This is a genomic window from Thermoflavifilum thermophilum, assembly GCF_900116565.1.
In the GTDB taxonomy this organism is placed as follows: domain Bacteria; phylum Bacteroidota; class Bacteroidia; order Chitinophagales; family Chitinophagaceae; genus Thermoflavifilum; species Thermoflavifilum thermophilum.
The window spans coordinates 1,701,554-1,759,224 of sequence record NZ_FPCJ01000001.1 but is presented as its reverse complement, the minus strand read 5'-3'; the positions used below and the strand labels follow the sequence as shown (position 1 = coordinate 1,759,224).

43 protein-coding genes (2 of these 43 running past the window's edge) are annotated in these 57,671 nt (G+C 47.2%); 22 read left to right on the top strand and 21 right to left on the bottom strand.

Going from position 1 to position 57,671, the window contains the following annotated elements:
• On the top strand, positions 1 to 435 hold the 3' end of the coding sequence (locus BM367_RS07485; RefSeq protein ID WP_143103983.1) for a zinc-binding alcohol dehydrogenase family protein. The gene continues 615 nt to the left of window position 1, outside the view; only the last 435 of its 1,050 coding nucleotides appear in the window; its start codon lies beyond the left edge, outside the window; its stop codon occupies positions 433 to 435.
• A 76-nt stretch (positions 436 to 511) separates the two neighbouring features.
• Here the strand turns inward: BM367_RS07485 and BM367_RS07480 are convergent, their stop codons facing one another.
• From BM367_RS07480 to BM367_RS07460, 5 genes are all read right to left on the bottom strand, one after another.
• Entirely contained in the window at positions 512 to 1,627 is a 1,116-nt protein-coding gene (locus BM367_RS07480) for a SusE domain-containing protein (RefSeq protein ID WP_092459454.1), read from the bottom strand.
• A gap of 28 nt (positions 1,628 to 1,655) precedes the next feature.
• The gene (locus BM367_RS07475; RefSeq protein WP_092459452.1) at positions 1,656 to 3,245 is read right to left on the bottom strand and encodes a RagB/SusD family nutrient uptake outer membrane protein; all 1,590 of its coding nucleotides are present in this window, start codon (positions 3,243 to 3,245) and stop codon (positions 1,656 to 1,658) included.
• A gap of 19 nt (positions 3,246 to 3,264) precedes the next feature.
• Positions 3,265 to 6,285: a SusC/RagA family TonB-linked outer membrane protein gene (locus BM367_RS07470; protein WP_245759929.1), complete on the bottom strand. Its 3,021-nt coding sequence runs from the start codon at positions 6,283 to 6,285 to the stop codon at positions 3,265 to 3,267.
• A 35-nt stretch (positions 6,286 to 6,320) separates the two neighbouring features.
• Positions 6,321 to 9,275, bottom strand: a complete 2,955-nt coding sequence (locus BM367_RS07465) for an alpha-amylase family glycosyl hydrolase (protein WP_092459450.1) — start codon at positions 9,273 to 9,275, stop codon at positions 6,321 to 6,323.
• A 348-nt stretch (positions 9,276 to 9,623) separates the two neighbouring features.
• Positions 9,624 to 10,919 (bottom strand): metal-dependent hydrolase family protein, encoded by a 1,296-nt coding sequence (locus tag BM367_RS07460; protein WP_092459448.1) that lies wholly within the window; start codon positions 10,917 to 10,919, stop codon positions 9,624 to 9,626.
• A gap of 194 nt (positions 10,920 to 11,113) precedes the next feature.
• Between BM367_RS07460 and BM367_RS07455 the strand changes: the two genes are divergently transcribed.
• The 4 genes from BM367_RS07455 to BM367_RS07435 all read left to right on the top strand — a co-directional run bounded on the left by BM367_RS07455 (position 11,114) and on the right by BM367_RS07435 (position 14,734).
• Positions 11,114 to 11,833, top strand: a complete 720-nt coding sequence (locus BM367_RS07455) for an SIMPL domain-containing protein (RefSeq protein WP_177224150.1) — start codon at positions 11,114 to 11,116, stop codon at positions 11,831 to 11,833.
• 136 nt (positions 11,834 to 11,969) lie between these two features.
• Positions 11,970 to 12,611 carry a polysaccharide deacetylase family protein gene (locus tag BM367_RS07450; protein ID WP_092459444.1) on the top strand — a complete coding sequence of 214 codons (642 nt, stop codon included), beginning with the start codon at positions 11,970 to 11,972 and terminating at the stop codon, positions 12,609 to 12,611.
• Complete coding sequence (locus BM367_RS07445; protein WP_092459442.1) at positions 12,612 to 13,382, top strand: TatD family hydrolase; 771 nt, start codon at positions 12,612 to 12,614, stop codon at positions 13,380 to 13,382.
• A 185-nt stretch (positions 13,383 to 13,567) separates the two neighbouring features.
• Entirely contained in the window at positions 13,568 to 14,734 is a 1,167-nt protein-coding gene (locus BM367_RS07435; RefSeq protein ID WP_092459438.1) for a cysteine desulfurase family protein, read from the top strand.
• A gap of 9 nt (positions 14,735 to 14,743) precedes the next feature.
• Here the strand turns inward: BM367_RS07435 and BM367_RS07430 are convergent, their stop codons facing one another.
• Positions 14,744 to 15,202 (bottom strand): c-type cytochrome, encoded by a 459-nt coding sequence (locus BM367_RS07430; RefSeq protein ID WP_092459436.1) that lies wholly within the window; start codon positions 15,200 to 15,202, stop codon positions 14,744 to 14,746.
• 141 nt (positions 15,203 to 15,343) lie between these two features.
• Here BM367_RS07430 and gldF point away from each other — a divergent pair, with 141 nt between their 5' ends.
• Genes gldF through BM367_RS07410 form a run of 4 tightly spaced genes read left to right on the top strand, consistent with a single transcriptional unit; the run spans position 15,344 to position 21,308 of the window.
• Entirely contained in the window at positions 15,344 to 16,087 is a 744-nt protein-coding gene (gene gldF / locus BM367_RS07425) for a gliding motility-associated ABC transporter permease subunit GldF (RefSeq protein ID WP_092459434.1), read from the top strand.
• Between the two features lie 16 nt (positions 16,088 to 16,103).
• Positions 16,104 to 17,822 carry a gliding motility-associated ABC transporter substrate-binding protein GldG gene (gene gldG, locus BM367_RS07420; protein ID WP_092459432.1) on the top strand — a complete coding sequence of 573 codons (1,719 nt, stop codon included), beginning with the start codon at positions 16,104 to 16,106 and terminating at the stop codon, positions 17,820 to 17,822.
• Between the two features lie 41 nt (positions 17,823 to 17,863).
• Positions 17,864 to 18,796 carry a TerC/Alx family metal homeostasis membrane protein gene (locus BM367_RS07415; protein WP_092459430.1) on the top strand — a complete coding sequence of 311 codons (933 nt, stop codon included), beginning with the start codon at positions 17,864 to 17,866 and terminating at the stop codon, positions 18,794 to 18,796.
• A gap of 4 nt (positions 18,797 to 18,800) precedes the next feature.
• The gene (locus BM367_RS07410) at positions 18,801 to 21,308 is read left to right on the top strand and encodes a bifunctional UDP-N-acetylmuramoyl-tripeptide:D-alanyl-D-alanine ligase/alanine racemase (protein ID WP_092459428.1); all 2,508 of its coding nucleotides are present in this window, start codon (positions 18,801 to 18,803) and stop codon (positions 21,306 to 21,308) included.
• Here the strand turns inward: BM367_RS07410 and BM367_RS07405 are convergent, their stop codons facing one another.
• Positions 21,309 to 21,944, bottom strand: a complete 636-nt coding sequence (locus BM367_RS07405; protein ID WP_092459426.1) for a T9SS type A sorting domain-containing protein — start codon at positions 21,942 to 21,944, stop codon at positions 21,309 to 21,311.
• A gap of 98 nt (positions 21,945 to 22,042) precedes the next feature.
• Here BM367_RS07405 and acs point away from each other — a divergent pair, with 98 nt between their 5' ends.
• The 5 genes from acs (at position 22,043) to BM367_RS07380 (ending at position 29,366) form a co-directional block, all read left to right on the top strand.
• Complete coding sequence (gene acs, locus BM367_RS07400) at positions 22,043 to 23,971, top strand: acetate--CoA ligase (RefSeq protein WP_092459424.1); 1,929 nt, start codon at positions 22,043 to 22,045, stop codon at positions 23,969 to 23,971.
• A gap of 295 nt (positions 23,972 to 24,266) precedes the next feature.
• On the top strand, positions 24,267 to 25,961 hold the full coding sequence (locus BM367_RS07395; protein WP_092459422.1) for a S41 family peptidase: 1,695 nt from the start codon (positions 24,267 to 24,269) through the stop codon (positions 25,959 to 25,961).
• A 100-nt stretch (positions 25,962 to 26,061) separates the two neighbouring features.
• A complete protein-coding gene (locus BM367_RS07390) occupies positions 26,062 to 27,846 on the top strand; it encodes an N-acetylmuramoyl-L-alanine amidase family protein (protein ID WP_092459420.1) in 1,785 nt (594 codons plus the stop codon).
• Between the two features lie 78 nt (positions 27,847 to 27,924).
• A complete protein-coding gene (locus tag BM367_RS07385) occupies positions 27,925 to 28,266 on the top strand; it encodes a carboxymuconolactone decarboxylase family protein (RefSeq protein WP_092459418.1) in 342 nt (113 codons plus the stop codon).
• Positions 28,267 to 28,328: 62 nt separating this feature from the next.
• Positions 28,329 to 29,366 carry a 2-oxoacid:ferredoxin oxidoreductase subunit beta gene (locus BM367_RS07380; RefSeq protein ID WP_092459416.1) on the top strand — a complete coding sequence of 346 codons (1,038 nt, stop codon included), beginning with the start codon at positions 28,329 to 28,331 and terminating at the stop codon, positions 29,364 to 29,366.
• Between the two features lie 92 nt (positions 29,367 to 29,458).
• Here the strand turns inward: BM367_RS07380 and BM367_RS07375 are convergent, their stop codons facing one another.
• Complete coding sequence (locus BM367_RS07375; protein ID WP_177224149.1) at positions 29,459 to 32,359, bottom strand: TonB-dependent receptor; 2,901 nt, start codon at positions 32,357 to 32,359, stop codon at positions 29,459 to 29,461.
• A 169-nt stretch (positions 32,360 to 32,528) separates the two neighbouring features.
• Positions 32,529 to 32,918: a hypothetical protein gene (locus BM367_RS07370; RefSeq protein WP_092459412.1), complete on the bottom strand. Its 390-nt coding sequence runs from the start codon at positions 32,916 to 32,918 to the stop codon at positions 32,529 to 32,531.
• Positions 32,919 to 33,188: 270 nt separating this feature from the next.
• Between BM367_RS07370 and BM367_RS07365 the strand changes: the two genes are divergently transcribed.
• From BM367_RS07365 to BM367_RS07345, 5 genes are all read left to right on the top strand, one after another.
• Complete coding sequence (locus tag BM367_RS07365; protein WP_143103982.1) at positions 33,189 to 34,265, top strand: sensor histidine kinase; 1,077 nt, start codon at positions 33,189 to 33,191, stop codon at positions 34,263 to 34,265.
• 3 nt (positions 34,266 to 34,268) lie between these two features.
• Positions 34,269 to 34,988, top strand: a complete 720-nt coding sequence (locus BM367_RS07360) for a LytR/AlgR family response regulator transcription factor (RefSeq protein ID WP_092459408.1) — start codon at positions 34,269 to 34,271, stop codon at positions 34,986 to 34,988.
• Between the two features lie 61 nt (positions 34,989 to 35,049).
• A complete protein-coding gene (locus BM367_RS07355; protein ID WP_092459406.1) occupies positions 35,050 to 35,829 on the top strand; it encodes an enoyl-CoA hydratase/isomerase family protein in 780 nt (259 codons plus the stop codon).
• Between the two features lie 78 nt (positions 35,830 to 35,907).
• Positions 35,908 to 37,434 (top strand): glutamate--tRNA ligase, encoded by a 1,527-nt coding sequence (gltX, locus tag BM367_RS07350; RefSeq protein WP_092459404.1) that lies wholly within the window; start codon positions 35,908 to 35,910, stop codon positions 37,432 to 37,434.
• Positions 37,435 to 37,439: 5 nt separating this feature from the next.
• On the top strand, positions 37,440 to 38,210 hold the full coding sequence (locus tag BM367_RS07345) for a DUF72 domain-containing protein (protein WP_092459402.1): 771 nt from the start codon (positions 37,440 to 37,442) through the stop codon (positions 38,208 to 38,210).
• 2 nt (positions 38,211 to 38,212) lie between these two features.
• On the opposite strand, the gene BM367_RS07340 is transcribed toward BM367_RS07345, so the two are convergent.
• Genes BM367_RS07340 through BM367_RS07330 form a run of 3 tightly spaced genes read right to left on the bottom strand, consistent with a single transcriptional unit; the run spans position 38,213 to position 42,594 of the window.
• Positions 38,213 to 39,931 (bottom strand): glutamine--tRNA ligase/YqeY domain fusion protein, encoded by a 1,719-nt coding sequence (locus BM367_RS07340; protein WP_245759928.1) that lies wholly within the window; start codon positions 39,929 to 39,931, stop codon positions 38,213 to 38,215.
• A gap of 41 nt (positions 39,932 to 39,972) precedes the next feature.
• On the bottom strand, positions 39,973 to 41,241 hold the full coding sequence (locus tag BM367_RS07335; protein ID WP_143103981.1) for a BamG family beta-barrel-assembly machinery protein: 1,269 nt from the start codon (positions 41,239 to 41,241) through the stop codon (positions 39,973 to 39,975).
• Positions 41,242 to 41,253: 12 nt separating this feature from the next.
• Positions 41,254 to 42,594, bottom strand: a complete 1,341-nt coding sequence (locus tag BM367_RS07330) for a DUF4270 family protein (RefSeq protein ID WP_177224148.1) — start codon at positions 42,592 to 42,594, stop codon at positions 41,254 to 41,256.
• A 551-nt stretch (positions 42,595 to 43,145) separates the two neighbouring features.
• On the opposite strand from BM367_RS07330, the gene BM367_RS07325 reads away from it, so the two are divergent.
• The 3 genes from BM367_RS07325 to BM367_RS07315 all read left to right on the top strand — a co-directional run bounded on the left by BM367_RS07325 (position 43,146) and on the right by BM367_RS07315 (position 45,760).
• Positions 43,146 to 44,177 carry a Kelch repeat-containing protein gene (locus tag BM367_RS07325; RefSeq protein ID WP_092459394.1) on the top strand — a complete coding sequence of 344 codons (1,032 nt, stop codon included), beginning with the start codon at positions 43,146 to 43,148 and terminating at the stop codon, positions 44,175 to 44,177.
• 2 nt (positions 44,178 to 44,179) lie between these two features.
• Entirely contained in the window at positions 44,180 to 44,575 is a 396-nt protein-coding gene (locus BM367_RS07320; RefSeq protein WP_092459392.1) for a DUF4907 domain-containing protein, read from the top strand.
• 120 nt (positions 44,576 to 44,695) lie between these two features.
• The gene (locus BM367_RS07315) at positions 44,696 to 45,760 is read left to right on the top strand and encodes an asparaginase (protein WP_245759927.1); all 1,065 of its coding nucleotides are present in this window, start codon (positions 44,696 to 44,698) and stop codon (positions 45,758 to 45,760) included.
• A gap of 11 nt (positions 45,761 to 45,771) precedes the next feature.
• On the opposite strand, the gene BM367_RS07310 is transcribed toward BM367_RS07315, so the two are convergent.
• The 9 genes from BM367_RS07310 to BM367_RS07270 all read right to left on the bottom strand — a co-directional run.
• The gene (locus BM367_RS07310; RefSeq protein WP_092459388.1) at positions 45,772 to 46,869 is read right to left on the bottom strand and encodes a DGQHR domain-containing protein; all 1,098 of its coding nucleotides are present in this window, start codon (positions 46,867 to 46,869) and stop codon (positions 45,772 to 45,774) included.
• Between the two features lie 87 nt (positions 46,870 to 46,956).
• Entirely contained in the window at positions 46,957 to 48,639 is a 1,683-nt protein-coding gene (merA, locus tag BM367_RS07305) for a mercury(II) reductase (protein ID WP_222842588.1), read from the bottom strand.
• Positions 48,640 to 48,651: 12 nt separating this feature from the next.
• Positions 48,652 to 49,044 (bottom strand): heavy-metal-associated domain-containing protein, encoded by a 393-nt coding sequence (locus BM367_RS07300; protein WP_177224147.1) that lies wholly within the window; start codon positions 49,042 to 49,044, stop codon positions 48,652 to 48,654.
• Between the two features lie 35 nt (positions 49,045 to 49,079).
• Entirely contained in the window at positions 49,080 to 49,760 is a 681-nt protein-coding gene (gene merTP, locus BM367_RS07295) for a mercuric transport protein MerTP (RefSeq protein ID WP_092459384.1), read from the bottom strand.
• Positions 49,757 to 50,146, bottom strand: a complete 390-nt coding sequence (locus tag BM367_RS07290) for an ArsR/SmtB family transcription factor (RefSeq protein WP_092459382.1) — start codon at positions 50,144 to 50,146, stop codon at positions 49,757 to 49,759. Before BM367_RS07290 ends, merTP begins: the two co-directional genes overlap by 4 nt.
• 209 nt (positions 50,147 to 50,355) lie before the next feature.
• Positions 50,356 to 53,301, bottom strand: a complete 2,946-nt coding sequence (locus tag BM367_RS07285) for a hypothetical protein (protein ID WP_092459380.1) — start codon at positions 53,299 to 53,301, stop codon at positions 50,356 to 50,358.
• 3 nt (positions 53,302 to 53,304) lie between these two features.
• Positions 53,305 to 55,521, bottom strand: coding sequence for a hypothetical protein (locus BM367_RS07280; RefSeq protein WP_092459378.1), 2,217 nt, complete (start codon positions 55,519 to 55,521; stop codon positions 53,305 to 53,307).
• A gap of 108 nt (positions 55,522 to 55,629) precedes the next feature.
• Positions 55,630 to 56,394 (bottom strand): LytR/AlgR family response regulator transcription factor, encoded by a 765-nt coding sequence (locus BM367_RS07275; protein ID WP_092459376.1) that lies wholly within the window; start codon positions 56,392 to 56,394, stop codon positions 55,630 to 55,632.
• Positions 56,367 to 57,671 carry the final stretch of a sensor histidine kinase gene (locus tag BM367_RS07270; protein WP_092459374.1) on the bottom strand. The gene runs 1,623 nt beyond the window's last position, so only the last 1,305 of its 2,928 coding nucleotides appear in the window; the start codon falls outside the window, past its right edge — the gene reads right to left on this strand; its stop codon occupies positions 56,367 to 56,369. Before BM367_RS07270 ends, BM367_RS07275 begins: the two co-directional genes overlap by 28 nt.

Below are 57,671 nucleotides of genomic sequence, written 5' to 3'. Positions count from 1 at the left end.
CTGCAAAAACTTAGCTTTCCCCAAACGCCCTTGCCAATATTGCTCAGCCAGAAGCCTCTGGATCAGATTTGCGATGCTTTTGATTGCAAAAAACCTACGGTGATCTTCGATGCCACCGGAAATGCCCGTTCCATGGAGCAGTGTTTTTCCTACGCAGCGCAGGGTGCCAGCATCATTTATGTAGGCTTGTGTCAGCAGCATCTCTCCTTTTCTGACCCCGTCTTTCACCAGAAAGAACTCACCTTATTTGCCAGTCGCAACAGCTTGCCTGCAGATTTTGCCTATGTTATCAATCTGTTGGAGAGCGGCCGCCTTCAGGTTCAGGGATGGATTACCCACCGCTATTCCCTTGCACAGCTTCCCCAAGCCTTTGAAGCGATCCATCAAACCCAAGATCACATGTGCCTGAAAGCCATGATAGAGATGGAAACATAAAAAAATGCCCTTCACGAAGAAGGGCATCAAAGCATAGACCCACCGGGGGAACCGGCAGGCAGAATAACCCATAAACCTAATTCACTTTTTTCATGCTGAAAGTATAATTTCCAGCTACACTCAGGTTGAGTGTGATCAGGTATTTGCCATCGCTGGGCACAGGAATGTTGCTTCCATTATAAGTCAACTGCCCATTATCGAAGCCAAAATTGATTGTCCAATCATGATTAGCCCGGAATTTAAATGAACCGCTGCTCACCAGATTTACCGTCACGCTCCAGGTCTGGGTAGTTGGGTCGAAAGTCATATCGGTATCGGTGCTCCAGCCACCGGGTGTAGCATCGCCGATCACCGACCAGGTAGTGCGGGTGGCGCTCCAGGTCAGGTTGCCTGTATTGGCAATAAGGCGGTAGTACCCTGTGCCGGGCACTTGCAGGTTGCCGGCTCCGCCATTGGTACTTAAATTACCGGAGGCCGTACCTGCGGTAGCATCGAGGCTCATATTGCCGCCATCGCCGTAGTTGATATGGCTCCAGTCGGGCGCGCTGGTGAATTTGAACTGGAAGGTGCCGCCGGGCGGGAAATACACATAGCCTTCATATATGCCGTTGGCCTTCACCGAAGCCACCTTGGGCGCTGCGGCCGGATTCCAGCCCTGATAGTCGCCCGGTACCCACAACGAGGGATAATTGATGACCACCTGGTAGGGTGTTACCTGCAGCACGAGCGAATCGGAATAAACCGTAGGAACCACGGAAGGATTTCCATTAAACTGATTTACGTTACTGGCCAGTCTTACCAGCACCGTGCTCGATTGGCCGAAAGGCAAACCCAGACTTTGGATAGCCAATGTATTGAAATCGGCCACTGTAAAAGAAAAGCTCGTTTTGTTGATCCCAGCCGTCACGTTTATCGGATTCTGAAAACTATCGGCAGGTACATCAAATTGCAGGGTATAGGTTACATCGGCATTGTAACCATAATTCACTGGAGCCCAGCTAAAGGTTACGGCCGTTTGGCTGGCCTGCGAACTGTCGAGCACCAGCGTGGTGGCCGAGCTTTGCAGTGCAGGAGCTGTTTTGGGCAGCTGCAGCACAGCCCGTATTTCATCTTTTTTACAGGCCGAATAACCTGTGATGATGAGAAGTCCCGCAGCGGCCATCAGCAGGCGATGAAAAGATATGTTACGCATGATTATTTCGTTTTAAATTAAACCATCATTAATAACCAGGGTTCTGGGTGAGATGCGGATTGGCAATGATATCATCGGCTGAAATCGGATACAGATTCAAATGGGCATCCACACCCTGACCATTCTTCACACCGCCCTTCCAGGGCCACAGATAGGTGGAAGAAGTGAATTTGCCGAAACGTATCAGGTCGGTACGGCGAATAGCTTCCCAGTAAAGTTCACGGGCTCTTTCATCAAGGATGAAATCAGGTGTAAGGTCGCTGGCTGTGATATCTCCGCTGGTGTTGCGATAGGCTCTTTCCCGAAGCTGATTGATATAATTCACAGCCGTATTGATATCGCCGCCACTGCCACCCCGCACAACAGCTTCAGCATACATCAGGTAAACCTCACCGAGGCGGAACAGCGGGAAGTCCAGATCCACAAATGTACCGGTAGGATCAGATCCAGGGTTCCCATGAGAATCGATATTTTTGAATTTGGTGATAGCATAACCGTTGCTGAAATCCTTTATATCACTAATCTCCAGTGTCTGGCCATTGGTATAAAACATAGCCCGCTTATCCACTGAGCTGTCGCCATTGGGGAACAGGTTCACCAGATTTTTGGTGGTACGCAGCCCCGCCCAGCCGCCGGTAATTCCGTAATCACTGGCATTCATATTTCCACCCACAGCCGCATGCACCAGGAAGGTGGTGTTGCCATACGACTGGGAGGTGAGCCCGTTGGCACGAAGCGGGAAGATGATTTCTCCGGTTTGTCTGTTGTCGATTTCAAACAGCTGGGCATAGTTGCTGGCCAAGTGATAGGCGCCTGATTGGATGATTTTATTGCAATAGGTGATGCAATCTGTCCATCGTGCCTGGCCGGTGTACACCTGGGCATTCAGATACAACCTGGCGAGCAGAAACCAGGCACAGGCTTTATCAGCCCGGCCATATTCATTTTGCCCGGGATCAGGAAGCTGGTTCTGGATATCGAGCAATTCACTTTCCACATATTTGAACAAATCGGCCCGACTGATCTGTGGAGGAAGGAACTTGCCCACCGGATCGTTTTCCGTGGCAAAAGGAGTATTGCCAAAGAAATCGAGTGCCACCCAATAGGCAAATGCACGAAGGAAGCGGGCTTCTGCTTTGTAAGTGGCAAAATTAACCGTATCCTGGGGGGAGAATTTCGACAGGTCGAGCTTATCCATTTCACGAAGAAACTCATTGCAGGCAGCAACTTCAAAAAATACACGGTTATACATGAGTTTCAGAAAACTCATATTGGCTGTCCAATTCATCAGATGATACTGTTGCAAATCGGCATCATTCCAGGAAATCACGGCTTCGTCGGTTGGTAGCTCTTCTGCTTCCCAGAAATTACGGAAAAAAGTATTGGATCCTATATCTGAAGCCTGGATATCGGGCTCGTTCACCTGATCCTGTCCGCTAAGTGTAAGGCCAGCGTAAAGTTTAGCCAGCGCCTGTTTGATGCTTTGCGGGTTGCTGAATACCGTAGCGGATGTAACCTGTATGTAAGGCAGGCGGTTTAGGTCTTTGGTGCAGGAATTCAGCCCCCACAAACCTATGGTAGCCAGCCCCATGACGAGATATTGTTTGATGCGTTTCATATGCTCAAGTTTTCCTGGTTTAAAAATGAATATTCAATCCCAGCGCATACGTCCGGGGAACCGGATATACGTTTCCGTCAATGCCTCCGAATACTTCCGGATTGACTCCGCGGTATTTGGTGATTACAAAGGCATTCTGTACAAAGGCATTCACAGCCAGCTGCACATCGCTGTGTGCAATTTTGCCGAAATTATAGCCCAAGGTGATGTTGTCCATCCGCAGGAAAGAGGCGTTTTCCACGTAGTAATCCGAGAAATACTGGCTGTTCTGAAATTTGGTGAACAGGTAATCAGTAGATGCATTGCCAATGTAACCCAGGGAATTGGAAATGCTGTTGTAGGTGTCCATCGTGGAAAGCACATTGTTGTACACATAATTGCCAATATCGGCGCGGGCTACGAACGACAGGGTCCAGCGCTGATAGGTAAACTGCGAGCTGAATCCCAGCGTCACCTTCGGATCGGGTGATTTGTACCGGTAAAACAAATTATTCGGATCGTTGTTCACATCTTCATACACGCCTTCAATAGGGTGACCGGTGGCATCATACACCTGCTTGTACACATAAAAAGTGTAGGCCGGATAGCCTACCGTATTGATTTGGATTGTATTTCCCGTACCGCCGGCAATATGGCCTACCAGCTGATTCTGCGCTGCAGAGTCGGCCGAATTGGAAAGTTTCAGGATTTTGTTCTGGTTGTAAGCAATATTGAAATTGAGATTCCAAGTAAATTTCTGGGTGGTGAAGGGTGTGGCATTCACGGTAAATTCAATGCCCCGGTCTTCCAGGCTGCCGATATTGGTGAACACATGGTTACTCAGGTTGCCCAGTGCAGGCGTGGTAATATCGGCCAGCAAATTGGTGGTTTTCTTGTAATACAAGTCCAAACTCCCATTGATGCGTTGATTCAGAAAACCAAAGTCCAAGCCGATGTTGTAAGTGGCCGTTTGTTCCCATTTGATATTTTCATCGTAAGCTTCGGCACGATAGGTTTGGTAGAAAGCATTGCCAAACGGATATTGTGCTACAGTGGTACTCAGGGTATAAATCGGCAGATAGGGATAATCGTTTCCAATTTCCTGCTGTCCGGTAACACCATATCCCAGCCTGAGTTTTAGATCGGAAACCGTACGAGAATCTTTCAGGAAACCTTCCTGGTTGATGCGCCAGGCCAAAGCTACAGAAGGGAAATTCCCCCAGCGGTTGGCCGGACTGAACCGGGAAGAGCCATCACGACGAATGGTAGCCGTAAGCAAGTATTTATCGCGGAAGGCATAATTCAACCGGGCATAAAACGATACCAGGGTATGCCGCGAAGAGTCGGGCAGGGGCGCGCCAGGTAAGGTATCGCCTTTTTCATTCAAATAAGGGAAAGAAGGGCTGCCCCGGAAGAAATCTTGATATTCATATCCGGCTGTTACATCAAAATGGCTTTTCAGCTCGGGCAGGGTATGAGCATAATTCAAATAGAAATCAAACAACTCATTGCGATTGTATTGTTGATAATGATTTTTATATCCTCCCTGTAAATAATCCATGGCTGCAATGGCCGGAATAAACACATTGCCTACTCCCTTAGAAATATCGTATCCAGCATTCAAATGAGCTTTTAGGTCGGGAAAGGCCGGCAGGGTATAATCCAGTTCAATGTTACCGATGCTGCGTTTGACGGTACTTTTATCAGACCGCAACATCAGGTCGGCCACCGGGTTGCGGGTAGCCTGCGGATTGGGATTACCCTGGTTATCGGTCCATTCAAAATAGCCACCAAACTTGCTGTTGGGATCATATACCGGCTGGGTGGGATCCATCCGCAACGCGTCGCCAATGGCAGCCTGGTTGGCAAACCGATTGTTGTTATACGCACCCTTCAGATTGATGGTGGCTTTCAGGCTATGGTTAAAGAAACTGGGCGTCAGGCTCAAATCCACGCTGGTACGCTTCAGATAACCTGTTTTCAGGATACCGTTCTGGTCCAGATAACCCACAGAAAGGCGATACGGCAGGCCAGGAATACCACCCGTAAAGCTCAGGTTATTATCACTGCTGAAAGCCGTCTGGTAAATTTCATTCTGCCAGTTGGTATTGGCATTGCCGAGCAAGGCTTTCTGCTGGGCAGTACCTTGTTGGTTGATGATGCTGCGAATCTGGTCGGCATTGAGCACACTCACTTCCTTGGTTTTGGTGGAAAGAGATTGCACGGTGTTCAATTGCACAGAGAGTTTGCCGCCAGCCGTACCTTTTTTGGTGGTGATGATGATCACCCCATTGGAGGCCCGGTTACCATAGATAGCCGCTGCAGAGGCGTCTTTCAGCACGGTGATCGACTCAATGTCTTCCGGATTGATTAAGCTCAAGGGGTTGGGTGATCCAGCAATACCACTGTTAGATAGAGGCACCCCATCAATCACAATCAGGGGGTCGTTGCTGGCATTGAGCGAGGCCCCTCCCCGGATCCGGATCACACCGCCCGCACCAGGCATACCGCTGCCGGGTGTAATAACCACCCCGGGAATCTTGCCCTGGATGAGCTGGTCGGGCGTGGAAATAACCCCCTGCTGAAAATCCCGGGCATTCACCGTGGCAATGGAACCTGTCAGGTCTTTCTTTTGCTGGGTACCATACCCGATAACCACCAGTTCATTCAACGAAGCAGCCGACTGGTGCATAGCAATTTGCAGCGAAGAACTGCTGCCTACCGGAACCTCCTGCCGGGCATAACCCACATAGGAGATGATGAGCGTGTCGTGATCGGGCGGCAGGTTAAGATGAAACATCCCCTGATCATTCGTAATGGTGCCCGATGCGGTACCCTTGACCTGTACTGACACACCAGGAAGTGGCTGCCCACTCTGGGCATCCTTGACCACCCCCTCTATGGTTCTGCCTTGTGCCTGAGCACTACCCGTGGCGATGCCCAGTCCAAGTATCAGTAACCACAAAGCTCTCCAACCCGGAGGTTGTGGAATGAGGCCCGCACGCCTGCCATGAATGCGGGCTTTATCCCTCAAACAAGAGAAAAATTTCAGCATACGCATATGTATTGGTTTTAACATGTTGAAGAATAAACAGCTTATGGAATGATTAATTTTTGCGAAACAGATCCGTGACTTCGGGCAGAGAGTTGTACGACATACATCCCCCCTTCTGCACTGAGCCGGCTGCCAAAGGGCCAACTGACCACATAATTTCCGGCATATTGAAATCCATCGTACAGGGTAGCCACTACTTCGCCCCGAACATTTAGCACGCGAAGCAGGATATAGTCGTTATCGGGCAGATAGTAATTGAATTGAATGGTTTGCTGCCGGGATGCCGGATTGGGAAAGACCTTCAAAGCCAACTCCGATCCTGTTCCCGAAAGCCATATAGGACTCTTTTGCTGGGTAGTATCGGTAGAAACCTGATCTACATTGCGATCTACAAATACATGATATTCACCGGGCGACAGAGCCATGGTGAGCTGCGATTGCTGTAACTGAAAGGTGCTGTCGGGCTGGTTTCGCAGGGAAACATAATCATACCATGTGCCTGCATGTGGAAAGCTTACCGTAGCGCCATGCGGTACCACATCAAAATTACCTACCACGACCACATCCAGCGAATCGCCGGTGAGCACCATGGTTTTTACTGCCCCACTCAGGTTATATTGCACCTGTCCCTGCGTGAAGGTTGATGTATAAGCCGGCATCTGCCGCAGTCGAAACAGGCGCTGATATACCTGAAACAAACCCTGCCGGCGCTTATCTTGCAGATAATCCCAGCGAATGGGCTTATCGGCCAGGCGGCAGGCTCCGCTGGGATCTACCGTGCCATTGGTGCAGGTGTTGATAGAATAATCATAACCTATCTCTCCGAATTCCCACAACATTTTGGGGCCTGGCATAATAGCCCAGAATGCCGTGGCCATGGCGTTGCGTTTCAACCCCGTAGCCGTGTCTTTAATATTGTACGATCCGTTGCTGTTGCCATATTGTTCGTTTTTATACATCAGCCGTTCTTCATCGTGGCTTTCCTGATAGGTTACCAGGTTAGGCTGCGACCAGCCGCGGGCGGTGTAAAGTCCCCAGCTGAAATCCCAGGTATTACCTGAGGGTGATGGCGTGCCATAGCCCATGGTGGCCTGATTAAAAGCATCATTTAGATTTCCCCACAGCATCATGCCCTGGGCGGCATATACTTTTTCTTCGCTGTTGTCGGCAAACATTTCTAAAATGCAGTAACTGCCTGGACTGATTTGTTGTTGTTGCTGGTAAATGGTATCCCAGATGGCCACGCGGGATGAATCGTAAGCGTTCCAGAGTGCCACACTGCAGTTGTTGCCCGTACTGTCGCACGACCGTTTTTGGGTGAATCCTTTGGCCAGGTCAAACCGGAATCCATCCAGGTGGTATTCCGTAAGCCAGTATTGCATCACCCGATAGGTGAATATTTTGGTGGCCGGGCTTTCATGATTGAACTGATATCCCACGTTAAAAGGATGAGTAGGCACTGGATTGAACCAGGGATTATCGGCTGCTGGCCGCTGATTAGCTTTATCCCAGTACATCTGCACCATGGGGCATTGCTCAAACGCATGGTTCAACACCAGATCCATGATCACCGCTATGCCCTGCTGATGACAGGCATCGATGAACTGTTTGAGAGCAGTGGCAGTGCCATAATATTTATCGGGTGCAAAAAAGAAATCCGGATTATAGCCCCAGCTGTCATTCCCTTCAAATTCCGTGAAAGGCATTACTTCTATGGCATTCATGCCCAGCCGCTTCAGGTAGCCAAGCGTATCCTTCAAAGTCTGCCAGTCGTGAGCGGCAATAAAATCCCGTACCAGCAGTTCATAGATGATCAAGTTATGCTGATCGGGGCGCCGGAATCCGCTATCATGCCATACATAAGCCGGCTCACCCGTTTGCAGTACACTTACAATCCCGGTGGTTTTGCCCGTGGGATAGGGTTTTAGATTGGGATAAACTGAAGCGGGAATGGCTGCATCGTTATCGGGATCCAGAATCAGGTGTGCATTGTAATCAGCCACCTTGATGGTGTCGTCGATGACATATTGATAAGCGTAGGGCTGCTGGGGTGTAAGTCCGGTAATGCGAATCCAGAAATAGTTGCTATCGGGCGTCTGGTGCATTTGATAAGCCGGCAATTGTTGCCAGTTGTTGAAATCACCGATGACCACAATATGGTGCTTATGCGGCGCATAAAGCACCAGCACTACCGAAGTATCGCCTGATTCATAATTGATGCCTTCGGAAACCCCCGCTGGTAAAGGCATAACCGTGGTAGGCGGCGCAATATAAAAGCTAAAAGTGTCGCTCGATTGCTGTGAACCATAAAGGCCTCTTGCTATCAGCATCTGATTCCCGGAATCTGCCAGTACAACCTGGCTGGAAAGGCTGTCGGACAAAGTACTGTCCACTTCTCTGCCATTGTACCATAAACTCAGATTCCCGCTGTGGCTGGCTACAACCTGCACAGGCAGCGTATCTCCCTGCTTCAGATTCAGTGGTTCCGCAACAGGTACATACTTGGGTTGACGATACGGATAACTGAAACGCACATAGAAACCCGTATCATACACCGGAATATACATATCGCTGCCATCGGCATTGCGCAAAGCCTGAGAACCACTTCCGTTGCGGAACAGAATGGCAATCTTCAAAATATGCTCGCCGGTATCCGTAATGCCGAAATAGCTTCGCAAATCCCCGGAAATAGTGTAAGTCCATCGGCTATTACCCGCATACGTACACTGGTAAGCCGCATTCGTAGTGCCCCACTGGGAATGTACATACCGCCAGTCCGACGAACTGGTGCTTTTGTTGGTAATGACTCCAATGTGCACATACACGTCCGTAACTGGCGTGTAATTCAATAATCCCTGATTGCCAAAATGCGCATCAGCCGTAATTTGCACTCCGATGCTATGCTCCGTAGGGAAAGCAGGATGGGTAGATAATAGCTGACCCCTTAAAGGGACAATGAATAGGAAACAAAACAAAAATGTGTAAACCTGCTTCATGGTAGGGGCCAGGAATTTAATGTTTAACCCTATGTATTACTGTCAAACACATATACATCCGTCTTATCTAATATCTAATCAGAAACCCTCCCAAAATGGATGTATACGATTGCGTAATAATTACGCAAAGTATAACTAAATTTTGTTAACCGCAAAATTTTTTTAAGGATAAAATGGACTTGCGTTGGGTTTTATGTTCGGTAGCAGAATGAGGGATCGGGAGGTATGATTTTACCGTTCATAAAAAAACATGTTTACCCCCTGCCTAAAAATCTCAAAGCCTCTAAGGTCTGGATTTTCATTTTAATTTAATTCTTGAAATCAAGAGTGGATTGAAACCAAGCCTATCTATTCTGGTTTCAGGTAGCACACACCATCTTTCATCACCAGCCTAACGTGGCGAATATCCTGAATCCGGCGGGAAGGATCGCCTTCCACAGCTATCAGGTCGGCCAGGAGCCCGGGTTTAATGCGACCCACTTCATCGGCAATATGAAAAACATCTGCATTTACGGAGGTGGCGCTTCTCAAAACGTCGATCGGAGCCATACCATATTCCACCATGGCTTCCATTTCACGGGCATTATCACCATGTGCAAATACACCTACATCTCCACCCATGCAGATGGTCACCCCTGCCTGCAAGGCTTCCCGGAAACTGCGTTTCTTTTCCGCAATACGAGGTGGATCCGGATCCATGCCTTTGCGCCATCCCTGGTAAGACGCGATAGCTTCATCGGCCGCTATGGTAGGACATAGGGCAATGCCTTTTTGTTTCATGAGCCTGAACACATCGGCCGTACCGAAATCACCGTGCTCAATGGTATTGACACCCGCCAGAATAGCTCTTCTCATCCCCTCGGCGGTAACGGTATGCACAGCCACGATGCGGCCGCTGCTATGCGCTACTTCCACGGCTGCTTTTAGCTCATCCAGGGTAAAAGTAGGTTCATTTTCTCCTCTTGGCCCCCAGCGATAGTCTTCGTAAATCTTGATTACATCGGCTCCCTGCTTAATCTGGTCGCGCACTGCCTGCATGATGCCATCTATACCTGAAGCTTCCTGCGCTCCCTGTGGCACCTGCCAGTCGGGCCTGAATCCTTTAGGACCATAAGAACCGGTGGCCACGATGGCCCTTGTGGCGCATAGCATGCGCGGACCCGGAATGATCCCTTTTTCAATGGCCTGCTTCAATCCCACATCGGCATCATCAGCGCCCTCCGTTCCGAGGTCTCTTTCTGTGGTGAAACCAGCCAACAGGGTAGCCCGGGCATGCACCACCGCCCTTGCCACACGCTCAGCCAAAGATTCTTTCAACACCTGATCGTCCCACGATGTTTCGTTGTAGGGATGCAAAAACAAATGTCCATGACCTTCGATGAGCCCGGGCAGCAAAGTCATGCCCTTCAAAACCATAACTCTGGCCTGCGGAGGGATGGAAAAACTGCCCGAATCGCCGGCTGCTGCAATCCGATTGCCTTTTACCATAACCCACCAACCGCTGTGCATCTGTTCACCATCAAATACCCGATCTGCCTTTAATACATAAATCTGCTGGCTATCCACATTGGGTGTCTGAGCATGGAGGAGTGTAAAATCCAACAGATGATAAAAAAGCAGTAAGGTGAATGCAAACCTGTGCATGAGCTGAAAAATCTCTCTAAAAATAAAATTTTCATTTTATCCAAAGATGCTGAAGCCAGATAAATTTTAAAAAGTAAGCACTACGTTCTCTATTCCAAATTTTATCGCAGAATATCTGAATCCGTGTTTTTCAAGAAGATCTCTTAACTTCGGGAGAACGAACACACAACATGTTTTTGAAAATTGATTTTTCTATGTTATACAAACTATTTATGTGGATTGCCATGGCAGGAATCTGCAGTTTATCTGTCATCACATCGGTTCAAGCCCAGAATAAAAATTTCATTGATCAACCCTATCTGGAAGTTTCAGGTATGGCAGACACTTCGGTTACGCCCGATGAAATTTATCTGCACATCCAGATTTCAGAAGCCGATACCAAAGGCAAAACATCGGTAGAAGATCTGGAAAGGAAAATGGTGGATGCACTCAAATCTCTGGGTATTGATCCGGAAAAAAATCTGTTTACCAGCGATCTGGCAAGTAACTTTCAATCTTATTTTCTAAGAGGCAAACAAATCTTAAAATCCAAAGACTATATGCTGAGAGTATCTACAGCTGTTGAAGCCACGCAAGTGCTCATCCGGCTGCAAGATATGGGCATTTCAAATATATCTTTGGATCATGCAGATTATTCGAAAAAAGAACAGGTAAGAAATAAAATGCTTGCCAGAGCCATTGAAGATGCATATACCAAAGCCAGAGCCATGGTAATGCCTTTGCATCAAAATATTGGCAAGGCCATTCATATCGTAGAAACTGGTGCCGGCCCTATCATGCCCTTGCAAGCCAATGAGATGAAAATGTCTGTAAGAACTTATGTACAGGGCCAGGAAGCAGAACCACTTCCGCAAATTGATTTTGAAAAAATCAAAATTCAATCATCCGTGAACGTGGTATTTGCGTTGGAATAAGTTCATGTGTGGTATGGCGAACATGATATCGTGTTTGTTTGGAATCATCCTTTAAGAAGGAAAATCCAAATAAACAATTGCCAACAGGGTTTAATCTGATTGAATTTGTCTGCAAATGCATATGATAAAGTGAGGTATGATGTATTGGACACGCACACCTTTCTGGATCAAATCCATGTTTCCCAATTGGATATGGGATGTAAAAGAGGCTCAACCCGCTGTGTATCTAACGTTTGATGACGGACCTCATCCGGAAATTACACCGTTTGTACTGGAACAACTCAGGAAATATCATGCACATGCTACCTTTTTTTGTATTGGTCATCGGGTAGTGAAATATCCGGATGTATATCAACAGATCTTCATAGAAGAACACAGCATTGGCAATCACACCTACGATCATCTTGATGGATGGAATGTGTCTGCACAGAAATATGTGGATAATGTAATGCTGGCAGCTGTGCATATCAACAGCCATTTGTTCCGCCCGCCATACGGGCACATTACACCCTGGTTGTACCGCAAAATCAAACAACAATTGCCCGAAATGCGGGTCGTGATGTGGGATGTGTTAAGCGGTGATTTTGATACATCCCTTTCACCACAAGATTGTACAGAGAAAGTATTGTTTAAAACACGACCCGGTTCTGTGATTGTATTTCATGATAGTGAAAAAGCACGGCCACGCCTGGAATATACACTCCCGCGCGTATTGGCTTATTTCGAAAAAAAAGGATGGGCCATGAAAGCTTTGCCCTATCAAAAAATCAGTTTGTAAATGGAATGGATAGATACGCACACGCATTTGTTTCTTCCGGAATTTGATGCGGATCGCGATGCAGTGATTCAAAGAGCCTTACAGACAGGCGTGAAATATATGTTGTTACCCAACATTGATGAAAACAGCCTGCAGTCTCTGTATGCATGTGCAACACAGTATGCCGATTGCTGCAAAGCCATGATGGGATTGCATCCCTGCTCAGTCAATCGAGAGGTAAAAAAACAATTGCAAATCATTGCAAAGCAATTCGATGAAAACAAATTCATTGCCGTGGGTGAAATCGGACTCGATTATTATTGGGACCTCACCTATCGTGCAGAACAGCTGGAAGCATTTCGTACACAGTTGCACTGGGCCGGAGAATGGCATTTGCCCGTATCCGTTCATAGTCGTTCTTCCTTGGACGATTGCATTCAGGAAATAAAAAACATACAACGCGGACAATTAAAGGGCGTATTTCATTGTTTCACCGGAACTATTGAGCAGGCTAAACAAATCATTGATCTGGGATTTGCACTGGGCATAGGTGGAGTGATTACTTTTCCAAAAAGCACAGCCCTGCGGGAAACCATCAGCCAGATACCACCGGCACACATTGTACTGGAAACAGATGCACCTTATTTATCGCCCGTACCTTTTCGCGGAAAAAGAAATGAAAGCAGCCGAATTCCCTATATTGCCCAGACGCTTTCATCTTTGTATGATTTGCACGAGAGTGAGATAGCACGCATTACCACAGCCAATGCCTTGCGGATATTCCCGATCTGAATCACCAATCAGTAAAACAAAAATTGCTTTTTTGTAAAACATTGAAACAAAATTCATTTAACCACATCCAACTATCCAACTGCCACATGCCATGGGAAAATGTGTGCTTTGAAAATAAAAAAGAAATTTGCTGTATAGGCTTTCTGCAAAACCCATAAGCTTGTCTGATAAATAATCCAACACCCATGGCCAACCGCAAACCGATTTATCTAGATTATTGTGCTACCACACCCTGCGATCCGGCTGTAGTGGAAGCCATGCTGCCCTTTTTTACCACCCATTTTGGCAATGCCTCTTCGGCCAGTCACCGCTATGGCTGGGAAGCTGCCGAGGCTGTGCAAATAGCCCGTGAACAAATTGCGGAGCTTATTCATGCCTCACCTGATGAAATCCTGTTTACCAGCGGAGCCACGGAGGCCTTGAATCTGGCCATTCAGGGCCTGTTTACCCATTATCATGCAAAAGGCAATCATCTGATAACCTGCACCACCGAGCATCATGCTGTGTTGGATACGATGCGGTTTCTGGAACAATACCGGGGAGCAAAAGTTACCTATCTTTCTGTAAATGCAAACGGGAAATTGGATCTGGAAGAACTTAAAAATGCCATAACCGATCAAACCCTACTCATTTGCCTGATGTACGCCAACAATGAAACCGGCGTGTTGCATCCGGTAAAATCCATTTCTGAAATAGCGCACAGATATGGCATTCCTTTTCTTACGGATGCTACCCAGGCAGCGGGCATCCTGCCCATGGATGTGGAAAAAGATGGTATTGATCTGATGGCGATCAGCGCTCATAAGATGTATGGCCCCAAGGGAGCGGGAGCTTTATATGTGCGCAAACGCTTCCTGGGGCGCCGGCTGCAGCTGGTACCTTTGCTACACGGTGGTGGTCAGGAAAAGGGAATGCGATCCGGTACGCTGAATGTGCCTGCCATTGTGGGTTTTGGGAAAGCAGCCGAATTGGTCATGCAACACCGGGAAACAGAATATCTGCGGTTGCAGCAACTGCGTGACCGACTGGAAAAAGCTTTGGTAGCAGCGGGATGCATCATTCATGGCAGCACGGAACCCCGATTACCCCATGTAACCCACGTACATACTCCGGGCATACCCTCGCGCGTCTTGATTCCTGCGTTGGCTGCAGAAATAGCATTATCGGCCGGCTCTGCCTGCAGCAGTGCTACAGGCCAACCCAGCCATGTACTGAAAGCCATGGGCATGAGCGACGAAGAGGCTTTCAGCAGCCTGCGCATCTCCGTAGGACGCTTTACCACAGAAGAAGAACTGCAATACAGCATTCAGTTGATCGGCAATGCCATCGAACGTCTTCGTCAGGCCGACTGAAACCTGAACTTACTGCTGCCCCGATTGAGCATCAATATAGGCCAGGATATTGTCAATGTCTTCATTGGAAAGCTGGGGGAAAGGCGTCATCTGCACCTGGTTGTATTCCTTGTACAGGTTGATGGCTGCCGTATCGCCGCTGTTGATCACAGCCTGCGAATTGCGAATCCAGTTGTAGAGCCATTGCTTGCTGCGGATTTTGGTAACTCCTGCAAGTGGGGGTCCAATCAGCTTTTCATGGATGCGATGGCAGGCCGAACAATTGGCCTGAAACAATTCCTGCCCTTTTTCCACCGCACTGCTGGCTGAAGAAGCTGTGCTGGCAGATGGAGCTGTGGCGGTTGTTGCAGAAGATGCATTGCTGACAGGACCTGACGTGGCTGCTGACTGGTTGCTGCTATTGCCCCCACACGCTGCAAGCAGGCCCAGCACCACAGCAGTAGCTCCAGTCCACAAAATCTTTTTCATGAGGATGGATTTTTGCGTTTCGGCAAAAATAGCATGTTAGCTCTTTACCACAACAATCATTTCCTGTTTCTGATTTGTGAAAATGACAGAAAACAGATATCCAAACCTGCATAAATCTTATCTTGCACGGTTGTTTATGATATGCGGGCCATTCTGAAAAAAGAAATCAGCCAGTTTCTCAGCCATCTGGTGGGATATATTTCGCTGATTATCTTCTGGGTAGTTTGCGGATTGTTTTTATTCATTTTCCCGGATACCAGCCTGTTGAATGCGGGTTACGCCACGCTCGATGAATTATTCACGCTGGCTCCCTGGTTTTTTCTGTTCTTCATTCCCGCACTCACCATGCGCAGCTTTGCTGAAGAATATCGCAGCGGTACCATGGAATTGTTGTTTACCAAGCCGCTTACCCATGCACAGATTATCCTTGGGAAATATCTGGCTTGTGTGATACTGATGATCATCGCGCTGTTGCCAACCCTTATGTATTATGTTACCATCAGGCATTTTACCGATCCGGGTATTCCACTGGACAACGGCGGCATTGCAGGATCGTATGTGGGCCTACTGTTGCTGGGAAGCAGTTTTGCTGCCATGGGTGTATGGACATCCTCGCTGACGTCCAATACGATTGTGGCCTTTCTGCTGGCCCTGTTTGTAGGTTTCCTGTTTTATTTCGGCTTTGATGCACTCAGTCATCTGCCGGCATGGCAGGGCACGCTGGATTATTACGTGCAGATGATTGGCATTCAGTTTCATTATCAATCCATCAGCCGGGGCGTTATAGATACCCGCGATGTGATTTATTTTCTGAGTGTGATTTTCTTTTTCTTATATCTGACGCATCTGAATTTGAAATACAGATTCATTCAATTAAACGGATGATTGAAAAGCCCGATTGATGCAAAAGTCAACTTCTTCATCTGTGTGGAAAAAATATCTGGGCCGTGCTTTCGGCATGTTATTGATTCTTTCCGGTTTGAATCTGGCATCAGTTTATGTTCATACCCGATGGGATTTAACAGCTGAAAAACGCTTTACACTTTCGCCTGCCACCATCCGTTTGCTGAAACATATCCACGAACCCATCCGCATTCAGATTTACCTGAGTGGCAAATTACCAGCTGGCTTCCGGCATCTCTCAGAAAGCATTCGGGATCTGCTCAACAACTTTCGCAATTATGCCGGCTCTCGCATACAATATAGCTTCATTGATCCCTCTTCTTTCCCGGATTCGGTTAGATCAAAGTTATATGATTCGCTAACAGCCAAAGGAATCACTCCGTACAACCTGCAGGTACAGCTCAGTGCCGCTGAAGGTTATTCTGAAAAACTGATTTTTCCTGGGGCTGTGCTTAAAACCGGAAACAAAGAACGAACGATTGATTTGCTTGAAAGCAAAATAGCTGATAATGCACTGGCTTCGCTGAACAATGCAGAAGCTTTGCTGGAATATAAATTTGCAAATGCTATTTATCATTTGCAGCAAACCCATCCTCCCCTGATCGGTTACATGCTGGGCAACGACGAGCCCCTTGATCCGCGCATAAATGATGCATTGACTATTCTGGCCAAAAACTATCTGGTTGATACCATCCCGTTGAATCATTATCCCTACATTCCTCAGGATTTCAAAGCGATTGTATTTATCAAGCCTGAAAAACCTTTTACCACATCAGAAAAACTGAAGATTGATCAATATCTCATGCATGGCGGTAAAATCCTGTGGTTTGTGGATGATTTAAATGCATCCATGGATAGCCTGAAGGATAAAAACAGTTTCATTGCTTTTGATAAAAACCTGCATCTGGAGGATTTGTTTTTTACCTATGGTGTGCGTATCAATCCTGATCTGATCCAGGATCTGCAATGTGATATGATTCCGCTGGTAGTGGGCCATGCCGGCAATCAGCCTCAGATACAGCTGGTACCCTGGCCTTATTTTCCTTTACTTGCGCCCACGGACAACAGTCCTATCGTTAAAAACATGAATCCTGTATTGGGACATTTTGTAAACAGTGTGGATACGGTTGGCACACCCGGCATCCGCAAAACCATCCTGCTTCGTTCATCAGCTTACAGTCGCATCGTAGGATCACCGGTAAAAGTATCGTGGAATGACGTGCGCATCAAGCCCGATCCGGCTTTGTTTCAGCATCCGTTCATCCCTGCTGCCGTATTGCTGGAAGGCCGTTTCCGCTCCATGTTTATGAACCGGCTTGATCAGCAGACGCTGGATAGCCTGAACCGTGTGTTTCCCCAACCGGTAGCCGACAGCAGTGTGCCAACAGCCATGATTGTGGTGGGCGACGGAGATATGGCCATGAATGAAATATCGGCCAGAGAAGGGCCTTTGCCCATGGGCAATAATGCTTATACGCATGTGCAATATGCCAATCCACAATTTTTTGCCAATTGCCTGGAATACCTGACCGACACCAGTGGCATCATGCAATGCCGGAACAAAACATTTATCCTGCGACTCATGAACACAACCCGCATTGACCAGCAAAAAAACCTCTGGCAGGCACTTAACTTCCTTGTACCAATTGCTTTTGGAATATTGATTGGAGTTGCATTTCAGATGTTTCGCAAAAAATCATATTTCACCGGCATCTGATTTATCTTTGAACAAAATCGGTTCACTTCAAATAAAGGCTTATGTCAAATACCCTTATCACCTATTCGCTTTTTGCTATTGTGCTGCTTTTTGCATTGATCTTTGATTTGGGGCTGATTAACAAAAAAGGAAAAAAAGTATCAATCCAAATGGCCGTTTGGCAGACGATTTTATGGGTAAGTCTGTCGCTGGCTTTCGGGATATGGGTGTGGTTTGAAAACGGACATGAACTGGCTATTGAATATTACAGCGCATATCTGATGGAATGGTCTTTGTCGGTAGATAATATTTTTGTATTCATTCTCATCTTCGCTGCGTTTGACATCGGTGAGAAACATTATGGCCGTGTATTGATGGTGGGTATTCTGATGGCTATTGTGCTGCGCATTCTTTTCATCTTTGCAGGTATCAGCCTGGTTAGCCGGTTTCATTGGATTTTGTACATGTTCGGTGCTTTTCTGGTTTATACCGGCTTTCAGATGTTTTTTTCAAAAGAAGATCGGGAGTTTAAACCGGATGAAAATCGCATTTATCGTTTTCTGAAAAAATATTTTCCGGTAAGCGATAGCATGGATGCAGAGGGTAATTTCTTTATCCGGGAATCCGGCAAAAAAAAATTATCCCGTTTGGGCGTGGTAGTAGCTATTCTGGCAGGCACAGATGTGGTATTTGCGATGGATTCCATTCCGGCTGTGCTGGCCATTTCCCAGCATAAACTGGTGGTTTATACTTCCAATATTTTTGCTGTACTGGGATTGCGTTCCTTATTTTTTTTGTTGCAAGGTGCAGTCAACCGGTTTGCTTATCTGCAGCAGGGTGTTTCCGTGATTCTTGTGTTTATCGGTTTGAAAATGCTGGCTGAATTGTTGCACCTGCATATTCCCACTTATATTTCCTTGCTGGTCATTGTATGCTGCATAGGCATCAGCATTGGAATATCCATACTGGTAGCCGGCAGAAATAAACAATCCTGAAGCTATGCCTGCCTATTCACTGGAACAAATAGCTGCCATAACAGGTGGAACCTGCATAGGCTACATGGATGCACAATACATCATTACCCGGTTATGTATTGACAGCCGCACCCTGGTGGATGCTGAACAAACTTTGTTCATTGCACTAAAAGGTGAAACCCGCGATGGGCATGATTTCATGGAAGATGCCTACATCAAAGGAATCCGCTGTTTTTTAATCAGCCATCCTCCTGCAGCTGAAAGATTTTCTGATGCAGCTTTTATTCTCGTACAAGATACACTTGCAGCGTTGCAGAGGCTGGCGGCCTATCACCGAAGCAGGTTTCAGATCCCTGTCATAGGCATTACAGGCAGCAATGGGAAAACAATTGTAAAAGAATGGCTATTTCAATTGCTGTCCAAAGATTATTATATCGTCCGAAGTCCGAAAAGCTATAACTCACAGATTGGTGTACCTCTTTCGGTATGGCAAATGGAAGAGACACACCAGCTGGCTATTTTCGAAGCGGGCATTTCGCGTCCGGGAGAAATGAGTAAGCTGGCCGATATCATTCAACCAAGCATTGGCATTTTCACCAATATCGGAGATGCCCATCAGGAGGGATTTGCCGGTATAGAACAAAAAGTAGCCGAGAAAATGCGGCTGTTTACAAAAGTTCAATTGCTGATATACCGGAAAGATTATCCGTTGATTCAGCGGGCAGTTGCAGATTTGCAATTGCAAAGAAGTGCAGCCCAGCATCCGCTGGAAATATTCGATTGGTCAACAAGTGAAAAAGCCCGCCTGCAGGTAACTTCCGTTTCAAAAGATCTGCATCATATCCGAGTAGAAATTTATGATCAGCATCAGATGCATGCGTTGCAGATTCCTTTTACGGATGATGGTTCTTTTGAAAATGCCATGCATTGCGTATGCCTGATGTGCTGGATGGGATACGACTGGAATACCATTCAGGAGCGTATTTCCCGATTGCAGCCTGTTGAAATGCGACTTTTTCTCAAACATGGTATTAACGGTTGCATAGTGATCAATGATAGTTACAACAGTGATCTGCATTCGCTGGCGATAGCGCTGGATTTTTTGCAGCAACAATCATCCGGCCTGAAAAAAACCGTGATTCTGAGTGATGTGTTGCAAAGCGGGCGCGATGAACAAGATTTGTATCAACAGATTGCCGGGCAGATGCAGCAGAAAGGTGTGGAACGATTGATTGGCATTGGTCCACGATTAATGGAACACCAAGATATTTTTGAAAGCATTCCGAATTTGAATGGCAGCTTTTATCCTGATACGGCCGCCTTCATGCGGGCCTTCTCACCCGATGATTTCCGGGAAGAAGCCATTTTACTGAAAGGTGCCAGAATATTTGCTTTTGAAAAAATCAGCCGGCTGCTGGAACAGCGCCTGCATGAAACTGTTCTTGAAATCAATCTGCAGGCCATTGTGCATAACCTGAAGCTGTTTCAGCGCTTTCTCAAACCTGGTGTACAGATGATGGCAGTCGTAAAAGCCTTTTCGTATGGCAGTGGCAGCGTGGAGATAGCCAGTCTGCTGGCCTACCATGGCGTGCATTACCTGGCAGTAGCCTATGCCGATGAAGGAATTGCCCTGCGTAAGGGAGGCATTCGCCTGCCCATTTTGGTGATGAATCCAGAGCCGGGAAGCTTTCAGGCCATGATTCAATGGAATCTGGAGCCGGAGATTTTTACACTTACACAACTCAGGCAATTTGTCCGGGAGGTACAACAGGCACAACAGTCCGGATTTCCGATTCATCTGAAGCTCGATACCGGGATGCATCGGCTGGGTTTTGAGCCGACACAGTTGCCTGCTCTTGTGGAAGCTTTGCTGCAGATGCACCCGTACATTCGTGTAGCCAGCGTGTTTAGCCATTTTACGGCCAGCGAAGATCCGGCACAAGACAGCTTCACCACCCAGCAAGCTGAGCTGTTTGAATCCATGAGCCAGCAAATCTTACAGGCTCTGCCCTATCGCGTAAAACGCCATCTGGGCAACAGTGCCGCCATCCATCGCCATCCGCAATGGCAATATGATATGGTGCGGCTGGGCATAGGTCTGTATGGTGTGGACAGCGACCCGGAAATCCAGAAGCAACTCCAGCCGGTAGCAACCCTCAAAACCACCATCGCACAGATTAAACACCTGATGCCCGGCGAATCTGTTGGCTACGGCCGGGCCGCCAGGATAGAAAAGCCCACCACCATTGCCACGGTGCGCATCGGCTATGCCGATGGGTACCCGCGCCGACTCAGCCATGGGAAAGCCTGGATGCTTGTACATGGCCAACAGGCCCCCACCATCGGATGGATTTGCATGGATATGCTGATGCTCGATGTATCGGGCATCCCCGATGTCAGAGAAGGAGATGAAGTGATTGTATTTGGCGAAGCATTGCCTATCCAGCAACTGGCCCGCTGGGCCGACACCATCCCCTATGAAATGATGACTACCATTTCCCAACGAGTCAAAAGGGTGTACTACCAGGAATGATTATAAGCGGTAGGTTGTATCATTCACCTTTGCAAAACGAAGCATAGCAGAACCCCCGCCTTTTTTATCATTCACCTGAAAGAAATAAATACCGGGCGTGAGATGCTTTAAATCAGTGGCAAACAAATTATTTCCCTGCTTTAAATTCACCAGATAAGACTGCCATATTTTGCCGTTCAGATCAACCAGCGTGATATTGGCAATGGAAGCCTGTGGTGAAATAATGGCAAAATGCACCTGCCGGCTGCTATCCACATATAAATTGCCAATCATAAGCGAGGCAACCGGCTTGTTGATTGTAGCGGTTGAAGAATAATAAAATTTGCCACTGGCGTCTTGTTCGGCTATCCGATAGTAGATTTTTCCTCCAATGGGTTTGGGATCGTCAAAATAATAATGTTGCACGGCCTGACCACCGACATTTATCGTTTGGCCAATGGCCACAAAATGCACACTATCCAACGATCGCTGAATGATAAACTTTTCACCGGCTGGAGCATTGCGGGTGATCCAGTGCAGATGAACCACTTCCTCTGTTGCATTATAATCAGCGGAAAAACCAATTACAGTGGGAGGTTTCAGTGCCCCTCCCATGGATAATCCCATCCACACGACATACATCATAAGCTTACCCATGGCGCAAAGCTACAGCTTTGTCATTTTTCGCTTTTTATGAAAAAGGTTAAATTTATCCCGTCAATTGCAAAAACCTTGTTTAAAAAAACCGTTTCCATATGTCATACCCCTACCAGATCCGGACATTTGAAGATTATCAGAAAGCGTATCAAAAAAGTGTAGAAAACCCGGAAGAATTCTGGGCTGAGATTGCAGCACATTTTACCTGGCATAAAAAATGGGATCGTGTACTGGAATGGGATTTCAAAGGTCCAGGTGCACCCATTGTAAAATGGTTTATCAACGGCAAGCTGAATATCACGGAAAACTGTCTGGACCGGCATTTGCCCTTCCGCGGCCAGCAGCCTGCTATCATTTGGGAACCCAACGATCCGGAAGAACACTATCGTGTGCTCACCTATCAGCAGCTGTACGATAAAGTTTGCCAGTTCGCCCAGGTTTTGAAAAACAACGGGGTAAAAAAAGGAGATCGGGTGTGTATTTACATGGGCATGATTCCCGAACTGCCGATTGCCATGCTGGCCTGTGCACGCATAGGAGCTATTCATTCCGTTGTATTTGGAGGTTTTTCAGCGCAATCCATTGCCGATCGGATCAATGATGCCCAGTGTTCGGTTGTGATTACCTGCGATGGCGCTTTCCGCGGCAACAAGGATGTACCCCTGAAATCAATTGTAGATGATGCGTTGGTACAATGTCCGACTGTAAAACGGGTAATCGTATATACCCGCACCCGCACACCGGTATCCATGATCAAAGGACGCGACGTGTGGTGGGAAGATGAACTGAAAATCGTGGAAACCCAGGGGAATCCTAAATGTCCTGCTGAAGTAATGGATGCCGAAGATCCGTTGTATATCCTTTATACCTCGGGTTCCACCGGTAAACCCAAAGGAGTGTTGCATACCACAGCAGGCTACATGATTTATACTAATTACACGTTTGTCAATGTGTTCAATTATCAACCTGGCGAAATTTATTTCTGTACAGCCGATATCGGATGGGTTACAGGTCATAGCTACATTCTCTATGGCCCGCTTTCAGCCGGTGCCACCACGCTTATGTTTGAAGGCATACCCACCTGGCCCGACGCAGGCCGTTTCTGGGATATTGTAGGCAAACACCGGGTGAATATCCTCTACACCGCACCTACGGCCATCCGCTCGTTGATGGCACACGGCCTGGATTTCGTCAAAAACAAAAAACTCGATACCCTGCGCGTCCTGGGCAGTGTGGGTGAACCCATCAACGAGGAAGCCTGGCAATGGTTTTACGAACATATCGGCAAAAAACGCTGCCCCATCGTGGATACCTGGTGGCAAACCGAAACCGGTGGAATCATGATTTCACCTATAGCCACCGTAACCCCTATGCGGCCTTCCTATGCCACCCTTCCCCTGCCTGGCGTGCAACCAGCTGTGATGGACGAAAAGGGCCAGGAAATTCCAACTACCGAGGCTACCGGCAACCTTTGCATCAAATTTCCCTGGCCCGGCATGTTCCGCACCACCTGGGGTGACCATGAACGCTGTCGCAAAACCTACTTTGATCCCTATCCCGGTTATTATTTTACGGGGGATGGTTGCATTCGTGAAAAAGATGGCTATTACCGCATCACCGGCCGCGTGGACGATGTGCTGAATGTAAGCGGCCATCGCATCGGCACGGCAGAAATTGAAAATGCCATCAACATGCACAGCGATGTGGTGGAAAGCGCTGTGGTGGGCTTTCCGCATCCCATCAAAGGCCAGGGTATTTATGCTTTCGTGATTTGCACCCACCTGGATGATCCAGAATTAACCCGAAAAGATATTCTGGAAACCGTTTCCCGTGTGATCGGCCCCATTGCAAAACCCGACAAGATTCAGTTTGTAAAAAATCTGCCCAAAACCCGAAGCGGTAAAATCATGCGCCGTATCCTGCGTAAAATTGCAGAAGGAGAAATGGAAAACTTTGGCGATACAACCTCCCTGCTCGACCCATCGGTAGTAGAAGAAATCAAACAGGGACGTCTGGCCATGAGTTAATCATCTGCGCGGATTATCTGTGAATGAACTTATGCCCTTGCATGCCATGAAAAAATATGCAAGGGATTTTTTTTGACACATTCAGATTGTGCCCAGATGAGCCTTTTACATCATTTCAGAGGCATTTCTTCGCAGGAAAAATTTTCTTTGGTGTAAGGAAGATACAAATGAGTCATGCATCTTCGTATTTGTCGGCATCCGGATAATGCTATCCCGATTTGCCGTTTTCATTTCACTGACGCAAAACATCATTTAATTCGTTTAATGCTTACTTTGTGAAAGAAACTGTGTGAATATGATGTTCCGGAAAAACAAATGGAAAACGCTCGCTGCGGGGCTGCTGCTGGGTTTGGCAGGCATGGGTATATGGGCCTTGCGGACTGACGATAAATATTTTGAAATCATCAAAAGCCTGGATATCTATGCCAGTGTACTTCGTGATCTGAACACATATTATGTGGATAGCCTTTCCCCTTTTTCCCTGATGCGTACCAGTGTAGATGCCATGACGGGCTCTTTGGATCCTTATACCACCTTTTACCCGGAGGAAGATGTAGGCGATCTTACTTTTCAGACTACCGGAAAATATGGCGGAACGGGCATATCCATCCGTCGGGAAGAGGATCATGTGTTGATCACCGATGTGTTGCAAGACAGCCCTGCTGGCCTGGCCGGATTGAGGCCCGGCGATCGGATTGAAAATATTGATGGCCGCGATGTGGACAGTCTTTCAGAAGATACGGTGAGCAATCTGTTACGGGGTGTGCCCGGTACCTCGGTAATCATGCGCATTTACAGACCTTATCAGCAACAACGATTTACAGTAAAACTGGTGCGGGCCGAAATTGGCCTCCGTAGCGTACCCTATGCATTCCGACTTGCAGACGGGGTGGGCTACATCCGCCTTCAGCAGTTTACGCAAGGTTGCAGCCGACAGGTAAAACAAGCACTGGATTCCCTGAAAAACCTGCCTGGTGGTTTGCAGGGACTCATCCTTGATTTGCGGGGCAATCCCGGTGGCCTTCTGGAAGAAGCTGTAAAAACGGCTAACCTGTTCATTGATCCAGGACAAATCATTGTAAGCATCCGCGGACGCATACAAGCCTGGAACCAGACCTATCGCACCACAGAACGGGCCGATGATGATAGCATACCCCTGGCTGTGCTTATCAACCACCAATCGGCTTCCGCTGCTGAGATTCTGGCCGGTGCCTTGCAAGATCTGGACAGAGCTGTGATTGTCGGCCAAAGATCCTATGGAAAAGGGCTGGTACAAACCACATACGATTTACCCTATGACACCAAAATGAAAATCACCACTGCTCGCTATTACACGCCCAGTGGTCGCTGTATTCAGGCTATTACCTATTCCCATCAGGGCGACGTGTTGCAACAGGATTATATACCCGACTCCCTGCGGCAAATCTATAAAACTGCCCATGGCCGTATTGTGAAGGGCGGTGGCGGTATCGAACCCGATATCCCGCTCAGGCAACAGCATCTGAGTGAAATTGCAGAGGATTTACTGATCCATCACATGATCTTCGATTACGCTACCCGTTATTTTTATGAACATGCAAAACCCGCTTCACCAAACGACCTGATGCTCACAGATCGTGATTATACATCGTTCCTCCAATTCCTTCAGGAAAAAAATTATCATTTTCAATCCAATGCATCCCAACTGCTCGATCAGTTTACGGATCAAGTGCAGATCGCCGGCTGGTGGGAACAACTCCGCCAGCAGGCAGATTCACTTCGTCGTACCTTAAATCAGATCGAAACAAAACAATTGATTGCACACCGTGAAGAAATTATGCAATTGCTGAAAGCTGAAATTGCCGATCGCTACTGGCCACAGCAAGGACAATGGTTGGTTTCTCTGCAATCTGATGAAATCATTCTCAAAACCATTCGTATCCTGCACGATCCGAAAAGTTATCGTGCCTTGCTTATGCCTGCATCATCCAGCATCGCGCATACTCATTAGAAAATACGAAGAAGAATATGTTGATTCTTTTCGAAAACAACATCCATTTATTCATTATTCTCTTCCCTCTCATCCATAGGTTGTGCTTTATCTTTGGAAAATGAAACCAGGATTGACGGCTTTTTCTTTCCATACAAACGGGCGAACAATCAGGAGTATTTCCTGGCTTTGGATATGGATATGTATGATATGTGGCCTGGCATTTCCGTCGTATGCCCAACGCCCATTCATCCGGCTTCAGCAGCCGGATCGTACCACGCTGGTGGTGCACGATAGTGTGCAATACATTTCCGGTGCTACCTGCAAAGGCTGCCAGCTTATTGTACAGGATACACCCGTTAAGGTATATGCCACAGGAGGATTTGCTGCACGGGTGTATTTGCATGCCGGTGAAAATCCGATTGTGTTGCAAGCCCGTAACAAGGAAGGACTTGCAAATAATCTGCAAATAATATATCGTTATGAACCTCCTCAACCGATAACTGTCCGGGATTTTGCCATTGCTCGCATTTATACCAACCCTGCTGTTACCAGCTGGCTGGCTCCCGGCGATATCATCCATATCAAAGTTATCGCGCAAGCTGGTTGCAAGGCCTTTTGGTTGCATCATCTTCCTTTAACCGAAATGGTAAGCGAGGAAGATAGCCTGGCGGGTATTTACGAAGGTAATTATCAGGTATTGGCTACAGATCAGCTAAACGGCCCTATCCCCATCATCCTGCAAAATGCGACTGGCCAAACGATTACGGCCTACACACCAAATGCTTTCTACACCTGGCCTGCAACTGCAGTAGTGGGAAAAACAATGGGCGACAGGCCTTTTATGCAATACAGCCTTGGGGAAGATCGCCTGGGCGCAGCCAAACGCAGCTATCTTGATACCGGCATCTGCATGCAGGTTGATGGCCGATTGGGTGATTTCTATCGGGTAAAACTCGCACCCGATCAGCATGCCTATGTGCCCGTTGAAAATCTGCAATTATTACCCGAAGGTACACCCGTGCCACGTGCCATTCTTGGCAGCTGGAAAGTTTGGGGTGATAGCCTGTATGATTATGTGCAGATTCAGACTGGAACACGACTGCCTTACGATGTGCAGATTTACGATCATCCCGGACAAATCATTGTTCGCCTGTACGGAGCTGTATCCAACACCAACTGGATATTTCAATATTTATCAGCAAAAGAAATCAGCCAGGTGCATTTGCATACTGTGGCCGACGGCGTGGTGGAAGCCCGTATCAACCTGAAACATCCGCAACCCTGGGGCTGTACTTTGCAATATGCAGGCGCTGCATTGGTAGTAAAAGTAAAACGTCAGCCAGCTAATCTAAACCTTGCTCACCTGCACATTGCCATTGATGCCGGACATGGCGGCAGCAATGCGGGAGCAACAGGCCCTACCGGCACAAAGGAGAAAGACCTTACCCTGCTTCTCGCCAAAGAGCTTAAGGCTGCACTTCAGCATGTAGGCGTGCAAACCATCATGACTCGCACAACCGATACCAGCCTTTCCATGCTGGAACGGGAAAACCTGTTGCGACAGGCTGATCCCGACCTGTTGCTTAGCCTTCATCTGAACGCATCGAACAATCCCATTGATATCTCAGGCACCAGCACCTACTACCATTACGCGGGTTTCCGCCCGTTAAGCCTTGCCATTTACCATCACCTGGTAGCAGCGGGGTTGCAGGAATTTGGCAATATCGGCAACTTCAACTTCGCGCTGAACGGATTAACAGATTTCCCCAATGCGTTGATTGAAGTAGCCTTTCTGACGAACCCGGCCGACGAAGCCCGTATCCTGAATCCCGCATTCCGGGAAAAAATCATCCATGCTATTATTTCCGGACTGAAGGACTTTCTGGATGAGTGCAAAAAGTAACCCATGCGTAAAAAATCTGATTTTTGTCCACCATTTCGATGGGCAATCCCTTAACTTTGTCCAAATTGCCTCTCAGGTATGCATCCCGACGTAGAAGCTTTTCACACATACCGGCAGCGGATGAATGAACTCATCCTGAGTAAACAAAACAAGGTAATCAACCGACTTTTTAATCTGGATACGAATACGTATCAGGATGGGGCTTTGCCGGCCAAAGTCAAGGAAATGCTGGGACTCGTGGCCAGCATGGTGTTGCGCTGTGATGATTGTATCAAATATCATCTTGGCAAATGCAAGGAACTGGGTGTAACCACGGATGAAATGTATGAAATCTTCGCTGTGGCCAATATTGTAGGAGGAACCATTGTAATTCCGCATACCCGTCGGGCTGCCGAATACTGGGAAGCATTGCAGCAATAAGACCTTGGTACAAAATATTCCATAACGCCAAACGTTTTACCATCAATCAATTTTAAAGAATTATGGACACAACAGCTGTGCAGACGCCTCAATCGCTGACTCCGAAGGATTTTGCCACTGATCAGGAAGTGCGCTGGTGCCCGGGTTGTGGCGATTATTCGATTCTTAAGCAGGTGCAAACTGTGATGCCTACGCTGGGCATCCCCAGGGAAAACATTGTGATTATCTCAGGCATTGGTTGTTCTTCCCGTTTCCCATACTACATGAATACCTATGGCATGCACTCCATTCATGGCCGTGCTACTGCCATTGCTTCCGGCCTGAAGGCCTGCCGGCCTGAACTGAGTGTTTGGATTGTGACAGGCGATGGTGACGGTCTTTCCATTGGTGCGGGGCACATGGTACACATCCTGCGTCGCAATTTCGATGTGAATATTTTGTTGTTCAACAATCAGATTTACGGGTTGACAAAAGGGCAATATTCCCCTACTTCTGAAGAAAACAAAATCACCAAATCCACGCCCTACGGCAGCATTGACCATCCCTTCAACCCGGCCGCGCTGGCCCTGGGCGCCGATGCCACCTTTGTGGCTCGCAGCATGGATCGCGACCCCAAACACCTGCAAGACATGTTAAAACGGGCACATGCTCACAAAGGCGCATCTTTCCTGGAAATCTACCAGAACTGCAACATCTTTAACGACGGCGCCTTTGAAATCTTTACAGAAAAGGCCACTAAAGCCGATGAAACTATTTTTCTGGAACATGGTAAACCGTTGCTTTTTGGTGCCCAACGAAATAAAGGCATTCGCCTGGATGGCCTGAAACCTGTTGTGGTAAGCCTGGATGAGGGCTATTCGGCCGATGACCTGTGGATACATGATGAACACGATCTTTACAAAGCCCAGATGCTGGTGCGATTGTTCGACGATCCATCTGTGGAAGGCCATTTCCCCAGACCTTTTGGTGTATTTTACGAAGCACAACGGCCCAGCTATGAAGAACTGATGCAACAACAAATTGAAGCTGCAACAGGAAAATATGGCGTGGGCGATCTGGATAAACTGCTGGCTGGCAGCGAAACCTGGACCATCTATTGAGCTTACTATTTGACAGCCGCTTGTATAATAAATCATGCGCACATAGACTTGTGCGCCTGATTTGTATCACACTGATATTCAGTTGTAATTATTCAATCTTCAGGTGGGTGCATCATGCCACCACCTGGAGGAGGCCCGCCACCAGGCGGACGCATGCCTGGGAACATAAACATCCGATCGCGCGGAGATTGCTGTGGTACTGCTCCTTTGAAATTACGCAAGTTGTAGGTAAACGTCAGCAAGAAATATTGTTGCAATACACTGGTGGTGCTGTTTTCAATATACGTTTCCGTTACATTCCGGTTGATGCTGCGATTTTGTTTCAGCAAATCAAACACAGTGAGTTGCAATTCTCCGTTTTGATTCTTAAAGAAATGCTTGCCAATGCTGGCATTCCATAGCAAGTAAGGCTTGTCATACGTTTCACCCAATCCGCTGTATTTCTGATAGGTGATGTTATTATCCAGTTCAAATCCTTTCCAGAATATCCAGTTGATCCGCGCACTGGCAGCATTGGAAAAGTAATTGCTGTTTAAATTCGGCTGAATGGAGTTTTTTACAATGTTGTAATTGGGTGTGTAAGACAAGGTGAAATCAAGATTTTCGCTGATGTTGCTGCTGATGACTATCGGGAATGTTACACCAAAGTTGTTTGCATAATTTTTTTGATTATTCACCAATCCGGGTGTACGGCTGAAGTTAATGCCTCCGCTCAGGTTTAGATTGGATTTCATAAACTTCAACGGCAATCCCAAAGTAGCGAATGAGCGAATGCTCCAGTATCCGTTCAGGTTTACCGGATAGGTGAGTTGTGAGCCCTTGTTCAGTATTACACCGTGAGCCAGCACACTATCCTGTGTGGCGGTAATGGTAGCATTGGTGATGTTGTTCTGCGTTTGTTGTACACCCAGGAATGCAAAGAACATCTTGTTTTTATCCGTATTCACGGCTGAATAACGGACAAAAAGCGATTGGGTGGTTTCCTGCTTCAGATCGGGGTTCCCGGTGGTAAGCTGCAACGGATTGGAATTATCTACCACATCCTGCAACTGGCTGATGGAAGGTGCATTGGTAGAAGTTCTGAAAAACACCCGCAGGTTTCGGGTATTGCCGATCCGATACCGCATCATGGCATTGCCTAACAGGTTATAAAAATTCCTTTTGATGATTGTATTCATGGGAAATGTACGATCACCTTCCAGATTGGCTATTTGATAGGAAAGTCCGGCGGTGAAAAACAGGTTGTTGTTAGCCCGGTAACGATAACTGGCACCAAATTGATTAGCCGTATAATAACTTTTGTAATTGTTGGTCAATCCTGTATCCAGGTTGGTATATTGTTGTTTTAATGGATCAAACTGATAGGTATTTTTATCTGATTCACCTGTGGTATAGGATGTGTTGTACGTGAGCAAGAGCTGGCTTTTCTGGCCAATAGGCTCTGTATAATCAAGCGTGGTACCTATTTGCTGAGTATGTGAATGCAAAACGGATTGCTGATTGGTGGTATCAAACAAATTGGATGGATCTTTGAAATAACTGTTGTTGGCCAAAAGCAGATTGGTAGCATTTTTTTCGCTCAGGCTGGTGCTCAGGTTCACAGAAAGTGTCCTGCCTTTTTTATTGAAAGCATGCCGCCACAACAGGTTATCTGAAAAATTATATCCGGTATTGTGCGAATTGCGTTGTGTATTTGTTTGGCTGATCATCACACTGTCGGGCGTATAATAAGCCCCAGCCACGGTGCTGGAACCGTTATACTCTTGTGTATTGAAACTTGGCGTAAAAATCAATGAGTTTTTATCATTGATCTGATATTCCATCCGAAGGTTAAACCGGTGATTGTAATTGGTTGAACTGGAAAGATCGTTTTCATGATACAGCTGATTGGCATTTTGGGATACAAAATAGGTTCGATCAATAGTTTGCTGATTATTGTTATGTGAAGTATTGAAGAAATAACTTCCGGTAACCGTTATTTTCTTGCCCCAATCATCGGAATAATTTAAACCAATTGAGTTAGTGGTTACGATGCCATTTTGCTGGCCCACCAGGAAATTGCCTATACCTCCGGCTCCACGATATCCTCCTCCCCTGCCGCCACCAAATCCTCCACCACCACCGGTGACGCCCAACAGATCCTGAAAAGCAAAGTTTTGTTGATTCACATTGTTACTCATTCCTATCAGGGAGATGCGCCTATCACCATTGAAGAAATTGATATTGCCACCGAGAGAATAACGGGAATCCGTCCCATATCCGGCATATAGTTTTCCGAATTGTCCATTCCTGCGATCCGCACGGGTAACAATGTTGATGGTTTTCTGGGTATTGCCATCATCAAAGCCGGTGAACTGTGCCTGATCACTCATTTTATCAAACACCTCCACTTTATCCACAATTTCGGCTGGCAGGTTGCGCAAAGCGGTTGTTGGGTCATCCCCAAAAAAAGGTTTTCCATCTACCAGCACTTTCTGCACCGTTTCGCCATGCGCGGTTACTGAGCCATCGCTATTGACAATGATACCTGGCATTTTACCCACCAGGTCTTCGGCTGTGGCATTGGGATTGGTTTTGTAGGCCTGGGCATTGTATTCCACCGTATCTCCCTTCATCTGGCTGGGTGGTACCTGTCCTACTACCTTTACTTCCTGCAACATGGTTTTGGTAGGTTGCAGGTATAAAACACCTACATTCAGCGATTGATTTTTTTCTATGGAAATACTCCGCTGCAGGGATTGATATCCCAGATAGGAAATATTCAGCCTATAGTTGCCATTGGTGAGATTGCCGATCTGGAAATGTCCCTGCGCATCGGTTATCCCAAATAGTTTTCGGGAGGTATCTTGTTGAGGAATAAGCACCACCGTGGCACCAATCAAGGGCGTTTTCGTTTGGCCATCCTGCAGGCTTCCACTCACAGAAACCTGCTGAGCCCAGAGCTCACCCAGGCTTAGCAACAACACGACCATGGTGATGAAAAACTTTTTCATGAGTATATATTTTATTTCCATAGAAAACCATTCGATTAAATTCTTCAAAGGATCTGATATTTTTTGATATCAGGATTCTAATACATCAGGAGAAATAATAGCAGGGGTAGAAACCCCCGCCGATGATACCAAATGAAACATGAAACTTGTATCCTCATTAACCCATACATTAATTATTTCCACCACCGCCGCCGTTATTGCCCCGGAAATTGCGGCGCATGTTTTGCATCATGTCCTGATACTGCTTGTACTGATCATCGTTCAGCACAGCTTTCAGGCGTGCATCGCGCTGTTGCTGCAGGCTTTGCATGGCCGAACGCATGGCATCCCGATCGCCCTGATTTTGTTCGAAAGCTGCCTGCATGGCTTTTGAAATGTCCAGGTTAATGGCTTCGATGGAATCTTTTTGCTGATCCGTGAGTCCGCTGATTTGTTGCTCCATTCGCTGAGATAGCATTTTTGCACGATCTTCCGGATTCATGCGACCTTGCGCATGCAACTGCAGTCCTGCAAAAGCCATTGCAATGCAGGCGATGAACATGAACATTTGCTTTTTCATATTTGTGTGTTTTGATGACATGGTAAAAAACCAGTTTGTTGTTCAATTCGATGGTAAAACTACAAGGAGGTTTATCTGAGCAAAAAAATATTCAATATAAGAATTGATTTTTTCGATTAATGGCCTCATTGATTCAACCAACCACATATCATATGTCAGCTCTACATTTTTAACCCACTTGCAGAAGAATTTCAGCAATTGATGATGAATAGGATGTTGTTGGTTGAAATTTGCAAATCATCCGCTTTAGTTTATCTTATTTTTGCCAGTATGGCAATACACAAATGGTGGATTCCGAACCGACAAACGAGAACCATCCTGTTACACATACTGGTGTGGCTGGCCTACGGGACCGTGCTCATGAACTGGCTTACCTTTGGCTATTTTTATGTAACAGCCATACCTCTTGTATTGCGCACCCTGCTCATTCAGGCGGGTATTTTTTATCTGAATACGGGCTTTTTATTGCCGCGCCTGATGGAACGGAATCGGTTCTTGGCCTATATTTTATCAGTCATAGTGCTGGTAGTTGGAGCGAGTTTGCTTTATGAACTTACCAACGACTGGCCCCTTATCCGCAACGCATTCATAGCTTTACGTCCACCCCATCGGCCCCGTTTTCCACATGGGCATCGTCCCATCTGGGGGCCCTGGTTTATCACCAATATGTTTTCCTCACTGGCTATTTTGTTTGTTAGTACTACTTACTGGGCAATTTCTCAGGCCAGGAAACGCATGCAATGGGAGTTTTCCATGAAAAATGAAAATCTGCAAACCGAACTGAAATTCCTGAAGTCACAAATCAATCCGCATTTCTTGTTCAATGCACTGAATAACATTTATTCGCTCTCCTATACCCATTCCGAAAAAACTCCGGAGATGATTATGAAGCTTTCCAATATGCTTCGGTATATGTTGTATGAAAACAATGAACGCAAAGTAAGCCTGCAGGAAGAGATTACTTATATCCGCCACTATATTGATTTTCAACTGCTGAAAATTGAAGGACAACCACATCTGGAAATTGATATGGATCAGGTTGACGGAAGCCTGATGATTGAACCCATGCTTTTTATTCCATTTATTGAAAACAGTTTTAAACACAGCAATATTGAAGATATCAAACATGGCTGGATTAAATTACAATTGAGAACAGAAGGGAAAAAAGTGTATTTCCATATCAGCAACAGTATTCCCGCCAGAACCTACACCAAAGATGTAGTAGGTGGTATTGGACTGCAGAATATCCGCAAACGCCTTGAACTGTTGTATCCTAACAAACACCGGCTTAATATTACATCACATGATCAGGTGTTTGAAGTAGATTTGCAAATAGACACCCAATAACACATGTTGCTGAAATGCATGATTGTGGATGATGAATATCCAGCAAGGGTACTGCTGAATGATTATGCAAATAAGTTGCCCTTGCTGCAGGTAGTGGCTTCCTGCAAAACAGCACTTGAAGCTATGGCCGTATTGCGGGAACAATCCGTGGATCTAATTTTTCTGGACATTCAGATGCCAGAGCTCACGGGATTAGAATTTTTACAAAGCTTAGCCCATCCACCATTGGTGATTCTTACGACTGCCTACGCTGATTATGCTTTGAAGGGATATGAATTAAATGTGGTGGATTATTTGCTTAAGCCTTTCTCATTCGAACGATTCGTACAAGCCGTCAATAAAGCCGCCGAACGTTTTCAGCTCAGCCAAGGTACAACCCATGTAAGTTCAATTGCATCCGCTCCACCCGAACAGAAATCATTCATTGTTGTAAAGGCCGATCACAAACTCCATCGCATCTATTATGATGATATATTGTTCATTGAAGGTTTGCGGGAATATGTAGCATTTCATACTGCATTCGGAAAAATCATCACATTGGAATCGTTGAAAAAATTGGAAGATTTATTGCCCGCCGATACTTTTATTCGGGTACACAAATCTTATATCGTAAACAAGAAAAAAGTAAAATCCCTGTACGGCAACCAGCTGGATATTGCAGGCCACTGGATTCCCATTGGTAAGCTTTACCGCGATGAAGTGGTAAAACATCTTTTCAGCTAAATATACCGGCTTGCAGGATTACATTGAAATCTGTACTTTCACTGTTCGTTAATGTTTATCTATGGCTTATCAAACCCTGCTGACTGAAGCTCGGGAAGGTATTTTCATGATTACCATCAACCGTCCTGAGAAAATGAATGCGTTGAACAGCACCGTTATGGAAGAATTAGACCTGGCTGTAGAAGAGGTTTTAACCCGTGACGATATAGGTGGAGCTATTATCACCGGCAGTGGCGACAGGGCTTTTGTGGCCGGTGCTGATATTGCCGGTTTTCAACAATTAAGTACAGAGGAAGCAAGGGCATTATCCATCAAGGGTCAGGCTTTGTTTGCCAGCATCGAGCAAGCACCCAAACCTTTTTTGGCGGCAATCAATGGTTATGCATTGGGTGGCGGCTGTGAGCTAGCCATGGCCTGCCATTTGCGCATAGCCAGCACCCGGGCCCGCTTGGGTCAGCCCGAAATCAATCTGGGCCTGATCCCCGGTTATGGCGGTACACAACGCCTTCCACGCCTGATGGGACTCACACGAGCACTGTATCTGATGCTTACCGGCGATATGATAACGGCCGAACAAGCTCAAGCTTACGGCCTGATCCTGGATGTGGTTCAACCAGAAGAGCTTTTGCCAAAAAGCCTGGAGCTCATGCAAAAAATTATTTCGGGGCCACGCCATGCCATTCGCCATATTTTGCATTGCACTTATCTTTCGATGGCTGGTGATCAGGCAGGCTATGAAGCAGAAGCACAGGCCTTCAGCGAATGCTTTGCTACGGCCGATGCAGGCGAAGGTATTCAGGCCTTTCTGGAAAAACGCAAGCCTCGTTTCCAGGGAAAATAAACCCGGCTCTACACAGGGAACATCGCCTGCAACCGTGAAACTTTATCTTTGCCAGGAATCTGAACCAAAAACTGAATGATGAGTTCCCGTGAAATACGCGTACGTTTTGCGCCCAGCCCTACCGGAGGATTGCACCTGGGTGGGGTTAGAACAGCGTTGTATAATTTTCTGTTTGCCCGCAAGCATCAGGGAAAATTTATTCTGCGCATTGAAGATACAGATCAGACTCGCTTTGTACCCGGTGCCGAAGAATACATCATTCGTTGCCTGGAGTGGTGTGGATTGAAGCCCGACGAAGGCCCACATATTGGTGGTCCGTTTGGCCCTTACCGCCAGAGTGAACGCAAAAATGTATATGCTCAATATGCCCATCAGCTGGTGGAACAAGGACATGCTTATTATGCCTTCGACACACCGGAAGAGCTGGAAGCCTTGCGCCGGCAACAACCCAATTTTCAATATGACGCCACTACCCGCGGGCAGTTGAAAAATTCATTAACCCTTTCAGCCAAAGAAGTTCAGCATTACCTCCATGAAGGCAGGCCTTATGTGATCCGAATCCGAATGCCTGAAAACAAAACCATCCGGATACATGATCTCATTCGGGGTGAAGTAGAGTTTGATACCAATCAAGTGGATGACAAGGTATTGCTGAAAGCCGATGGCATGCCTACCTACCATCTGGCCGTGGTGGTAGATGATTATCTGATGCAGATCAGCCACGTGTTTCGTGGTGAAGAATGGCTGCCCAGCACACCCGTGCATGTATTGCTATGGGAATACCTGTTCGGCAAAGCACACATGCCTGAATGGGCACATCTGCCGCTGATTCTGCGACCCGACGGGCACGGCAAGCTCAGCAAACGCGATGGCGATCGGCTGGGGTTCCCGGTATATGCCATGGACTGGACTGATCCGTTTACCGGCGAAACCACCCGCGGTTTTCGTGAAATGGGCTTTTTGCCGGAAGCTTTTGTGAATATGCTGGCCCTGCTGGGCTGGAACGATGGCAGCGGTCAGGAAATTTTTACGCTGGATGAACTCGTTACCCGCTTTTCTATTGAACGAATACATAAATCCGGTGCCCGGTTTGATTTTGAAAAAGCCAAATGGTTCAATCACGAATGGATCAAACGTTTGCCGGTGAAGCATTACCTGGAGGAAGTAAAAATATTTTTCAAACAACAACATATCCCCTTGTCAGATGATGAAAAGTTGATGCGTGTGCTGGAACTCATCAAAGAACGATGCACGCTGCTGGGTGATTTTATTGAGCAGGGAAAATTTTTCTTTGTTGCCCCGGAAACTTACGACCTGAGTGTTATTCAGAAAAAATGGTCGCCTGGCATGCAAGCCGCATTTGAGGAATGGGAAAAAGCCCTGGAACAGGTGGAGCCATGGGAAGCCGAAAATATTGAACATGCTCTTATTGCTGCAGCCGAAAAACAGGAGTTGAAAAAGAACGACATGCTGCTGCCATTGCGGATCATGCTCGTGGGTGGAAAATTCGGCCCTCCGGTTTTCCAGATTGCTGAGCTGTTGGGCAAAGTCGAAACCCGCCAGCGCATCCGCAAGGCCCTGGTAGCATTTTCCCGGCACGGATAAACCACATGCCCCGCATATACATCGGCACATCGGGATTTGCCTATTCTTCCTGGGTAGGTTCGTTTTATCCGGCAGGCACTCCCCGAGATGAATGGCTGGCTTACTATGCCCGTTATTTCCCAGCCGTTGAAATCAATGCCAGCTTTTATCATACGCCCCGCATCAGCACCATCCGGAAATGGGCTGCGCAAACGCCTGATAGCTTCAGCTTTAGTTTTAAACTTTCGCGCTACGTCACCCATATCCAGCGCCTGCAATGCGATCAGACGTCGTTGGATAAATTTTTTGCCCCCTTGGAACCTGCTCTTGTAAAAAGCACTCCACCGGTGATATTGATACAGCTTCCTTCCAGCCTGAAACCAGATTTCATTGTGTTGCAGAATTTTTTGGAAAAATTGCCTGCAGGTTTCCGCTATGCGATTGAATTTCGTCATCCCTCCTGGTTTCAACCCGAAACCTATACCCTGCTGCGGAAACACGATATGGCCCTGGTGCTGGCCGATAGTCCAATATCAACTAAAGGCACGCGCAAATGGCCGCTGGTCAACGAAAACACAGCCACGTTTTTCTACATTCGGATGCATGGATCAAAAGTATTGTTCACTTCCTCCTATTCCGAGGAAGAGCTGGCCTATTACGCAAGCCTGGTCAAACAAAAATGGGAAGCTGGCCAGGATGTGTATGTATTTTTCAACAACGATGCAGCCGGACATGCCGTGGAAAATGCCCGTACGCTTCAGCGGTTGCTGCAGACATCAGGCGTTCCTGATGGGTGATATCAGGATTGTTTTTTCATTTCCTTGGCCCAGGTGTCCTTGAGTGTTACAGTGCGGTTAAATACCAGATGATCGGCTGTAGAATCGGGATCTACACAGAAATATCCTTTCCGCAAAAATTGAAAACGATCTTCCGGCCGGGCTTTGGCCAGCGAAGGCTCTGCCAGTGCCCTGGAAACAATTTGCAGCGAATTGGGATTGATATAGTCCGTAAACTCGCCAGGCTGTTCATCCGGATTTTCCACTGCAAACAAACGATCGTATAGCCGCACTTCTACAGGTATGGCATGCGTTGCACTCACCCAGTGAATGGTACCTTTTACCTTCATGGCCGATTCATCATGCCCGCTGCGCGATTGCGGGATATATTCCGCGTAGATGGTTGTGATTTCACCCTGATCGTTTTTCTCAAAGCCGGTGCAGGTAATGATATAGGCGCTCTTCAGCCGTACCGACATACCGGGAGCCAATCGGAAATATTTCTTGGGTGGGTTTTCCATGAAATCTTCTCGTTCTATCCATAACTCCCGGGTGAATGGCACTTCCCGGGTGCCCGCTGTCGGGTCTTCCGGATTATTTTCCGTAGGCAGCCATTCCACCTGAGCTCCGGGATAATTGGTGAGCACCAGCTTCACGGGATCCAGCACCACCATGACCCGTTGTGCTATTTTGTTGAGATGCTCGCGGATACAGAATTCCAGCAGGCTTACGTCGATAATGTTTTCCCGTTTTTGCACACCTATCCGTTCACAAAAATCCTGAATGCTTTCGGGCGTATATCCCCTGCGGCGAAGGCCACGGATCGTGGGCATGCGCGGATCATCCCAGCCGCTTACATAACCTTTCTGAACCAACTGCAGCAGTTTGCGCTTGCTCATCACGGTGTACGTTAGGTTCAGCCGCGCAAATTCATATTGCCGGGAAGGAAAGATTTCTAACTTTTCAATAAACCAGTTGTACAAAGGCCGGTGATCCACAAATTCCAAAGTGCAGATCGAATGTGTGATACGCTCAATGCTGTCGCTTTGCCCGTGTGCAAAATCATACATGGGGTAAATGCACCACTTATCGCCAGTACGATGATGGCGCGCGTGCTTGATCCGGTACATGATAGGGTCGCGCATGTGCATGTTGGGGCTGCTCATATCGATCTTAGCCCGCAATACTTTTTCACCGTCGCGATATTTGCCTTCGCGCATTTCCTGGAACAGGCGGAGATTTTCTTCCACCGACCGGTTGCGATAAGGACTTTCAATGCCCGGTTCGGTAGGTGTACCTTTCATGCGGGCTATTTCTTCGGAACTGGAGTCATCCACATACGCCAAACCTTTGCGGATTAATTTGACGGCAAATTCATAAAGTTGTTCAAAATAATCCGAGGCATAACGCTCTCGTGCCCACTGAAAGCCCAGCCAGCGGATATCTTCCTTGATGGCTTCCACGTATTCGGTTTCTTCGGTTTCGGGGTTGGTATCATCGAAGCGCAGGTTGGTTTCTCCGCCGTATTTCTGAGCAATGCCGAAATTAAGTACAATGGATTTGGCATGGCCGATGTGCAGATAGCCATTCGGTTCCGGCGGGAAGCGCGTGAGTACTGACTGGCAGCGCCCCGTGCGAAGATCTTCTTCAACAATTTCTTCAATAAAGTTGCTGGCCTTCACTTCTTCCATAGGCATATTCTGAAAAGTAAGCAAAGGTAAGCGAAGAAACGCATTAGCCAAGCGCTATCCATGCACAGCGATGAACCCCTGCAACCGGCAGATCAGTAGAATTTTCTTTTCACAAACCAGATATCACGCAGGATGATACCCATGTGAAGCCTCACATAATTTTCGGTAATAAGTGTAGAGGATGTTCCCGGCCCGCCCTGCTGGCCGATTTCCAGGCCCAGGTTCAGGTTCAGGGTGTGCGGTGCATTGTAGATACCAAGTCCCAGTGAAACGTTGATATCCCTGAGCTGCTGGTTATTGATTTGCAGATAACTTTTGGTATAGTTAAATGCTCCCATGGCAACGATGCGATGCAGCCAGTCGCGTGAGTATATCGAATAATTTTGTTCAGGTTCATATTTGATACCGGCACCATAGCGGGTGCTATTGACCGTCTGTACGGCATTTACATTAGTAGATGCATCGCCCCATTTTTCATAAGCATAATCCAGGATAAAGCTCAGGCTATGCTGATAAGTAAAAGCAAGTCCACCCCGATATTGATCAGGCAGCCTGAAATCAGAAATCGGCGCATTGCTGAAAGATAGCGTATCAATACCACTTACTACTGTAACCTGGCTCTGAGCGTGCAAATACTGATGAGGAGCATAAGTGCCAGCCAGTACGTAATCCCAGTTAGATCCCAGTTTACCAAATATTTGTGCAGCATAGCTAACATGAAAATTCTGATAATAATCCTGCTCGCTGGAAGTCAGCAATGGTGTGTTTACATCATAGCCCGCAATTTCACTGCGGGTAATGTTGCCAAAGATGTATGACAATTTCACGCCGGCCGAAAAATGATTGCCAATCTTGAATCCATTGCCCCAATATACTTCGTTTAAACCTCCTGTGCCCTGAATAGTGGTGGAGATGGACTGCGTACCACCATTGTAAGTTTGGGTTTGCAGGATCTGATAACGCACTGTACTCAATGGTTTCAATCCAAATCCTGATCCCCACCAGTTGTTAAACTTAAAAGCCATATCAAACCGATCTATGCTGAAGTAACTGGCATTTGCAGTGGTATTGTTGTCTTTAAAAGTCGCACTGATGCCGGTAGCACCTGCCTCCAGCACAGCCAGCTGGCGTTGCATTCCGCTGAATGAGGCCACATTTGCATTGTTGGGATATTGATCGCTTCGCACAGCAGAAGTTGCATTGCCCAAACCCGACAACATTCCTTCTGTATTGTAATTGATTTCACCTATACCTAATGAAGAATAAGGAAAATTAGGTCTCACCTGTGCATGCAATGCAGATACCTGCATGCAGCAGATGCCAGCAATACATATAACAGCCAGTATGCTTCTCATCATCATGCCCTTGCGGATTTATCGAATCGTATAGATAAGCATTTGAACAGTGACCTGCATAGGATCCATATTGGTTTGCCGATCATTTACAATCAATCGTTGAAATGTAGTGTTATATGCAGGACGTGGAATCATCAGCATAAGCCGGGTACGCAGATTCAAATTGGTGATGCTAAGCTGATTTACCAAATAAGGAGTAATATCATACGTATAGTAAGAATTTCCGAAGGCAAAGTCCTGCACGAGATCACCATGTTGATAATTGCCACTGGAATTAAACAGGCTGTCCTGAATGGTGTAATAATCGGTAACCTCGGTAAGCGTTACCAGCGGTGGCAGCGGATTCCCTGGTGCATAAGTGCCCCGCAACGGTTTGACGATCAGTTTTGCACTTAATATGCGTGAATAGGTCCCAATTTGTTTTAAATTATCCATTCCCGGAAAACCAATCCTGACGGCCGTTCCAGCCAACGGTTGCAAAATAGCATAGTGGTGCGTGAGAGCTGAACTGATAAGCTTGTGCTGGCTGTTAATTCCTGCAAAAGGCGTTTGAGTTTTGTCCACATCCACATGATTGAATTGCAAACCTGTTTGTGTAATCTGAAAATCATTATAAAGGGGTGTTTTGGCATCAGTTTGATTGTGATAATACATACGGATATAGGTAGATGAATCTTTAGCTGCAAAACCCACAATAAGCTGATTGTTCCATCCTTTGATTACAAGTCCGGGCAAATAGTTGTTGATAAATGCATTATCTGAGTTGATAGTAGAAGGATTGTTGATGATGGCATTCAACCAGTTGATGCCCATCTGATCCGGCAAACGAATCAAGACCGAATCATTGCGATTGGGATAAACTCTCCCCGACCAGCTGGCCAAAGGCGTAAGCTGAAAAGGAAAAACCGTGGTATTATAAAAAGCAGCATGGGTACCCAAATCAAGTTGTCGTGTCAATGCATACACATTCAGGTGAAAAACCGAAGTTGTATCACCCAGATAATAATGATTGGGCTTCAGCACCAGGCAGAGGGAATCAAATACCACCTTGCTGGTGATGCTTTTCACAGCAGGCGCGCCAATGGCAAAATAGCTATACGTATCAATAGTCCCTGAAAGCGTATCACTATACGTACCTACCAGTGAAACACCCGTACCGGATGTGGGAATGGAATCCAGAAAAACTGTTTCCACCAGAGGCGTGAGCGTATCAATCTGCAGTACATTGGTATGCGAAGGGAAAAAGGTACCTCCCAACGCTGAAGTATCATTTTTGCAAGAACTCAGATACCACATGCCACTGGTGGCGATGGCAAGCGTGCATATCCAGCGAAAGGCGAAACCGTGTGATGACTTCATACATTTTGGCAATGGTGCAAAAGTAACAAAATACCATTCAAGCATCTGATATCGGTTCGGTATTTGCTTTTTTCTATTTTTTGATTCCGGGACTTACTTATTAAACCATCAGCACAGGAGCGGATAAAGCACAGACATGCCCGTCCACCCGGTAATTTAATACATCAGGCACACTTTTGAATAAGAACATCTTTTAAAAGGTTATCGTGGCCTTTAGAAAGAAATTTAACAATTCATAAACAAGCAAATCATGTTTTATTGGAAAACTACACCAAAAGCAGGCTGTAACAGGCTTGTAAGCAAGGAACACAATCGTATGCAGTATTTTATCAAATGAATATGATTTCCCGATATGCAACAACATGTTTTTTTAGTATTATTGCGCCTGATTTTTTGCGGACATGCAATTCGTGAGTATAATCAAAAAATTAACAACCTTCTGCGCAACGTTTCCTTCGGGAAATCGTTCTTATTTTCGTAATGCCGCTTTCTTTGCAATTGCTTTACCTTGCATATTTGTTCATTCAATACCATCATAAACACATTTGTTCATGAAGTCAACCTTATTGTACGGATATTTCGTTTTAGCGGGGGCCATGCTGTTTGCAGGCTGTCATAGCAGTTCTTCAACTGTTACCCTTGGTAACTGGATTCGGCGTTCTGATTTCAACGGCGTAGCTCGTAGCGGGGCTGTTTGCTTTGTAATCGGCGACACTGCTTATGTAGGAACCGGATTTGATGGAACCAACCGCCTGTCTGATTTCTGGAAATTCGATCCTACGGTAAATGGCGGATACGGCGGCTGGGTCCAGATTGCTGATTTTCCCGGATCTCCCCGAAATGGTGCCGTGGGCTTCGGTGTCAATGGCAAAGGTTATGTGGCTACAGGCTATGACGGTAATAATTATCTGAACGATTGCTGGATGTATGATCCAACAACCAACAGCTGGACACAAAAGGCCAGCATGCCTACCAACGGCCGTTTCGGAGCTGTGGCTTTTGCACTCAATGGTAAGGGATATATCACCACCGGCTATGATGGGAATTACCTGAAAGATTTCTGGGAATATGATCCCGTTGCGGATCAATGGATGCTGAAAGACAACAGTCTGGGCGGCAGCAAGCGGATGTATGCCATGAGTTTTGTGATTAACGATACAGCTTATGTGGTGGGTGGTGTTAACAATGGGTCTTTGGTAGCCGACTTCTGGGCGTATGATCCTTCGCAAGATATCTGGATCCGCAAAAGAGATATTGCCAACACCAGCTCAGCCTCCTACGATGATAATTATACATCCATTGAAAGGCAACAGGGTGCTGCCTTTGTGATCAACGATACCGCCTACATTGCTACCGGTATGGCCGGTTCAAACACCAATACCACCTGGCAATATGATCCGAAAACAGATCTTTGGCTGCAGCGCACCAATATTGAATTTCCAACCCGTGTAGGCGCTGTGGGGTTTAGCGTTAAAAACCGGGGCTTCATTGCGCTTGGTACCCCTTCACAGGGTAGTCTCATTGAATACGACGACCTGCGCGAGTTTCAGCCCAATGTTCCGGATAATACAACAGACGACTGATTATGGGGGAAAAAGAATCCTTTTTCCGTTCAACCCAAAAATATCGCATATTCACTTTCTCAGGCGCACTGGCATTGGTTGTGCTCATCATCATATTCATGCATACCTTCTTGCGCCATTCGTATTATCCTGCCTTATCTAATGGACAGGATTCTCTTTCCGTGCAGGTTATTGTCATGCATGTGGATTCGGGATGGGGCTATCAGATATGGATCAATAATCGCCCGTTTATTTATCAGAATCAAATACCTGCCATTCCCGGGCATCATGTGTTTCATAGCCGGGCTGATGCCATGCGTGTAGGTACACGTGTGGCTGGCAAAATCTTGCAACATGAGCCTCCTACCATTACCGTTGCAGAACTCCAGCAATTGGGTATAGCCGAGGCCCATCCTTGATTTAGTATTTCTCTATCTTTCCGGGCTGTTGATAGTTACATCATCCAAAGAATGCAATGAAAATTTGCATTTCTCCTAATCATAAAATCAGCAACTTTACTGCCTGAGATGACCAAACTGATGATCATATATACAGGCGGTACGGTGGGCATGATCTACGATGAAAAAAACAGATCGTTACGACCCATTAGCTTTGGAGAAATCCGGGATCACTTGCCGGAATTGTACAGACTGGGATATCATTTTTTCGTGCATCCGTTCAAACCACCGATTGACTCCTCCAATATGCATCCCGACCGATGGGTGGAACTGGTGGAAATTATCGAACAACATTATCACTATTACGATGGATTTGTGATTTTACATGGTTCGGATACCATGGCCTTTACCGCATCGGCATTGAGTTTCATGCTGGAAAACCTGAGCAAGCCTGTGGTGCTTACGGGTTCTCAGCTTCCCATCGGCCAGATCCGTACGGATGCAAAGGAAAACATCATCACAGCACTTGAAATTGCAGCCACCCGCATCAATGGCCATGCAGCCGTTCCGGAAGTATGCATTTATTTTGATTTTCAGCTGTTCCGGGGTAATCGTACCAAAAAATACAATGCGGAAAAATTTGAGGCTTTTTATTCCATGAACTATCCTCCCCTGGCCGAGGCTGGTATTACCATCAAATACCATCAGCCATTCATCCTGCCTCCTCCCACAGAACCTATCCGCTTTCACAAAAAGCTGGATCCACACGTAAGCGTATTAAAGATATTTCCCGGCATTACCCCTGAAACCGTTGATGCCATCTTGAACACGCCGCATTCACGGGCAATTATTCTGGAAACCTTTGGCAGTGGCAATGCGCCCACGGCTGCCTGGTTTATCCGAAGCCTGGAAAAAGCCATTAAAAAGGGTAAAATCATCCTGAATATTACGCAATGCGACGGGGGATCCGTGGAATTGGGTCGTTATGAAACCAGCGAAAAACTGCTGGAAATCGGCGTAGTGAGCGGTTATGATATGACGTTTGAGGCTGCCATCACCAAAACCATGTTTTTGCTGGGCCAGGATCTGAGCACGGAAGAAATCATCTGCTTGCTGCAAAGGCCTTTGCGCGGAGAGCTTACCTTGCCGGAAAGCACCAACAGTAAGGCCGTGCACAGTTATTGGACAAACAGCCCCTTATCCTGAATCTCATGTATTCATTGAATCAACCGCCAGAGCTCATTAAAGATGCGGCGGGTACGCTCCACCTGCCCCCTCGCAGCAAAACGCTCATAAAACCCATCCATCCTGAACCGGGGTTTTTCATTGGCCCATGGTTGCAGTCTTGCCTTCCAGCGTTCTACCCGATTTTCTTCTGGCAAGGCATCACCCTGCTGCACCAGTTCCACAGCCACCCGAATCATGGCCTTTAATGTAACGGGCTTTGTAACCATGTATCGTTCATGATCCCAGGCATCGCCCCATGTTGAAGATGCAGCCTTAAAGAAATCGCGCAATATGCGATACCGATCAGCAGCTTCCCGGCGCAATGCATGCCCATCACCTTCCCATCCTTTTGTCCAGCGCAGCAATTCATTAAACAATTCTGCCTGCAGCATCCATTTCTTTTGCTTGCTTCGCCCACCCAGTCGATTGATTCTGTATTGCATGGGGCTATCATCTTCTGCATACAGCATATCGGCAATGCGCGCTGCAAGTTTTTTGTCGGGCGAAGTCCAGGCAATTTTTTCATACAAATCCACCAGATGACTCTTGTTGATCCGGGTGGGTGTGCTGTTGATTACCACAAACATTTCAGTGGCAAAATCCTGCGTACGTCCATCAAAGATGATACAGGGTACATCCATATGGCGGGATTCTTCCGGATGTTTCAGCAGGTAAAAATGCAGCGCTGCCAGCCGATGCTGACCATCAATGATAATAAACGGCTCGTGCGGCTCATGCAGGTTGCCCATGTGTTCGAATCCGGATAAGGGTTCAAACATCAGTTCTTCCCGGGTGAATAACAGGACAGTGCCGGGTATAGGAGGCTGGCTTTCAGCTGTCTCATAGAAATTCTCAATAGCCCGAATTTTTAGTTGCGATGGTTCACGTTGAAAAGCTGTATCGCTCCGCTCGATTTTGGCAATGAACTGCTCTACCTCATCATGAGGCGATACACGGGATGCTTCCAGTACTTGCTGCTGTTCGCCGTAAAAACGACTCACAAATTTGACGTGTCGAAGCAAATCTTCGGCGGGATAAGCCACAAAATAAAATCGATTGTCCTTCTGGCAGATTTGTGTGGCAAGCATGAAGTAAACAGATTAGGGTTGTGAAATCAGCCGGCAAACTAAAAAAACTGATTTGAATTCACAACCCTATCACACAGCACCCGCAAGTTAGCTCGCACAACAGCTCAGTTTCTGCACATCTTTGCTGAAAGCGAGTGCGGCCAGCTTGATGCCTTCCTGCAGGGTCAGATAAGGGAACAATTGGGCAGCCAGCTCCTGGACAGGAATCCGATATTTCATGGCCAGGCTCAGCGTCATGATCAGCTCGCCTCCCTCGGGAGCCACCACCCGTGCACCCAGCAGCTGATCCGTTTCGGCGTGGCGGATGAGCTTGATGAAACCCCGGGTATCGCGGGCTGCCAGCGCACGCGGAATCTCACGGAGAGACAGCTTGCTAACCTCATATGGAATGCCCAACTGATCGGCCTGTGCTTCGTCCATCCCCACACCGGCCACCTGTGGATCGGTAAATATCACCCAGGGCAACACGCGATAATCAATAGCCTCCCGACCACCAGCAAAAGCATGATTGACGGCTATTTTGGCTTCATAAGCCGCCGTGTACACATACGCCGGGGTGTTGGCCACATCTCCGGCTGCATAGATATGCGGCACGGAAGTTTGCATAAAATCATTCACAGCAATATGTCCATTGCCGGCCAGCTGTACACCCACGGCTTCCAGTCCCAGCCCTTCCACATTGGCCTGAATACCGGTGGCTACCACCACGTGACCAGGTTCCAGGAAGGTATGCTGGCGTCCGTCAGGAAATTGTCCGGTTATCTGGATTCCCGCTGCTTTTCGTTCCAGCCGCTTTGCCCGGAAATTGGGCCATATTTCAATGCCCTCAGCCTGCATGTGCCGGGCGAGTTCCTCGCTGATGTCGGGTGTTTGGCTGCGCAGAATACGATCCGTAAACTCGATGATGCGAATTTTCACCCCCAACCGCCGGTAGGCCGTGGCAATTTCACAACCCACATAACCGGCACCCATGATGGTCAGGCTTTCAGGCTTTTCTTCCAGCTCAAACAGAGAACGATTGGTCAGATAACCTACCTCTTTTAATCCGGGAATATCGGGAATGCGGGGTCTGGAGCCGGTAGCCAGCAGAATCTTTTCTCCGGTATATCGCATTTTTTCATCCACCACCACCGTGTGCGAATCATCCAGCCGGGCATGACCCGAAAGGATTTTCAAATGTTCAAAATCCTGTACCACGTTCAGGTACTTCTGCTGCCTGAGCGTTTCTACTAACTGTTGCTTGTCGCGTATGACCCGTGGGAAATCAATATCGGCTCCCCGGGGCCTGACGGCATCGAAAAAGCTGTGCCGGGCATGAAAGGCGGCTTCCGCTGTGCGAATCAACGTTTTGGAAGGCACACAACCCACGTTTACACAGGTGCCACCAATGGGCAAGCCATCGTTGATCATCAGGGTTTTCAAGCCTAACTCCTCCGCCCGAATGGCGGCCGCAAACGCAGCCGACCCACCACCAATGATGATAAGCCGGTAATCGTATCCATTTTCTTCCTTCGGACTTACCAACAATCCGATATCCATCCGGCTTACCCGGTAGGAGGGAGTCTGATCGATCACCTGCTGGATTTGCTCGGGCCGAATCTGCTTGGGGTCAAACACGACGATGCCCTTGCCGGTGGGATAATCTACCCGTGCTTCTCTAACACCCGGCTGACGCAAGAGCAGCTTTTGGATGGTCGCAGCACAATGCGTGCAGGTCATGCCGGTAATATCCAGCTGTGCCGTTTGATGCTGTATTTCAGATTGAGCCATGGTGAATATCGTTTAGTGTTTTTCTGTACATGAAATCAGGGTGGCGGTATAGCCTAATTGCCGGATGGCCTGAATCATTTGTGGCGGCTTGATGCGGGCTTTATCGAACTGAACCAGCGCCCGATTGCCGGGATATTTCACTTCATCGGCATATACGCCGGCCATCTTACTCAGGGTATGATGGATCATCGAAGCGCAACCTGCACAATCCATTCCATGGATCTGCAAAACGGCAATGGTGGTATCGTTTGAAGTATGAATAGCGCGAGTAAACTCAGCTGCCAATAAGGACTGGCTTTGAGAAACCCATGCATGCGATCCGGCACAACGGGCATCCTGGCAAAGCCGGGGAGCTGCCCACAGCAGGGAACCGGATAAAAGAGCGGGGATGAGAAATGTTTTCATGACAAGCCTATTTAAAAATGAAACCATAAAGCGCTTCATCGCGTAACGACTTCCTGTTTTTCTACGGGATAACCGGTGGCCTTGATGACCGAATCTATTTGCGTCGGACCGGTCAGCCGGGGATCGAAATCAATCCAGGCTTTCTTTTTTGGATAGCTTACCCTCGCATGTAACACGCCGGGCACCTGCTTCACCTCATACTCAATACCTTTTGCACAGGCTTCACAATCCATGGAGGGGATCCACATCACCACATGTTGTACCTGAGTCGTATCGCGGGCCACAGCCACTAAAGCCCCTTGACTGGATGGTGAAGCAGGCCGTTGAGGCAATAAATAACCTCCATAATAAGGAAAGATTAGGGCCAGCGCGGCAAACAGGGTGATGAGTGCCAGAAAAGATGTGGATTGGAGGAAAGAGGTTCGGCCCGGCGTTTCGCAGGCACAATCAACATCGCCTGGCTTGGGGGAGGTTTCTCCGGTCATGATGCCGGCACGCCGGCCTGCTTTCTTGCGAAGATGCTGATACCAGGCCAGCCCCAGGACAACAACCGTGATTCCAATCAAATAAGGTCGGGCCGGCGCCAGCCACGAAAAAGTAGAAGCCAGTCCCGCACTACCGGCTACAATGGCCAGAATAGGCGTGATACAACACAGCGATGCAGCTATAGCCGACAATACCGTGAGTCCAACCAGCGATTTGTTTACGTTTTTCATGGCAAGACTTGTTGAGTATTAGCGGTGGATGTTTTTTCGAGATAGGCGAAAAAAGGCTGCAAAAGCGGCATATGCTCCGGTGCAATCCGGTAAAAAATGGTTTGTGCTGCCCTTCGGGTGAGCACCAGGCCGGCATCTTTCAGCTTGCGCAAATGTTGCGACACCGCTGGAATGCTCATGCCCAGCATATCGCTCAGATCACAGGGACAAAGCTGTTCTTCCGCGTACAGCAAATACAAAATCTTCAGTCGCACTTCATTGCCGCACAGAGCAAGAATGCGACTCAACGTTTGAATGGGCTGCTCGGCTTGTTGCAGCTTTGCCTTCCCATCGGCAATCTGCCGGGGATCCGCATATACCCGAATACAGGAAGTTGTCTTGCGCATAGTGATTAAGGTTTAAATTTACGTGTCCCAAAAGTATAAATTTCTTATTTAAGAAAAAACTTAAATAATGAAATTAACAAATCATCAAGAGTGTCGTTAAAAATAAAATTGCTACCTATGAAAATAGGTAGCGTTCACAAGAAAATGATTAAACCACCTGCAAATCAAAAGTCAAGCATCTTTGGAAGCAACCCGGCAGCGTTCATATCCTACTTTTTTTGAGGTATATTAAAATACCCGCAAACCGTTTTCTGGCATATCCGGCATTCCACATCTTTCACTTCCACCAACAGGCAGAAATACACGCGGCTGGTGCAACAGGGAATCTGCAGCACAGACGGGAAAACCAGGGAGATGGGAATGTGTACGCCGGAAGCCAGCATCACTGGGTTGCCCAGCGACCATTGGAGCTGTTGGTTGACAAAGGGCGGATTCGGATTTTGTAACACCAGTGGTCCGCCGGCACTGCCGTTGAGGGAGGTTAACGACGAAGTCAGGTGCATGACAGAATCACCTAATGATGGTGGCTTACAATCCGAATAACTGTACTGCACATGATAATCCATCAAGCTGATGTTCACCTCCTGAATAGGCAGATTGCCGGCTGCCAGATACAGATCGAAGTTGGCCTGCGTGGTAGTGAAACCCATGGGCTGAAGCTGCCATTGCAGTTTTTCCAGTTCACAGCACAGGCTATTTTTCACGCACACGGGTCCATCTTCATCCTGTATGGTTTGATGTACCGCATCGGTGGTGGTGCCTTTGCCCCTGGCCAGCGGATTGCAGCATTGGGCCGAGGTATCCTGCGGGTTGCGCTTGACATTTAATATCAGTACAGCACATTCGCCTGGCTGAATCGTTGCCGAAGCAGGAAAATTGAAATTAGGTGCTGAGCAAGATATCCCGCTAATAGGCTGCTGTTGTCCTTGTGCGGTAAGTATATACCCACTGCAGCCCTGCAGCTGCACACAGCCCGGCAATGCATCCCACACCTGCAGATTGTTCAGCGCCACGCTGCCCACATTGCACAAAGAAATCTGATACTGGAAGATCTGACCGGGATTTACAAAACCTGTCGTGCCCCACTGCCCGTTCACGCCCACTTTTTTGCTCACGTCAATTTTAGCTAACCGCATTACATTATACGGCACACCGGAAGAAATATTCCAGCCACTACCGGTAAGCGTAGCCGTGTTTGTGTCATTGCCAAACGACTGGGGCAAAACCACCGCATCGAACTGGATTACCAGATAATAAGCGCTGTCCAGATAACAACTGCCGGGCATGCCGTTGATTGTCCAGCTCAGGTTTTGATTGCCACTGCCGGTGTAATTCACCCAGCTGGGTTGTGTAGTATCAGGCTGAGACCAGCTGGGCGAGCAGGTCCAGGGATAATAAATGTTGAAAGCTCCCATGCCATGTTGATAATGGATGCTGCCCGGCACCAGTTGCAGGTTTTGCGGACTTCCCAGGAAATCCTGCACATTCACCGGCCCTAAGGGCGCCTGACCATGGTTGATGATGACGATCTGGAAAGGAATTACATCCCCTACGTTGAAAGACGATTGTCCGTTGCGGATGCATTTTTTGATGAATGGAATGGCTTGAGGGGGCCTTACATAGAAGGTATCGCAAGCCGTAGCTGCCCCATGATACTGTCCACCAGGAATGGGCACTCCACAGGCGTTCACTGTATCCGAAAAGCTGGCATTGGTGTAATTCAGGTGCGCACAATTTTGAATCAAGGTACCGGCAGGAGCTGTGATGGTGAATTTCACGGTGATATCCACGCATTGATTGGTGATGACCTGGCCCGGTGTGGTGCTAAACACAAATCCGGATGGGGGAGAGCTGAAAGTATAAGTCTGAGAGCCGCCTGAAAAGGGAAATGTTGAACTTCCCACCTGCAGCTGGCCACTCACGGGCGAGCTTACGGTGATAGATGTGACCTGTATACCTGCCGGGAAGGTATCACGGATCACCAGTGAATCGAGCGGGACATTGCTTCCACAATTGCCACAGGCCCGGATGACATACAAACCCTCACAGCCCTGTGCCCAGTTGATATAATTAGCGTTCGGTCTGAATTTACTGAAGCAAACCCCGTAATTGGGTTCTTTGACCAGCGTCACCGTATCACAAGCCTGACCTGTGGCTGAAGCGCAACAAAAAGATTTAGGAGGAATGAGAATAGGACCACCAGCCGGTGAGGTGGGTAAAGGTCTGGCTAAAGTATTGGTGGAATCTGGTTGGGTAATCTCCCTTGCCGAAGGGTTTGCCGGATTGGGATTTGCAGGACCGGTAGAAATTGTGGGTTTACCTAAGCAAAAACTATAATTCACGCAATTCTGCACCAGGGTACCCGCCGGGTCACACATTTTTGTCCACACGTCGTAAATCACATAAGTATTGTACACAGAGATGGTACCGGTATTCCAACTGGCGGTGGACGTACCCAGGCCTGTTACTGAAATTCCGGGAACACTGCTGATGATATTGCTACCCGTGATCTGATCGGTGATGGTGCCGCTGTAAATATTCAAATCGCCGATACCCGGATTGGGATTGGTGTTCTGGATCACAATCCGCCACAACACATATCCGCCCGACAGATTGCCCCACACGCGCTGTTTGCTTACCTTCCAGTAATTCTTGGCAATGGCTTTGAGCGACACATTCAGTACGCAGCTATCGGTCTTGTTGCCACAGGTTGTTTTAATGATAATTTTAAATGTGCCCAACTCGCCATTGCAGGTGGTACCGGGCAAAAAATGAAAGGGGATATTGAGCCCATATCCATTGGTGGTGGGAATAGGTGATGGATTGCTGAACACGGGCGGATTGGAGGAAGTCTGCCCAAACGGGTACGGCGTAGATGCGGGTTGAGTACCTAAGGTGATATTATTGGAAGTCTGAATCTGCACTACATATCCGGAACAATTTTGATTGCCCAGCCCTGGCAGCGTGATGTTGAGGTTGAAATCTTTTCCCGACTCAATGCTGTCGAGCGGACTGCCTGAGCTGCTCACCAGCGTGGCGGTTACCGGATGACCCGGCTGCAAATTGCAGCTGGCCTGCCATTGTTGAGCAAATACCCAAACGGGCTGTACAGTTGCTAATAAAATCAGCAGATATCGAGTAACCCATTTTTTCATAGCTTATGGCTTTTGAGGTGTGGAGTTCGAAAATTGCAAACAGATGGTTTTGGTACAGAACCGGCAGGCATCGTAGTACACTTTCACCTCCAGGCATAGTTGATATTGAATCTGGCAACAGGAAGGATCCAGTCCGCTGCTGGCCGCAGGCAGGCTCACCACAAGATCAAATGGTACCGGTGTATTGGCTAGCACGGGCGAGGGGCTCACCCACTTCAAAAGCTTGAACACATTGGGATTGCCTATCGGCACATTGCCAAATATCAATCCGGAGCTGCCGCCATTAACCGTAGTACCCGCGCTCACAATCATGCCATCATGCTCCACACTATCGACTGTTGCACAGCCGCCCGGCTGAGCAGTGAAAGAAAACGACTGAATGGAAAATTCCAGGGCATATATGGAATGAGAGGTCACCTGCACGGCTCCCGTAATGTCAAACAAATGCGGATTGGTGGCTTGCATTTGCACCTGTGGATTATTGATTTGGATATCCATGCTGTCGCAATCCCTGCAAATGCAAACTGGCAGAGAATCCTGGGAGAGAATATTCACGGTATTGTTTAATGGATCACTCCAATTGCCATTCAGCTGAAAGGTAGCGCTGGTCTGACTCAAGCTGGCAGGAGAATAGGTAAAACTAAGACAGCCCGTTGAATTGGGGGTAAGGGTAAGCGGCAGCGTGGAGATACTGCTGATGCTCCCTCCCGAAGTGGATGTCAGGCTGGTATATGTGGCATTGCATCCGGAAGTGCCATTGGTAGGGGTATTGGTCAGGCATATCGTGACGTGATATTTGGGTAAACCCGATTGCACGTCCCAGCCATCGCATTCTATGTGGATGCTATCGCTCACCGTGCCACAACTGGCCGTCTGCACGGAATACAGAGGCTGACCCGAAGAAGTACCCGTGGTGGTTTCGGTAACCTTCCAGCTATAGTAGGTATTGCGGTTGATTTGCCGCATGGCTGCGCGCTCTGTTTCAGTGAGCCGGTAAGGACGGCCGGGTTGTACGCTTGCACCTACCACACGTTGTTCCACCCCTCCGCGATCGTTCAGCTGAAACACTTCCAGCAGATACTGCGCGTCGGCCGGGGGCTGGCCTACCACATGCCATTGGAAAGGCGGTATGGCATCGGCACTGCGAAACACAGCATGAGGCCTGGGCTGATCCAATACAATCTGAAAACCTTGTTTTCCCTCCTGGGGTGCACCACCGGGAGATTCCACCCGATACCGGGGACTTTTGTTCTTAATCACCAGTCGCCCTGTTTGCGGGCTTTCCATACGATATCGTGAACTCTTATTTTTGATACAAAGCGATAATCCAATCTGGCCCTGAAAAAAGCTATGGGGAATGGAATAAGATTTCTCCACAAAAGGTGCGATTTGCCCGTTGCTCAGTTGATAGCGAATTTCATCGGGCGACATACTAAAATCTACTTTTGAGATGTCGCGTTCTCTCACCTGGAATGTATAGGATTGTTGCCAGAAATAGCCCGCTTTTACATACAGCCCCAGCGGAAAATGCGCAAAGGGGTACCACTTCAGGCGAATATTCCCCTGTGCACCAGCCCGAAGCTTATGAAAATCTGTGCCCACATGATAATCCTGATACAATGTGTTCTGGCCCGGATCGCCCTGCTGGAATTGCGCTGGTTTGTTCTGCACCAGTGCAGGGCCTGCCTGGATTCCCACAAGCCAGGACTCGCCGCCCAGGCGCAGCTCCGGCCCCAGCGAAAGCGCATATAAGTTCCAGTTCTTCCGGGTATTCTGGATAGCAGCAAAGCTGCTCACCTGCTGTTCATGGCCGTCGAGCAAATGGTGCGGTGTCAGGATATAATCATTCACATGCAAATCCAGGGCCCATACGGGTTTGTGCGTGTTCAGCACACGCGCTGCATCGGCCTTGGTAAGTTTGGGTTTAGTGGCTCCGAGAGGAAATGAAACCCCCAGTTCAGGCTGCAACGCCTGGCTGGATTGCATGCCTGGCACCGAGCTCAAACTTCCCAAAGGAGTTCCATATAATTCGATGGCCTGTCGGGAATTTTGCTTCGGTTGCGCAATAACCATCCCCCGGCGGATATCTTTTTTTTCAATACCCCGGGTATTTGATTGTCCCAAACAATAAATAGGATTAACAAACAATGTGCAGAAAGGCGTTATCCAGAATAAGCCACTGATGCGGCTTTTTTTAAAAAAAAGAGCAAACACGTTCATAGGCAGTGGTTTAGCCAAAACAGGTTCGTGCAAAAATGTTAACCCCCTGCTCTATGAAGAAATCAAATTGTATATCCGGATAAGGAAATTATATAACTGGTCAGCTGTTCACGCCTGCATGAATTTCTGAAAAGCATGGATAAAATTTTTTTTCTGCCGCCTCGAAACAGGTAATCTCATCCCGTTGCGCATGCTCACCTCTGCATCCAGCCCATCGGCAAAACGAATCACATGATGAAGATTAATCAAATACCGATGATGAATCCGGCAGAAATGCAAAGCATTCAGCTCCTGTTCAAACCTGCCTAATTGCTTGCAAATCAGGTATTGGCTCCCATTGAGCAAATGTACCTTTGTATAATTACCCATGCTTTCCAGAAAAACAATATCCAAACTGCTTACAACAACGCATTCCCGGCCCACGGATAAGATCAGTTTATCTGCCCCGTAGCCTGCAGTCCCGGTTGCTGCATGCATCGGTTCATGAACAAAAAATTGTTTTTTAAGCTGAATATGCTCCACCACACGGGTCACACACGAAATAAATTTTTCCGTTTGAATCGGTTTGGTCAAATACCCGGAAGCATGAAAATCAAAAGCTTTTAATGCATATTCTTCATAAGCTGTAATGAAAATGATTTCCGGAGCTGTATGTGGCAAATGCTGCAACAAAGAAAAACCATCGCATTCGGGCATATGAATATCCACAAACAACAAATCGGGAAATAAATGCTTCAGCTGAAGCAAAGCTGATTGAGGATCGGTATGTGAGCCTATTACTTCCACTTCCGGAAAATGATTCTTTAGCATAGACTCAACCAGCCTGATACTTCTGAATTCATCATCTACGATATAGCAACTGATGGTTGACATAAGGCAACAGCATGTTGAACAGGAATTTCAAAAACTGCAACGGTAAACGATTGATCGGCATCAGTCTTTCGTTGCAAATCAAAACGGATATGATGCCATTCGGCCCGCTTGCGCGTAATTTCCAGGCCTTTTCCTGCAACGGATGTTTTGTGCATAGATATTCCTGGACCATTATCCATAATTTCTATGCGGCAAGTTTGTTCATAGAAAGAGATACAAATTTTAACCAATCCTCGCTTAGTTTTTAATTTTCGGATGCCATGCTTCACCGCATTTTCTACTACAGGCAGCAGCAGCATGGCAGGTATTCCTACGCTGGCTATTGCTTCATGATTTTCAATTTCAATATGATATTCAAATTGATCACCGAATCTAAGCTTCTCCAGTTCAAGATATTGGGAAAGATAGGTTAACTCCTGATGCAATGAAACGATAGCATCATATCGCGTGTAGAGCGTAAAGCGCAATAATGCACTGAATCTATCCAGATAAGCATTGGCTTGTTTGAAATCATTTTCATACATCATTTGCTTGATGGCATTGAGCGTGTTAAAAATAAAATGCGGATTAATCTGTGCACGCAACATTTGTGTTTCCAGTTCGGTAATTTTCTTTTCTTGCTCAAGCTGGGCCATCCGCCTACGATGTTTTTTGCTGTAGATTCGCCATAAAAGAAATGCAGCCATAATCAATATTGCCAGAATCAGAGCAAACCAAAAAATGGGTTTTGTAAAAAACGGAGCCCGGATCTCAAAAGATTCGGTGGCTGTCAGAGCAGAAGGCATTCCATCTCTGCGGATAGCCTGTACTTCGAGCTTATATACGCCCGGAGGTAATTCGTACAAATAAATCACGGGATTTTTTGTGAATATCCAGTGATGATTGTTTAACCGATATCTGAACCATATCGCCGGTAGGCCCGAATAATCAATTGCAGATAAATCAAAACGAATGAAGTTTTCTTTGTAAGACAGAACCACATGTTTATCCAGTGCAGCATATTTATGTCTTCCGGTTTGCATATTCATGATATACACCGGGATGTCGTGTGCAGGAATTGTGAATGATGCCGGGAAATAGCTGATACCATTGGATGTAGCTATAAACAAGTTATGCCCATAACGTTGAATATCGTTAATCTGTTCACCTGCCAATCCATCGTACACCGAAAAAAACGTAGTGTACACATGAAGTTGAGGGGCCGAATCAACATGAATCTTTCCCAGACAATTGTTTGTTCCAACCCATATATCGTTTTCATCGGCATACAAGCACTT

Coding starts and splice junctions, on each gene's coding strand:
- BM367_RS07335 (WP_143103981.1), bottom strand. CDS start 41,241: ATGATGATGAGAAGCATACTGGCTGTTATATGTATTGCTGGCATCTGC.
- BM367_RS07460 (WP_092459448.1), bottom strand. CDS start 10,919: ATGCACAGGTTTGCATTCACCTTACTGCTTTTTTATCATCTGTTGGAT.
- BM367_RS07355 (WP_092459406.1), top strand. CDS start 35,050: ATGGCTTATCAAACCCTGCTGACTGAAGCTCGGGAAGGTATTTTCATG.
- BM367_RS07445 (WP_092459442.1), top strand. CDS start 12,612: ATGGAATGGATAGATACGCACACGCATTTGTTTCTTCCGGAATTTGAT.
- acs (WP_092459424.1), top strand. CDS start 22,043: ATGTCATACCCCTACCAGATCCGGACATTTGAAGATTATCAGAAAGCG.
- BM367_RS07360 (WP_092459408.1), top strand. CDS start 34,269: ATGTTGCTGAAATGCATGATTGTGGATGATGAATATCCAGCAAGGGTA.
- BM367_RS07280 (WP_092459378.1), bottom strand. CDS start 55,521: ATGAACGTGTTTGCTCTTTTTTTTAAAAAAAGCCGCATCAGTGGCTTA.
- BM367_RS07330 (WP_177224148.1), bottom strand. CDS start 42,594: ATGAAGTCATCACACGGTTTCGCCTTTCGCTGGATATGCACGCTTGCC.
- BM367_RS07430 (WP_092459436.1), bottom strand. CDS start 15,202: ATGAAAAAGATTTTGTGGACTGGAGCTACTGCTGTGGTGCTGGGCCTG.
- BM367_RS07395 (WP_092459422.1), top strand. CDS start 24,267: ATGATGTTCCGGAAAAACAAATGGAAAACGCTCGCTGCGGGGCTGCTG.
- BM367_RS07450 (WP_092459444.1), top strand. CDS start 11,970: ATGATGTATTGGACACGCACACCTTTCTGGATCAAATCCATGTTTCCC.
- BM367_RS07435 (WP_092459438.1), top strand. CDS start 13,568: ATGGCCAACCGCAAACCGATTTATCTAGATTATTGTGCTACCACACCC.
- BM367_RS07345 (WP_092459402.1), top strand. CDS start 37,440: ATGCCCCGCATATACATCGGCACATCGGGATTTGCCTATTCTTCCTGG.
- BM367_RS07410 (WP_092459428.1), top strand. CDS start 18,801: ATGCCTGCCTATTCACTGGAACAAATAGCTGCCATAACAGGTGGAACC.
- BM367_RS07370 (WP_092459412.1), bottom strand. CDS start 32,918: ATGAAAAAGCAAATGTTCATGTTCATCGCCTGCATTGCAATGGCTTTT.
- BM367_RS07285 (WP_092459380.1), bottom strand. CDS start 53,301: ATGAAAAAATGGGTTACTCGATATCTGCTGATTTTATTAGCAACTGTA.
- BM367_RS07325 (WP_092459394.1), top strand. CDS start 43,146: ATGAAGTCAACCTTATTGTACGGATATTTCGTTTTAGCGGGGGCCATG.
- gldG (WP_092459432.1), top strand. CDS start 16,104: ATGCAAAAGTCAACTTCTTCATCTGTGTGGAAAAAATATCTGGGCCGT.
- merTP (WP_092459384.1), bottom strand. CDS start 49,760: ATGAAAAACGTAAACAAATCGCTGGTTGGACTCACGGTATTGTCGGCT.
- BM367_RS07465 (WP_092459450.1), bottom strand. CDS start 9,275: ATGAAGCAGGTTTACACATTTTTGTTTTGTTTCCTATTCATTGTCCCT.
- BM367_RS07365 (WP_143103982.1), top strand. CDS start 33,189: ATGGCAATACACAAATGGTGGATTCCGAACCGACAAACGAGAACCATC.
- BM367_RS07315 (WP_245759927.1), top strand. CDS start 44,696: ATGATCATATATACAGGCGGTACGGTGGGCATGATCTACGATGAAAAA.
- BM367_RS07380 (WP_092459416.1), top strand. CDS start 28,329: ATGGACACAACAGCTGTGCAGACGCCTCAATCGCTGACTCCGAAGGAT.
- BM367_RS07375 (WP_177224149.1), bottom strand. CDS start 32,359: ATGAAAAAGTTTTTCATCACCATGGTCGTGTTGTTGCTAAGCCTGGGT.
- BM367_RS07480 (WP_092459454.1), bottom strand. CDS start 1,627: ATGCGTAACATATCTTTTCATCGCCTGCTGATGGCCGCTGCGGGACTT.
- BM367_RS07470 (WP_245759929.1), bottom strand. CDS start 6,285: ATGCGTATGCTGAAATTTTTCTCTTGTTTGAGGGATAAAGCCCGCATT.
- BM367_RS07385 (WP_092459418.1), top strand. CDS start 27,925: ATGCATCCCGACGTAGAAGCTTTTCACACATACCGGCAGCGGATGAAT.
- gltX (WP_092459404.1), top strand. CDS start 35,908: ATGAGTTCCCGTGAAATACGCGTACGTTTTGCGCCCAGCCCTACCGGA.
- gldF (WP_092459434.1), top strand. CDS start 15,344: ATGCGGGCCATTCTGAAAAAAGAAATCAGCCAGTTTCTCAGCCATCTG.
- BM367_RS07290 (WP_092459382.1), bottom strand. CDS start 50,146: ATGCGCAAGACAACTTCCTGTATTCGGGTATATGCGGATCCCCGGCAG.
- BM367_RS07455 (WP_177224150.1), top strand. CDS start 11,114: ATGTTATACAAACTATTTATGTGGATTGCCATGGCAGGAATCTGCAGT.
- merA (WP_222842588.1), bottom strand. CDS start 48,639: ATGGCTCAATCTGAAATACAGCATCAAACGGCACAGCTGGATATTACC.
- BM367_RS07300 (WP_177224147.1), bottom strand. CDS start 49,044: ATGAAAACATTTCTCATCCCCGCTCTTTTATCCGGTTCCCTGCTGTGG.
- BM367_RS07390 (WP_092459420.1), top strand. CDS start 26,062: ATGAAACCAGGATTGACGGCTTTTTCTTTCCATACAAACGGGCGAACA.
- BM367_RS07415 (WP_092459430.1), top strand. CDS start 17,864: ATGTCAAATACCCTTATCACCTATTCGCTTTTTGCTATTGTGCTGCTT.
- BM367_RS07310 (WP_092459388.1), bottom strand. CDS start 46,869: ATGCTTGCCACACAAATCTGCCAGAAGGACAATCGATTTTATTTTGTG.
- BM367_RS07405 (WP_092459426.1), bottom strand. CDS start 21,944: ATGGGTAAGCTTATGATGTATGTCGTGTGGATGGGATTATCCATGGGA.
- BM367_RS07275 (WP_092459376.1), bottom strand. CDS start 56,394: ATGTCAACCATCAGTTGCTATATCGTAGATGATGAATTCAGAAGTATC.
- BM367_RS07475 (WP_092459452.1), bottom strand. CDS start 3,245: ATGAAACGCATCAAACAATATCTCGTCATGGGGCTGGCTACCATAGGT.
- BM367_RS07320 (WP_092459392.1), top strand. CDS start 44,180: ATGGGGGAAAAAGAATCCTTTTTCCGTTCAACCCAAAAATATCGCATA.